This window comes from Thermocrispum sp., from assembly GCF_002919275.1.
Classification (GTDB): domain Bacteria; phylum Actinomycetota; class Actinomycetes; order Mycobacteriales; family Pseudonocardiaceae; genus Thermocrispum; species Thermocrispum agreste.
In genome coordinates this window covers 1-55,497 of record NZ_PKFA01000060.1, presented here as the reverse complement: position 1 = coordinate 55,497, position 55,497 = coordinate 1, and the positions used below count along the sequence as shown (strand labels likewise).

At 70.6% G+C, this 55,497-nt stretch carries 60 protein-coding genes (1 of these 60 only partly in view); 25 read left to right on the top strand and 35 right to left on the bottom strand.

Annotated elements, in window-relative coordinates:
- Positions 1-150, top strand: partial view of a TetR/AcrR family transcriptional regulator gene (locus CXP56_RS16345; protein ID WP_028848939.1) — the end only. It extends 510 nt beyond the left edge of the window; the window shows 150 of its 660 coding nt (coding positions 511-660); its start codon lies off the left edge, out of view; its stop codon occupies positions 148-150.
- Between the two features lie 112 nt (positions 151-262).
- Here the strand turns inward: CXP56_RS16345 and CXP56_RS16340 are convergent, their stop codons facing one another.
- A complete protein-coding gene (locus tag CXP56_RS16340) occupies positions 263-1,147 on the bottom strand; it encodes an alpha/beta fold hydrolase (protein WP_028848938.1) in 885 nt (294 codons plus the stop codon).
- Between the two features lie 122 nt (positions 1,148-1,269).
- Between CXP56_RS16340 and CXP56_RS16335 the strand changes: the two genes are divergently transcribed.
- Complete coding sequence (locus CXP56_RS16335; RefSeq protein WP_245566733.1) at positions 1,270-2,031, top strand: TetR/AcrR family transcriptional regulator; 762 nt, start codon at positions 1,270-1,272, stop codon at positions 2,029-2,031.
- A gap of 12 nt (positions 2,032-2,043) precedes the next feature.
- On the opposite strand, the gene CXP56_RS16330 is transcribed toward CXP56_RS16335, so the two are convergent.
- Together CXP56_RS16330 and CXP56_RS16325 are read right to left on the bottom strand one after the other, a co-directional pair.
- On the bottom strand, positions 2,044-2,301 hold the full coding sequence (locus tag CXP56_RS16330) for a DUF3107 domain-containing protein (RefSeq protein WP_028848936.1): 258 nt from the start codon (positions 2,299-2,301) through the stop codon (positions 2,044-2,046).
- 72 nt (positions 2,302-2,373) lie between these two features.
- A complete protein-coding gene (locus CXP56_RS16325; RefSeq protein ID WP_286901799.1) occupies positions 2,374-3,093 on the bottom strand; it encodes a ferritin-like fold-containing protein in 720 nt (239 codons plus the stop codon).
- Positions 3,094-3,321: 228 nt separating this feature from the next.
- Between CXP56_RS16325 and CXP56_RS16320 the strand changes: the two genes are divergently transcribed.
- Together CXP56_RS16320 and CXP56_RS16315 are read left to right on the top strand one after the other, a co-directional pair.
- Positions 3,322-4,950, top strand: a complete 1,629-nt coding sequence (locus CXP56_RS16320; protein ID WP_156899375.1) for a DEAD/DEAH box helicase — start codon at positions 3,322-3,324, stop codon at positions 4,948-4,950.
- 3 nt (positions 4,951-4,953) lie between these two features.
- A complete protein-coding gene (locus tag CXP56_RS16315; protein WP_286901797.1) occupies positions 4,954-6,324 on the top strand; it encodes an Rv3212 family protein in 1,371 nt (456 codons plus the stop codon).
- A gap of 62 nt (positions 6,325-6,386) precedes the next feature.
- Here the strand turns inward: CXP56_RS16315 and CXP56_RS16310 are convergent, their stop codons facing one another.
- The 5 genes from CXP56_RS16310 to CXP56_RS16290 form a co-directional block, all read right to left on the bottom strand.
- Positions 6,387-6,698, bottom strand: a complete 312-nt coding sequence (locus tag CXP56_RS16310) for a hypothetical protein (RefSeq protein ID WP_286901795.1) — start codon at positions 6,696-6,698, stop codon at positions 6,387-6,389.
- 51 nt (positions 6,699-6,749) lie between these two features.
- Positions 6,750-7,364 carry a MarC family protein gene (locus CXP56_RS16305; protein ID WP_286901794.1) on the bottom strand — a complete coding sequence of 205 codons (615 nt, stop codon included), beginning with the start codon at positions 7,362-7,364 and terminating at the stop codon, positions 6,750-6,752.
- Between the two features lie 3 nt (positions 7,365-7,367).
- Positions 7,368-8,228 (bottom strand): PHP domain-containing protein, encoded by an 861-nt coding sequence (locus CXP56_RS16300; RefSeq protein WP_286901793.1) that lies wholly within the window; start codon positions 8,226-8,228, stop codon positions 7,368-7,370.
- Between the two features lie 72 nt (positions 8,229-8,300).
- A complete protein-coding gene (locus CXP56_RS16295) occupies positions 8,301-8,858 on the bottom strand; it encodes a PH domain-containing protein (protein ID WP_028848931.1) in 558 nt (185 codons plus the stop codon).
- Positions 8,859-8,881: 23 nt separating this feature from the next.
- Complete coding sequence (locus CXP56_RS16290; RefSeq protein WP_169725256.1) at positions 8,882-9,022, bottom strand: hypothetical protein; 141 nt, start codon at positions 9,020-9,022, stop codon at positions 8,882-8,884.
- Positions 9,023-9,184: 162 nt separating this feature from the next.
- Between CXP56_RS16290 and CXP56_RS16285 the strand changes: the two genes are divergently transcribed.
- Positions 9,185-9,592, top strand: coding sequence for an NUDIX hydrolase (locus CXP56_RS16285; RefSeq protein ID WP_028848930.1), 408 nt, complete (start codon positions 9,185-9,187; stop codon positions 9,590-9,592).
- Positions 9,593-10,530: 938 nt separating this feature from the next.
- On the opposite strand, the gene CXP56_RS16280 is transcribed toward CXP56_RS16285, so the two are convergent.
- Both CXP56_RS16280 and CXP56_RS16275 read right to left on the bottom strand, forming a co-directional pair.
- On the bottom strand, positions 10,531-11,625 hold the full coding sequence (locus CXP56_RS16280; protein ID WP_286901791.1) for a DUF2332 domain-containing protein: 1,095 nt from the start codon (positions 11,623-11,625) through the stop codon (positions 10,531-10,533).
- Positions 11,618-12,121, bottom strand: a complete 504-nt coding sequence (locus CXP56_RS16275; RefSeq protein ID WP_028848928.1) for a MaoC family dehydratase — start codon at positions 12,119-12,121, stop codon at positions 11,618-11,620. The genes CXP56_RS16280 and CXP56_RS16275 overlap by 8 nt, the downstream gene beginning before the upstream one ends.
- Positions 12,122-12,331: 210 nt before the next feature.
- Here CXP56_RS16275 and CXP56_RS16270 point away from each other — a divergent pair, with 210 nt between their 5' ends.
- The 4 genes from CXP56_RS16270 to CXP56_RS16255 all read left to right on the top strand — a co-directional run bounded on the left by CXP56_RS16270 (position 12,332) and on the right by CXP56_RS16255 (position 15,342).
- Entirely contained in the window at positions 12,332-13,417 is a 1,086-nt protein-coding gene (locus tag CXP56_RS16270; RefSeq protein ID WP_028848927.1) for a magnesium and cobalt transport protein CorA, read from the top strand.
- A gap of 20 nt (positions 13,418-13,437) precedes the next feature.
- Complete coding sequence (locus CXP56_RS16265; RefSeq protein WP_038045554.1) at positions 13,438-14,094, top strand: metallophosphoesterase family protein; 657 nt, start codon at positions 13,438-13,440, stop codon at positions 14,092-14,094.
- On the top strand, positions 14,091-14,930 hold the full coding sequence (locus CXP56_RS16260; protein ID WP_286901789.1) for a ParB N-terminal domain-containing protein: 840 nt from the start codon (positions 14,091-14,093) through the stop codon (positions 14,928-14,930). Before CXP56_RS16265 ends, CXP56_RS16260 begins: the two co-directional genes overlap by 4 nt.
- A 217-nt stretch (positions 14,931-15,147) precedes the next feature.
- A complete protein-coding gene (locus tag CXP56_RS16255) occupies positions 15,148-15,342 on the top strand; it encodes a hypothetical protein (protein WP_286901787.1) in 195 nt (64 codons plus the stop codon).
- A 370-nt stretch (positions 15,343-15,712) separates the two neighbouring features.
- Here CXP56_RS16255 and CXP56_RS16250 read toward each other — a convergent pair whose 3' ends face one another.
- The 7 genes from CXP56_RS16250 to CXP56_RS16220 form a co-directional block, all read right to left on the bottom strand.
- Positions 15,713-16,891: an ABC transporter ATP-binding protein gene (locus tag CXP56_RS16250; RefSeq protein ID WP_028848924.1), complete on the bottom strand. Its 1,179-nt coding sequence runs from the start codon at positions 16,889-16,891 to the stop codon at positions 15,713-15,715.
- Between the two features lie 3 nt (positions 16,892-16,894).
- Positions 16,895-17,740 carry a carbohydrate ABC transporter permease gene (locus CXP56_RS16245; RefSeq protein ID WP_028848923.1) on the bottom strand — a complete coding sequence of 282 codons (846 nt, stop codon included), beginning with the start codon at positions 17,738-17,740 and terminating at the stop codon, positions 16,895-16,897.
- A 1-nt stretch (position 17,741) separates the two neighbouring features.
- Positions 17,742-18,728, bottom strand: coding sequence for a carbohydrate ABC transporter permease (locus CXP56_RS16240; protein ID WP_028848922.1), 987 nt, complete (start codon positions 18,726-18,728; stop codon positions 17,742-17,744).
- Entirely contained in the window at positions 18,725-19,996 is a 1,272-nt protein-coding gene (locus CXP56_RS16235) for an ABC transporter substrate-binding protein (RefSeq protein ID WP_051310426.1), read from the bottom strand. Before CXP56_RS16235 ends, CXP56_RS16240 begins: the two co-directional genes overlap by 4 nt.
- A 291-nt stretch (positions 19,997-20,287) precedes the next feature.
- Complete coding sequence (locus CXP56_RS16230; protein WP_286901786.1) at positions 20,288-20,833, bottom strand: YflT domain-containing protein; 546 nt, start codon at positions 20,831-20,833, stop codon at positions 20,288-20,290.
- A gap of 141 nt (positions 20,834-20,974) precedes the next feature.
- Positions 20,975-22,168, bottom strand: coding sequence for an acyl-CoA dehydrogenase family protein (locus tag CXP56_RS16225; RefSeq protein WP_028848920.1), 1,194 nt, complete (start codon positions 22,166-22,168; stop codon positions 20,975-20,977).
- A 250-nt stretch (positions 22,169-22,418) separates the two neighbouring features.
- Positions 22,419-23,246, bottom strand: a complete 828-nt coding sequence (locus tag CXP56_RS16220; RefSeq protein WP_038045549.1) for a slipin family protein — start codon at positions 23,244-23,246, stop codon at positions 22,419-22,421.
- Between the two features lie 46 nt (positions 23,247-23,292).
- Between CXP56_RS16220 and CXP56_RS16215 the strand changes: the two genes are divergently transcribed.
- Positions 23,293-24,438 (top strand): Mrp/NBP35 family ATP-binding protein, encoded by a 1,146-nt coding sequence (locus CXP56_RS16215; RefSeq protein WP_028848919.1) that lies wholly within the window; start codon positions 23,293-23,295, stop codon positions 24,436-24,438.
- 424 nt (positions 24,439-24,862) lie between these two features.
- Here the strand turns inward: CXP56_RS16215 and tatB are convergent, their stop codons facing one another.
- The 4 genes from tatB to sigE form a co-directional block, all read right to left on the bottom strand.
- The gene (gene tatB, locus CXP56_RS16210) at positions 24,863-25,258 is read right to left on the bottom strand and encodes a Sec-independent protein translocase protein TatB (protein ID WP_028848918.1); all 396 of its coding nucleotides are present in this window, start codon (positions 25,256-25,258) and stop codon (positions 24,863-24,865) included.
- A 47-nt stretch (positions 25,259-25,305) separates the two neighbouring features.
- Entirely contained in the window at positions 25,306-26,877 is a 1,572-nt protein-coding gene (locus CXP56_RS16205; protein WP_286901783.1) for a S1C family serine protease, read from the bottom strand.
- Between the two features lie 92 nt (positions 26,878-26,969).
- The gene (locus tag CXP56_RS16200) at positions 26,970-27,632 is read right to left on the bottom strand and encodes an anti-sigma factor family protein (RefSeq protein WP_245566732.1); all 663 of its coding nucleotides are present in this window, start codon (positions 27,630-27,632) and stop codon (positions 26,970-26,972) included.
- The gene (gene sigE / locus CXP56_RS16195) at positions 27,629-28,255 is read right to left on the bottom strand and encodes an RNA polymerase sigma factor SigE (protein ID WP_028848915.1); all 627 of its coding nucleotides are present in this window, start codon (positions 28,253-28,255) and stop codon (positions 27,629-27,631) included. The genes CXP56_RS16200 and sigE overlap by 4 nt, the downstream gene beginning before the upstream one ends.
- 321 nt (positions 28,256-28,576) lie before the next feature.
- Between sigE and CXP56_RS16190 the strand changes: the two genes are divergently transcribed.
- Complete coding sequence (locus tag CXP56_RS16190; protein ID WP_084609390.1) at positions 28,577-29,164, top strand: O-methyltransferase; 588 nt, start codon at positions 28,577-28,579, stop codon at positions 29,162-29,164.
- Between the two features lie 168 nt (positions 29,165-29,332).
- Here the strand turns inward: CXP56_RS16190 and CXP56_RS16185 are convergent, their stop codons facing one another.
- Both CXP56_RS16185 and CXP56_RS16180 read right to left on the bottom strand, forming a co-directional pair.
- The gene (locus tag CXP56_RS16185; RefSeq protein ID WP_286901782.1) at positions 29,333-30,895 is read right to left on the bottom strand and encodes a leucyl aminopeptidase family protein; all 1,563 of its coding nucleotides are present in this window, start codon (positions 30,893-30,895) and stop codon (positions 29,333-29,335) included.
- Positions 30,896-31,137: 242 nt separating this feature from the next.
- Entirely contained in the window at positions 31,138-31,305 is a 168-nt protein-coding gene (locus tag CXP56_RS16180) for a DUF3117 domain-containing protein (protein WP_005443666.1), read from the bottom strand.
- A 141-nt stretch (positions 31,306-31,446) separates the two neighbouring features.
- On the opposite strand from CXP56_RS16180, the gene CXP56_RS16175 reads away from it, so the two are divergent.
- Positions 31,447-32,259 (top strand): enoyl-CoA hydratase-related protein, encoded by an 813-nt coding sequence (locus CXP56_RS16175; RefSeq protein WP_028848912.1) that lies wholly within the window; start codon positions 31,447-31,449, stop codon positions 32,257-32,259.
- A 628-nt stretch (positions 32,260-32,887) separates the two neighbouring features.
- Here CXP56_RS16175 and CXP56_RS16170 read toward each other — a convergent pair.
- The 4 genes from CXP56_RS16170 to folP all read right to left on the bottom strand — a co-directional run bounded on the left by CXP56_RS16170 (position 32,888) and on the right by folP (position 35,587).
- A complete protein-coding gene (locus tag CXP56_RS16170) occupies positions 32,888-33,463 on the bottom strand; it encodes a DNA-3-methyladenine glycosylase I (RefSeq protein WP_028848911.1) in 576 nt (191 codons plus the stop codon).
- Positions 33,450-33,926 (bottom strand): SRPBCC family protein, encoded by a 477-nt coding sequence (locus tag CXP56_RS16165; RefSeq protein ID WP_028848910.1) that lies wholly within the window; start codon positions 33,924-33,926, stop codon positions 33,450-33,452. Before CXP56_RS16165 ends, CXP56_RS16170 begins: the two co-directional genes overlap by 14 nt.
- Positions 33,923-34,252, bottom strand: coding sequence for a DivIVA domain-containing protein (locus tag CXP56_RS16160; RefSeq protein WP_028848909.1), 330 nt, complete (start codon positions 34,250-34,252; stop codon positions 33,923-33,925). Before CXP56_RS16160 ends, CXP56_RS16165 begins: the two co-directional genes overlap by 4 nt.
- 462 nt (positions 34,253-34,714) lie before the next feature.
- Positions 34,715-35,587 carry a dihydropteroate synthase gene (gene folP / locus CXP56_RS16155; protein WP_028848908.1) on the bottom strand — a complete coding sequence of 291 codons (873 nt, stop codon included), beginning with the start codon at positions 35,585-35,587 and terminating at the stop codon, positions 34,715-34,717.
- A gap of 114 nt (positions 35,588-35,701) precedes the next feature.
- Between folP and CXP56_RS16150 the strand changes: the two genes are divergently transcribed.
- Both CXP56_RS16150 and CXP56_RS16145 read left to right on the top strand, forming a co-directional pair.
- A complete protein-coding gene (locus CXP56_RS16150) occupies positions 35,702-36,394 on the top strand; it encodes a lysophospholipid acyltransferase family protein (RefSeq protein ID WP_038045547.1) in 693 nt (230 codons plus the stop codon).
- A gap of 205 nt (positions 36,395-36,599) precedes the next feature.
- Positions 36,600-36,776 (top strand): hypothetical protein, encoded by a 177-nt coding sequence (locus CXP56_RS16145; RefSeq protein ID WP_211227665.1) that lies wholly within the window; start codon positions 36,600-36,602, stop codon positions 36,774-36,776.
- Between the two features lie 417 nt (positions 36,777-37,193).
- Here the strand turns inward: CXP56_RS16145 and CXP56_RS16140 are convergent, their stop codons facing one another.
- Together CXP56_RS16140 and dapE are read right to left on the bottom strand one after the other, a co-directional pair.
- A complete protein-coding gene (locus CXP56_RS16140; RefSeq protein ID WP_028848906.1) occupies positions 37,194-37,979 on the bottom strand; it encodes an LOG family protein in 786 nt (261 codons plus the stop codon).
- Positions 37,980-38,120: 141 nt separating this feature from the next.
- Positions 38,121-39,200, bottom strand: coding sequence for a succinyl-diaminopimelate desuccinylase (gene dapE / locus CXP56_RS16135; protein WP_028848905.1), 1,080 nt, complete (start codon positions 39,198-39,200; stop codon positions 38,121-38,123).
- 55 nt (positions 39,201-39,255) lie between these two features.
- Between dapE and CXP56_RS16130 the strand changes: the two genes are divergently transcribed.
- Together CXP56_RS16130 and dapD are read left to right on the top strand one after the other, a co-directional pair.
- Entirely contained in the window at positions 39,256-39,651 is a 396-nt protein-coding gene (locus CXP56_RS16130; protein ID WP_156899373.1) for a hypothetical protein, read from the top strand.
- Complete coding sequence (dapD, locus tag CXP56_RS16125) at positions 39,648-40,634, top strand: 2,3,4,5-tetrahydropyridine-2,6-dicarboxylate N-succinyltransferase (protein ID WP_028848903.1); 987 nt, start codon at positions 39,648-39,650, stop codon at positions 40,632-40,634. The genes CXP56_RS16130 and dapD overlap by 4 nt, the downstream gene beginning before the upstream one ends.
- Positions 40,635-40,825: 191 nt before the next feature.
- Here the strand turns inward: dapD and dapC are convergent, their stop codons facing one another.
- On the bottom strand, positions 40,826-41,926 hold the full coding sequence (gene dapC / locus CXP56_RS16120; RefSeq protein ID WP_286901773.1) for a succinyldiaminopimelate transaminase: 1,101 nt from the start codon (positions 41,924-41,926) through the stop codon (positions 40,826-40,828).
- A 28-nt stretch (positions 41,927-41,954) separates the two neighbouring features.
- Positions 41,955-42,275, bottom strand: a complete 321-nt coding sequence (gene fdxA, locus CXP56_RS16115; RefSeq protein WP_028848901.1) for a ferredoxin — start codon at positions 42,273-42,275, stop codon at positions 41,955-41,957.
- Between the two features lie 399 nt (positions 42,276-42,674).
- Between fdxA and cofD the strand changes: the two genes are divergently transcribed.
- The 5 genes from cofD (at position 42,675) to CXP56_RS16090 (ending at position 46,985) form a co-directional block, all read left to right on the top strand.
- Positions 42,675-43,673 (top strand): 2-phospho-L-lactate transferase, encoded by a 999-nt coding sequence (gene cofD, locus CXP56_RS16110; protein ID WP_286901772.1) that lies wholly within the window; start codon positions 42,675-42,677, stop codon positions 43,671-43,673.
- Positions 43,670-45,055 (top strand): coenzyme F420-0:L-glutamate ligase, encoded by a 1,386-nt coding sequence (locus tag CXP56_RS16105; RefSeq protein ID WP_051310425.1) that lies wholly within the window; start codon positions 43,670-43,672, stop codon positions 45,053-45,055. The genes cofD and CXP56_RS16105 overlap by 4 nt, the downstream gene beginning before the upstream one ends.
- Complete coding sequence (locus CXP56_RS16100) at positions 45,052-45,612, top strand: NUDIX hydrolase (RefSeq protein ID WP_286901769.1); 561 nt, start codon at positions 45,052-45,054, stop codon at positions 45,610-45,612. The genes CXP56_RS16105 and CXP56_RS16100 overlap by 4 nt, the downstream gene beginning before the upstream one ends.
- On the top strand, positions 45,609-45,974 hold the full coding sequence (locus CXP56_RS16095) for a GntR family transcriptional regulator (protein ID WP_038045545.1): 366 nt from the start codon (positions 45,609-45,611) through the stop codon (positions 45,972-45,974). Before CXP56_RS16100 ends, CXP56_RS16095 begins: the two co-directional genes overlap by 4 nt.
- A 246-nt stretch (positions 45,975-46,220) precedes the next feature.
- A complete protein-coding gene (locus CXP56_RS16090) occupies positions 46,221-46,985 on the top strand; it encodes an HNH endonuclease (RefSeq protein WP_286901766.1) in 765 nt (254 codons plus the stop codon).
- A gap of 124 nt (positions 46,986-47,109) precedes the next feature.
- Here CXP56_RS16090 and manB read toward each other — a convergent pair whose 3' ends face one another.
- Entirely contained in the window at positions 47,110-48,219 is a 1,110-nt protein-coding gene (gene manB / locus CXP56_RS16085; RefSeq protein ID WP_286901765.1) for a mannose-1-phosphate guanylyltransferase, read from the bottom strand.
- A 173-nt stretch (positions 48,220-48,392) separates the two neighbouring features.
- On the opposite strand from manB, the gene CXP56_RS16080 reads away from it, so the two are divergent.
- The gene (locus tag CXP56_RS16080; protein WP_028848895.1) at positions 48,393-48,818 is read left to right on the top strand and encodes a hypothetical protein; all 426 of its coding nucleotides are present in this window, start codon (positions 48,393-48,395) and stop codon (positions 48,816-48,818) included.
- 159 nt (positions 48,819-48,977) lie between these two features.
- Here the strand turns inward: CXP56_RS16080 and CXP56_RS16075 are convergent, their stop codons facing one another.
- Genes CXP56_RS16075 through CXP56_RS16065 form a run of 3 tightly spaced genes read right to left on the bottom strand, consistent with a single transcriptional unit; the run spans position 48,978 to position 52,197 of the window.
- Entirely contained in the window at positions 48,978-49,868 is an 891-nt protein-coding gene (locus CXP56_RS16075; protein WP_028848894.1) for a glycosyltransferase family 2 protein, read from the bottom strand.
- Positions 49,869-49,882: 14 nt separating this feature from the next.
- Complete coding sequence (locus tag CXP56_RS16070; RefSeq protein ID WP_156899369.1) at positions 49,883-51,031, bottom strand: glycosyltransferase family 4 protein; 1,149 nt, start codon at positions 51,029-51,031, stop codon at positions 49,883-49,885.
- Positions 51,032-51,066: 35 nt separating this feature from the next.
- Positions 51,067-52,197 carry a glycosyltransferase family 4 protein gene (locus CXP56_RS16065; RefSeq protein WP_028848892.1) on the bottom strand — a complete coding sequence of 377 codons (1,131 nt, stop codon included), beginning with the start codon at positions 52,195-52,197 and terminating at the stop codon, positions 51,067-51,069.
- A gap of 18 nt (positions 52,198-52,215) precedes the next feature.
- On the opposite strand from CXP56_RS16065, the gene CXP56_RS16060 reads away from it, so the two are divergent.
- The 3 genes from CXP56_RS16060 to CXP56_RS16050 all read left to right on the top strand — a co-directional run.
- Positions 52,216-53,151 carry a glycosyltransferase family 2 protein gene (locus CXP56_RS16060; protein ID WP_245566730.1) on the top strand — a complete coding sequence of 312 codons (936 nt, stop codon included), beginning with the start codon at positions 52,216-52,218 and terminating at the stop codon, positions 53,149-53,151.
- A 102-nt stretch (positions 53,152-53,253) separates the two neighbouring features.
- Positions 53,254-54,573, top strand: coding sequence for a hypothetical protein (locus tag CXP56_RS16055; RefSeq protein WP_286901761.1), 1,320 nt, complete (start codon positions 53,254-53,256; stop codon positions 54,571-54,573).
- A 44-nt stretch (positions 54,574-54,617) separates the two neighbouring features.
- A partial coding sequence (locus CXP56_RS16050; protein WP_286901759.1) for a glycosyltransferase family 2 protein occupies positions 54,618-55,497 on the top strand: 880 nt, incomplete at its 3' end.

Here is a 55,497-nt window from a genome sequence, read left to right as displayed (position 1 = left end):
GGGCTGGTGGGCATGAGCCAGGTCAGTGCGCGCTACTGGCAGGACAACCACACCGCGATCGACCGGGACGAAGCGGTCGCGCTCATCGCGCAGCTGGCGTGGCGTGGCATCGGCGGCGGCTTCCCACTGCAGCACCAGGCCGAGCACTGAGCAGCAGGGGGCCCGACGATTTCGCCAGGGGCCCCAAGCCGTCGCCCACCGGCGGACACCGCGGCGCGTACGGCCCGACTAGGCCGCGGGGACCGTGGCGCGGACGGCCCGGCTAGGCCGCGGGGACCGCAGCGCGAATCAACGACATCAGGCTTCGTGCCACGTCGGTGGTGCGCTCGTGCATGAGCATGTGCCCGGCCCCCGGGTAGAGCACGAAGCTGGTCCCGGGCAGCTGCTCGGCGATGACCTTGGCGTGCTCCACCGAGCACAGCCGATCCCGGTCACCGGCCAGCACCACTGTCGGAATGCTGCGCAGCGCGCCGAGTACCACGGTCCGGTCGTGCGCGAAGATCGCGTCCAGCAACCCGCCGACGGTGGCCGGATGGGCGGCGAGCACCGCCCGCGCCGTGTCGTTCACGTGCTGCCAGCGGGCCCGCTTGCCGAACGCCAGCCACCGCACCACGGGACTGATCAGCTGCGGCACCGCGGGCAACGAGCCGTCCTCGCGGCGTTCCAGCAATCCACGCAGCACGGGCTCGGCCCGTGGCACGGTGCGGCCGAGCACCCCGCCCAGCCCCAGCGTGATGCGGTGCATGTTGCCGGACGAGGTCGCCACGAAAGCCACCCCGGCCACCCGGTCGGCGACCAGCCGCGGATGCCGCTCGGCCAGCGCCATGAGCGTCATCCCGCCCATCGAGTGGCCCACCAGTACCACCGGCCCCGAGGTGCGCGCAGCCAGCACCTCGGCCACGTCGTCGGCGAGCTGCTCCAGGGTGCGCGTGCCTGGGGGTGCGGGGTCCGAACCGCCGTGACCGCGCAGATCGACGCGGAGAACGCGGACATCCGGGGGCAGCAGCGCGCACACGCCGTCCCAGCAGCCGCTGTGCTGCGTCCAGCCGTGCACCAGAACCACGGTGACCGGGGCGGTGCTCGGCCCGCTGCTTCGGACCAGCAGGCGGGTGCCGTCACCGGCGGTGAACCGGTCGACCCGTTCCATCCCTGCACTGGACGCCGCCGGCAGCCACCGGCGCTGTGGCTCCACCAGGCTCACGCGCTCCGCCCCTTCGCCGAACTTACTGTAACGACCGGTAACAGTTACCTCGCGGTATGGTGACCGGCATGGCTGACGGTGTCAAGGAGGGCGCACGAGGCCGGGCCGACCGGGGCGACGCCCGGCGCGACCGCTGGCGGCGGCACCGCATCGAGCGCCGCAAAGAGTTCGTCGAGGCAGCGCTGCGGGTCATCGACAAGCAGGGGCCGGACTTCGGCATGGAGGACGTCGCCGCCGAGGCCGGGGTCACCAAGCCTGTGCTGTACCGGCACTTCACCGACAAGGCCGACCTGCTGGTGGCGCTCGGCCAGCGCGGGACCGAGATCCTCTTCAACCGGCTGATGCCCGCGCTGAACCAGGAGCTGGCCCCGGTGCCGCGCATCCGGCGGGCGATCGACGCCTTCTTCAGCACCGTGGAGGAGTACCCGAACCTGTATCGGCTGCTGGTGCACCCGCCGCCGCACGCCGCCGACTCGCCGAGCACCGCCATCGCCCAGGAGGACAAACGGCTCATCGCCACCGCGGTGACCGCCGTGCTCGGCGACTACATGCGCGCGTTCGGCATGGACTCCGGCGCCGCCGAGCCGTGGGCGCACGGCGTGGTCGGGCTGGTGCAGAACATCGGGGAATGGTGGCTGGAACGCCAGTCGATGAGCAAGGAAGCCGTGGTGGAGTACACCACGCAGATCATCTGGGCAGCGATCGACGGCGTGCTGCGCCAGCACGGTCACACGGTCGACCCGAACAAGCCGCTCGAACTGAACAAGGTGATCAAAATGCGCGACACCCGTGGCGACGCGGCCACAGGTGCCGAGAAAGCCGCCGAGTGAGCACTCGCGGCACTACTTGGCGTCCTTGGCGTCCTTCGTCGGCTCGACGACCGCGAACCCGACCCGGCGCGTGTCGGTCGGCGCGATCTCCACGTAGGCGATCTTGTCGGACGGCACCAGGTAGGTGCGCCCCTTCTCGTCGGACAGCCGCAGCAGGCCTTCGCCCTTGTCCAGCGTCTCGGTGACCAGCTTCTCGACTTCCTCCTGCGTCTGGTTGCTGGACACCACCAGCTCGCGGGGCGACTCATCGATGCCGATCTTGATCTCCACCCATGCCTCCTGCACAGCCTCTGCGGACGCGTCCGCTCTCCTGCCAGGCTATCCCACCGCCGGGCGGGCGCGTCAGCCGAGGCCGAGCGCCTGCATCCGCTTGTGGTGCCGCTGCTGCATCCGGCGGAACAGCGCGGCGATGCCCGAGATGTCGCCGGAACCGGAGATGATCAGCTCGGCCAGCCCGTCACGCTCGGCCGCGACGTACTGGGACTGGGTGAGCGCTTCGCCGAGCAGGCGCCGGCCCCACAGCGCCAGGCGGTCGCGCAGCTTCGAATCGGCCTCGATGGCCGCGGTGACCTCACGCTCGGCGAACGCCGAATGTCCGGTGTCGGCCAGCACCGTGAGCACGATCTCCCGCGTCTCGGGGTCCAGCCAGTCGGCGACCTCCCGGTACAGGTCGGCCGCCAGCTGGTCGCCGACGTAGGCCTTCACCAGGGATTCCAGCCACGTCTTCGGCCGGGTGCCTGCGTGGAAGGCGTCCAGCGGCTTGACGAACGGCCGCATGGCGTCCTCCACGGACACCCCGTGCTCGGCCAGGTAACGCTCGATGAGCTGGTAGTGCGACATCTCCGCGGCCGCCATGGCGGACAGCTGGGCGCGACCGGTCAACGTCGGCGCTCCCCTGGCGTCCTCCGCCAGCCGGTCGAACGCGGCCAGCTCGCCGTAGGCCAACACGCCGAGCAGGTCCACCACGCCCTCGCTGAGCGGCTCCTTGGCAGCCTGAGTACCTCGCTGTTCGTCGGTCTTCTCCGTCGCGGAGTTGGCCGATTGGTCGGTGCCGTCGGTCATGTTTAGACCCTAACGCCGATTTGGGCCGGTAGACTGCACCTGGAGAGCGATATCGCATCACGCGCGCCACCACCTGTTCGTGGGCGTGCGGTTTCGCGGAACATCGAGCGATATCGAGGCACTGTGCGTGCACGCGAGCCGATGCCGGTCGTGTCCCGATCGGCACATTGGGGATTCCCACCGTCAGCTGTGCGCGCTGGAACATCGAGAGAGGCGATCACGCTGACCATGACGAACACGCCTGGCGAGCGATCCGAACAGCCGGATGCCCCCGGGCCCACCGACCCCGTCACGCTGGAGCACAGCGAGGCCGGTGTCGACGAGAGCGATACTTCCCATCCGCTGCGTGCCGGCGCCCCGGTGCGGCCCGAGGCACCGAAATTCAGCGAGTTCGACATCAAGCCGGAAATCGTCCGGGCGCTGAAAGAAGCGGGCATCGAGCGCACGTTCGCCATTCAGGAATTGACCCTGCCGCTGGCACTGGCCGGCGAGGACGTCATCGGGCAGGCCCGCACCGGGACCGGCAAGACACTCGGTTTCGGTGTCCCGATCCTCAACCGGCTGACCCTGCCGGGTGACGGCACACCGCAGGCGCTGGTGGTGGTGCCGACCCGCGAGCTGTGCCTGCAGGTCACGCACGACCTGCACGACGCAGGCAAGTACCTCGGCGTCCGCACCCTCGCGGTGTACGGCGGGCGGCCGTACGAGTCGCAGATCAAGGCGCTGAAGAAGGGCGTCGACCTGGTGGTCGGTACCCCGGGACGGCTGCTGGACCTGGCCGAGCAGCGGCACCTGGTGCTGGGCAAGGTGTCCGCGCTGGTGCTCGACGAGGCCGACGAAATGCTCGACCTCGGCTTCCTGCCGGACGTGGAGCGGATTCTGCAGATGGTGCCGGAGCAGCGGCAGACGATGCTGTTCTCGGCCACCATGCCTGGCCCGATCATCACGCTGGCCCGCGCGTTCCTGCACAAGCCGACGCACATCCGTGCCGAGGAGGTCGACCAGGGCGCGGTGCACGAACGCACCGCCCAGTTCGTCTACCGAGCGCACGCGCTGGACAAGCCGGAGCTGATCGCGCGGGTGCTGCAGGCCAAGGACCGTGGGCTGACCATGATCTTCACCCGGACCAAGCGCACCGCGCAGAAGCTCGCCGACGACCTCACCGAGCGCGGCTTCGCCGCCGGTGCGGTGCACGGCGACCTCGGCCAGTCGGCCAGGGAGCAGGCGCTGCGCGCGTTCCGGTCGGGCAAGATCGACGTCCTGGTGGCCACCGACGTGGCGGCCCGTGGCATCGACGTCGACGACGTCACCCACGTGATCAACTACCAGTGCCCGGAGGACGAGAAGACCTACATCCACCGCATCGGCCGTACCGGCCGGGCGGGCAAGGCCGGTGTCGCGGTGACGCTGGTGGACTGGGACGAGGAGCAGCGCTGGCGGCTCATCTCCGACACGCTCGGCCTGGGCATCCCGGAGCCGGTGGAGACGTATTCGACGTCCGACCACCTGTACACCGACCTGGGCATCCCGCGGGAGGCGACCGGGCGGTTGCCGCTGGCCAAGCGAACCCGCGCCGGGCTGGCCGCGGAGGAGGCCGAGGACTTCGGCGGCAAGCGCGCCGGTGGCCCGCGGTCGCAGTCGCCGGGCAAGCGGCGCTCGCGCAAGCGCACCCGTAGCGGCCGCTCGGCATCGGCAGGCAAGCAGCAGGCCGACACGGCGGCGGGCCAGGCTCAGACGGCGCCGGAAGCGCGCTCGGACGAGCCGGCCAGCTCGGCGCCGGGCAAACCGTCCGGCACGCGCCGCCGCCGGCGTCGCCGCCGCAGCAGCGCTACCACGTCAGCAGGCGGAGACGCCTGACTCGTGCCCGGTTCGCGCGAGCCGCACAAGCGGACCGGTACCCGTTCGCCGTGGACACGTCCGCGGGACAGGATCGCCGCGGCGATCATCGTCGTACTCGTCGTGGTCGTCGGAGCGGTGGTGTGGGCGCAGAGCGACAGCAGGGCCACCAGCCGCTCCACGGCGCGGCCGGTGCCTGCGCTTCCCGAGCCGGCGCAGCCGCCGGAACGGCTGACCGAGGCGTGGCGGGCCCCCAGCCCGGCCACCGTGGTCCCGGTCGCCCACGGTTCGACGGTCGTCACCGCTGCCGACGGCGAAGTCACTGGGCGGGACGCCGAAACCGGGCGCGAGCGCTGGCATTACGCGCGTGACCTCCCGCTGTGCACGGTCGCCGAAGCCTGGGGCAGTGTCGTCGTCGTGCACAGCAAGTCGGCCGGGTGCAGCGAGGTGTCCCGGTTCGACATCACCACCGGCAGGCTGCGAGCCCAACGCAACGGCGACGCCGAGTTCGGCACTCGCCTGCTCAGCGACGGAACACACGTGCTGGCCACCGGCCGGAAGCTGCTCAACGTCTGGAGCAGGGAGCTGATCCGGACGATGGAGTACGGGCGGGTGCCGACACCGGTGGAGCCGAACCGGCAGCATCCGCCCGGCTGCACCGCCACCAGCGAGTCCGGTGGCGGGCAGGTGGAGACGTCGCCGCCGCCGGAGCAGGAGCGGCGATGCACACCCGATCCGGCCCGCCCGCCCCGCGCCGACTGCGTGCTGAACTCCATGACCCTGGCCGTGGGCAAGATCGCCGTCACCGAGCGCTGCGCGGGTGACCGGGCCGACTGGCTGACCGTCATCGGCACGACCAACGAGAAGGACGGCGAGAACAGGACCGACGAGCCCAAGGTGCTGCTGTCGGCCGAACTGCCCGGGCCGGACGGCCGCGTGGTCGCGGTGGCGCGGGACGACGAGCCCCGTGCCGCCGTCGTCCTGCCGCACTCGCGTCAGATGCTGATCTACGCCAAGCCGGGCAAGCTGGTGCACCAGTACCGCCTGACCATGCCGGCGGACGAGCTGCTGGCCGCGCACGACGCGGGGACGCCCCGGACCACCAACGGGGTCTCGTCGGTGTTGTGGGACACCGGGTCGGCGACTCTCGCGCTGGACGCCACGACATTGCAGCCCCGGTGGACACTGCCGGACACCCGCGGCACGGGGGTGCTGTGGGCGGGCAGCGTCGTCGTGCCGATCGACGGCGGTGTCGCCGTCATCGACGAGCGAACCGGCGTGGCGTCCAACACGATCGCCGTCGACCGAGGCGACTACCAAGGGCCGGTGCGGCTGGGACGCGTCGGTCCGGTGCTGCTCGAGCAGCGCGGCGACACGCTGGTTGCGTTCCGGTGATGCATCGACCAGCCTTGCCGCGACGCGCGGCCGCGCACCCGCTCACGTACCGGGTGATCCGCTCAGGTGAGCCAGTAGAACCACAGCACGGCGGCCACGACGACCACGACCACCGCCAACGCCGCCGCGACGATCCGCCCTCGCTGACGATCCGCCACCACCGCGGCAACCAGGGCGGCGAACGAGGCGACCGCGTGGCCCGTGATCGTGCCCGCACCCGGCCCGTCCAGGCCGTTGGCCTCGGTCACCCACTCCGCCACCACCAGCACCGCGGTCAGGGCGACCAGGCCGGCGGCCAATGACCCGGTGAGAAATCGCGCGACGCCGGCGGCATCCCGGCGCGGCCTGCTCACCACCACCTCATCCGCCCTCATACCCGTCAGGCTAGTCTCAGCCGGAGCGCTGCCCCCGCGTGCGGTCGGTGATCAGCCACCGGCGATGAACCCGCGGACCGACTCGGCGACCAGTTGCACGGCGATGGCGGCCAGCAGCAGACCGGCGATCTTGGCCAGCAGGGTGATGCCGCTTTCCCGCAGCAGCTTGATCAGGCCACCGGCGAACCGCAGGCACAGGAACAGCCCGACGTGGACCAGCAGGATGGCCGCGGCCAGCGCCAGGTAGGCACCCAGGTGGCCCTCCGCCTCGCGGACGAACACGATGGTCGCCGCAATGGCGCCCGGACCGGCCAGCAGCGGCGTGCCCAGCGGCACCAGCGCCACGTTCACGTCGTCGGCCGGACGCGGCTGGGCGCTTTCCCGGCCGGTCAGCAGGTCCAGCGCGATCAGCAGCAACAGCAGGCCGCCTGCGCCCTGCAACGCGGGGATGCCGATGCCCAGATAGGCCAGGATGGCCTGCCCGGCCACCGCGAACAGCGTGATGACCAGCAGCGAGATCAGCACCGCCTGCCGCGCCGCCTTGGCCCGTGCCGCCGGGGGCTTGCGGCCGGTCAGGCTGAGGAACACCGGCACCGTGCCCGGCGGGTCCATGATGACCAGCAGGGTGATCAGCGCGGACGTGAAAACCTCGAGATCGAAGTACACGACTCAGCCTCTCACCGGAGGGCGGCCGGTCGCACGCGCAACGAGCTGCTCGTACACCTCCGGGTCGGTGGTCTCCGCGCCGATCGGCGTCGGCTTGTTCGCGCCGTGGTAGTCGCTCGACCCGGTGGTCAGCAGGCCCAGCTCCGCCGCCAGCCCGCGCAGGCGCTGTCTGGTGGCCGGATCGTGGTCGGGATGATCCACCTCGATCCCGGTCAGGCCGGCCGCCGCCAGCTCGGCGATGACGTCCTCCCCGACCGTCGGGCCGCGCGAGTAGGCCCACGGATGGGCGAGCACGGTCACCCCGCCGGCTTCGGCGATCATCGCGACGGCTCGCCTCACCGGGGTGTCCGCCCGCCGCACGTAGTACCGGCCCCGGCTGCCCAGGTACTTGTCGAACGCCTCGCTCACCGAACTCACCAAGCCCGCCTCGACCAGCGCCCTGGCCAGGTGCGGCCGCCCCGCGGAGCCGTCGGCGGGCAGCGACGCCAGCACCGCCTCCGGATCGATCGGGAGGCCGTCCGCGGCCATGCGCTCGGCCATCCGGCGCAGCCGCTCCCGCCGCTCCGCCCGGAGCCGTCGCTGTTCGGCGACCAGCGCCTGCGCGTCCGGATCGAACAGGTACGCCAGCAGGTGCACGCTGATCGGCCAGCCCTGCTCCGAAGTGCTGACGCAGGACAACTCGGCTCCCCGGATCAACGTCATGCCGGACGGCAGCGCGTCGACCGCCTCCTGCCACCCGGCCGTGGTGTCGTGATCGGTGATGGCCAGGACGTCCAGGCCCGCCGCGGCCGCCGCCTGGATCAGCTCACGCGGCGTGTCCGTGCCGTCCGACAGCACGGTGTGGGTGTGGAGATCGATGCGCACCTGTCGAGTGTGCCCGACCGGCCAGGACGGCGCCGATGCAGGTGGCGGCCGGTGTGCGACGGGACGGCTGGGTCAGCCGACCGGGCGCTTGCCCTTCGCCGCGCGCTGCGCCTTCATCATCGAGAACCGCTGGGCCTGGGCCTTCTTGTCGCCGAAGACCAGCTCGGAGATCGAGTCGTAGAACTCCTCGGGATGCGGGATGAAGTCGATGTTGTTCAGCGCCTGGATCTGACCGGCCGACTCGACGATCACCGTACCGTAGCCGAGGATGCGGCCGATGAACGGCCGCTCGTAGGTCAGGTCGGTGACCTTGCTGATGGGCATCATCAGCACCTTGGTGGTGAAGATGCCGCGGGTGAGCACGAAGCGCTTGTCGGTGACCACCAGGGTCTCCACCCACCACTCCATGACCTTCCACGCAAACCGGAGCACCACCGCCAGCGCGACGTACCACAGCGCGCTCTGGATCAGCTCCGACGGCGGGAGCAGGTAGGACACCATGATGGTGATCGCCAGCAGCGCGGCGCTTTCGAACGTGTCCCACAGCAGGACCGCCCAATGCCGGCGAACGCGGATGACCCGTCGCTCGGTGTCGAGCAGGTACTCGTCCGGATCCCGGGGAGCCAGCAGCATGGTGAAGCGCGTGCCCTGCGTCAGCCGTTGACGACGTTGCTGACGAACGCGATCAACGACTCAGCCGCGTCCTGCAGCATGCCCAGGATGTTGTGCACCATGGCCGCGGACTGACCGGGCTGCGAAATCACGAAGAACAGCACCAGCAGGATCCCGGTCACAGCAGCTATTTTCTTCGCGTTCACTGGCGATCAGATCCCGTCTACTCGTCGCTCACGTCACCGGTTCGTTCATACCGCACCAGGTGCGGTATTCCGCAAGGGAAGTCCCGCAGACGGGCCAGCCCCGCCGGACATGCTACCGCTTCACTACTCTCTGTGGCTATGGCCGCGAAAAAGCCCACAGTGCGTTGCGTCGGCGCGGTGGTGCACGACGCGCGCGGCAGGCTGCTGATGATCAAGCGCGGCCACCCGCCGTCGCCGGGAAAGTGGTCCCTGCCTGGGGGAAGGGTCGAGGCCGGGGAGTCCGACGCCGCCGCGGTGGCCCGTGAGCTGCGCGAAGAGACCGGTTTGGAGGTGACTTGCGGCGCGCTGGCCGGCGTCGTGGTGCGCGGCGAATTCGAGATCCACGACTACTTCTGTTCGGTCATCGGCGGACTGCTCCGCCCGGGTGATGATGCCGCCGATGTTCGCTGGGTCACAGCCGAGGAATACACCCGGTTCGAGCAGGAGGGCGCTCTGGTGGAGCAACTGACCGACACCCTCCGTGGTTGGAATGCCCTTCCCCGCTGACGCGAGAGCCATCCCACAGCGAGAAATGCCCGACCGGGCATGTCCGGCGGCGGAACGGACCCCACAATTTCATCCGGCCGGGGATACCCCGTTCAGGTCAGGTCACCCCGGGCACGGTCCTTCCCGGGACAGCCTGTCGGCGCGGCCCCGGAACGACCAGGTCACCCCCCCCCGGGGCACGGTCCTCCCAGTGCGGGCGAGTCGCTGAGCCGGTCACGCCACGTCAGGTCACCCCCGGGCACGGTCCTTCCAGTGAGCGCATGCTGCGCACCCCGGGCGCGGTCCTTCCAGGGTTCCGCGGCCAGCATCGATCGGCATGATCGGCAGGTCACCCCGGGCGCGGTGTTTCCAGGCCGTGGCGGTTGGCCGGTGAGCCGAAAGAGACGGACGGCCCGGACCGCCGCCGATGGTCGCCAGGAGCCGGGCAATCCGCCCTGCCTGCCGCCCCGGCGGTCGATGCGAGCCGAGATGGCCTCCGGCCAGCCCCGGCGATCGATGCGAGCCAGACGGCCTCGCCGGTCCGCACAGGCAGACGACACGAACGAGCACACCACCGGACATCCCCCATACACACGAGCCGAGAAGCGCGCACCCCGGACCACGCCTGGTGCTCGATCCGAGCCGGGGAGACCACCTTGCGAACGGCAGTGCGCCGAGGAAGCCGGCGCTTCGGGCGCGAACCGAGCCGACGGACCCGCCGAGCCAACTTGCGACGTAGACCGAAGCCCTTCGCCCCGCGCGAACTGAGCCGACGGACCTGCCGAGCCACCCCGTGACGAAGACCGAAGCCCTTCACCCCACACGACCTGAGCCGACCAACCTGCCGAGCCAACTTGCGACGAAGACCGAAGCCCTTCACCCCACACGACCTGAGCCGATGGGCCCGCCGAGCCACCCCGCGACGGTCAGGTCACGCCGGAAAGATGCCCCGGCCCCGGTCAGCCCAGCCAGGTCATTCGCTTGCCGTGGTGCGCGTGCTGGGCGAGCACCCGCCCACGCGGCTGCCCGTCCACCCACTCGGTCACCGCCAACGTGCTCAGCCCGCTGGCGCGGTAGCTCAGCTCGTCCCGGCCGGGCACAACCAGGTCGATGCCGCTCTCGTACGGGCCGCTGGCCACCCACCACAGCGGACGCTGCCGCGCCAGCTCGGTCAGCGTCGCGACGAACTGCTCGCGGCGCGGCCGCTCGAGGTAGGTGGTGGCGTGGCTGGTCAGCACCACCAGCGGCAGGTCCCCGGGCAGCCTGCCTACCGCCGCGGGCAGGTCGTCCACCGCATCACCGGTCATCAGCTCGGGAGGATCCCGGCGCTGCACGGCCGCCGCGGTGTGCAGCAGCCGCACCCGTTCCAGCTGATCCGGCCACACGCATGCCTCCAGCCAGGCGAACTGCTCCTCGTCGGCGAGGTCGACCGGGGCCTGGTCCAGCCCCAGCCGGGCGCCGACGGCCAGCTTCTTCGGCGGCTGGGTGAACCCGTCACCGTCGACCGCGCAGCTCAGGCTCAACGCCGCCTTGGCCGGTCCGGCGGTGAACTTGTCCGCCCGGAACGAGTACTCGTACCGGTAGCGGTCCAACCCCAGCAGCAGCCCCGCGCTGGTGCCCACCTCCAGCAGCGCGATCGGCGAGCGCGCCCGCTTCGCGACCGCGGCGACGGCCGGATACAGCAGCGCCGACCGCTGCACCTCGTTGGTCTGGGTGAACCGGGTCGCGCACAGCCGACGCACCTCGTCGGCCCGTTCCAGCACGAAGGACCGGAACAACGGCCACGTCCGGTCGTCGACCCCGTCGAAACCCCCCATCGTCGGGTAGTACCGGCTGAGCGGGTGCACCGGCGCGGCCGCCAGGAGCCGGTGCACCGCCGCCAGCAGCAGCGTCGGCCGCGCGTGGTTGAGCGGCGCGGCCAGCAACAAGCCCGCCACCTCGTCGTCCTCGGCGGCCTGGCCCGCCAAGTGCGCGTACAGCGGCGAGGTCTGCGCCTCGGCCTCGGCGAACGTGCGCAGCCGCTGCCGGACGACCGCGAGCGGGTCGTCAGTCACGAGGTTCCGGCCTCCCCGGCTGCTCCCCACCGCGCGCTTCGCCGTACGACCGCTTCGGCACCATCACCTTCCGGCGGAACACGCACACCACCGTGCCGTCCTGCTTGTAGCCGCGGGTCTCCACGTACACCACGCCACGGTCGTCCTTCGACTTCGACGGCGTCTTGTCCAGCACCTCGGTCTCGCCGTAGATGGTGTCGCCGTGGAAGGTCGGGGCCACGTGCCGCAGCGATTCCACCTCGAGGTTGGCGATGGCCTTGCCGGAGACGTCGGGCACGGACATCCCCAGCAGCAGCGAGTAGATGTAGTTGCCGACCACCACGTTCTTGCCGAAGTCGGTGGTGTTCTCCGCGTAGTGGGCGTCCATGTGCAGCGGATGGTGGTTCATGGTGAGCAGGCAGAACAGGTGATCGTCGTACTCGGTCACCGTCTTGCCCGGCCAGTGCTTGTAGACGTCACCGACCTCGAACTCTTCGTAGTAGCGCCCGAACTGCACTGTTTCGGCCTCCTCATCGGGGGAAATGAGCACGCAGTACCACTGTTGGAGTACCCTCGATCATTGGTGCTCGTTGGTCAACGAGAGCCTCGACACGCTCGACCGGCCCACCCAGGAGGAGCCACGAACGCGAGGAGGTGAGGAACCCGTGAGTACTGGCGATAGTCCCGTGCCGCAAAGCCAGTCCCTTCTACCTGGCAGGAGTTCCTCATGCCCGCGATTCCTTCGCTCAGCGCGTTGCGTTCCCGCGCCAGGACCGTCCACGGCCCAGTGAAGCCGCGTGCCACCTCGCCACTCGACTCGTGCATCGTCGACTGCGCGGTCTACGTCGACGGGCGGCGAAAGCCCGGGCGGTGGACGCACACCGACGCGATCGCGGAGGTGCGCGCCACCGGAGAGGGCTTCGTCTGGCTCGGGCTGTACGAACCCGCCGAAGAGCAGATGGCCGCCATCGCCCGCACGTTCGAGCTGCACGAGCTGGCGGTGGAGGACGCGGTCCAGGCGCATCAGCGTCCCAAGCTGGACCGGTACGAGGACACCCTGTTCATGGTGTTCAAGACGGTCCGCTACGTCGAGCACTCGTCACCGACCACGGCGAACGAGATCGTGGCCACCGGTGAGCTGATGGCGTTCCTGGGCAAGGACTTCATCATCACCGTCCGGCACGGCGAACACGCCGAGCTCGGTCAGGTGCGCAAGCAACTGGAGGACGACCCGGAGCAACTGGCGCTCGGGCCGTCCGCGGTGCTGCACGCCATCGCCGACCACGTGGTGGACGACTACATGACCGTCACCGACGGTCTGGCCGAGGACGTGGACACCCTGGAGACCGAGGTGTTCGCCCCGGACTCGCTGGTCACCGCCGAGCAGATCTACTTCATGAAGCGCGAAGTGCTCGAGCTGCGCCGGGCGGTGCTGCCGCTGGCCACACCGCTGCGCAGGCTGGCCCAGGGCTACAGCAAGCTGGTGCCGGACCAGGTGCGGTCGTACTTCAGCGACGTCGACGACCACCTGACCACGGTCTCGGAGCGGGTGGCCGGATTCGACGAGATGCTCACCACGCTGGTGGACGCCACCTTGGCCAAGATCACGCTGCAGCAGAACACCGACATGCGCAAGATCACCGCGTGGGCAGCCATCATCGCGGTGCCGACCGCCATCGCGGGGATCTACGGGATGAACTTCGACTTCATGCCGGAGACCCACTGGCGGTACGGCTATCCGGCGGTGCTGTTGCTCATCGCCGTGGTCTGTCTGACCCTGTACTTCCGGCTCAGACGCAACCGCTGGCTGTGAGGGCCCCGTAACCTGGCGGTATGGCACGGGCATTGGTGGTCGCCGACGAGGTCGACCACGCACTCTGGTCGGACGTCGGCCGCGTCGGTTCAGTCGACCTGCTGCTGTCCGCCGGGGATCTGCCGTTCGACTACCTGGAGTTCCTGGTCGACGCGCTGGAGGTGCCTGCCGTCATGGTGCCCGGCAACCACGACCGGGAGCTCGGCGGCTACACGCTGCACGCCGGGCTGAGCGTGCGCGCCGGCTTCCCCGAGCGCTGGCCGGGCCCGCGCGGCTGGGCCAACGCCGACACCAGGGTGGTCACCGCGGCCGGGTTGCGGATCGCCGGGCTCGGCGGGTCGGTGCGCTATTCCGGCGGCCCGAACCAGTGGACCCAGCAGCAGGCCGCCCGGCGGGCGCGGCGGCTGGTCCGGCGGGCCAGGGGGCCGGTGGACGTGCTGCTCACCCACAGCCCGCCCCGTGGCGTCGGGGACGGCGACGACGACCCGCACCAGGGGTTCGACTGCCTGCACGACGTCGTCCGCCGGCTGCGCCCGCGCTGGCTGCTGCACGGCCACATCCACCCTTACGGCCAGCGCGTCGAAGACCACATACTCGGCACGACGACCGTGCGCAACGTCGTCGGCAGTCACATCATCGATCTCGAACCAGCTGAGCACTCCGCGGAGATCTCATGAGCAGGACCACCGGCTTCCCGAAGGCCGATGCCGAGAACGACTTCCTGCGCGCCCGCCGCAAGCAGGTGCGTGCCGCGCTGGCCGCGTGGCTGCGCCGCGAGCCGGACGACGTCAACGTGATGCTGCCGTTCGACGAGGTGGTCGAGGCGCTCGGACGCAAGGGGGAACGCCGCCTCGGGCTGCGTGTCATCCGGCTGGAAAGCATCGTCGGCAGCGTGGACCGCACCCGCGACTTCGACCGCTGGTTCCGGCCGACCAGCAGCCGGGTGCGCGCCCGCTGGGAGCGGCTGGCCGCGGCGCACCGGCGCGGTGAGCCGATCCCGCCGATCGAGGTCTACCGGGTCGGCGAGCTGCACTTCGTCAGCGACGGTCACCACCGCGTGTCGGTGGCGTGCGCGCTGGGGTTGAAGGAGATCGAGGCGTACGTCACCGAGGTGGAGACGGTGCTGGACGCCGACGGCATCCGCTACCGCGGCGACCTGATCGTCAAGGACTACCACCGCATCTTCGCCGAGCGCGTGCCGCTGATCCCGGAAGCCCGCGCGGACATGAAGCTGTCCGACCCGGCTCAGTACGCCGAGCTGGGCGAAGCGGTCGAGGCGTGGGGTTTCCGGCTGATGCAGGACGAAGGCCAGTTCCTGGACCGGGAGACGGTGGCCAACCGCTGGTACGCGGAGGAGTATCTGCCCGCCGTACGGCTGCTGCGGGACGCGGACCTGATCGGTGACATGACCGACACCGAGGCGTACCTGGCCATGGCGTCCAAGCGCTACCGGCTGATGCGCACCCACCGCTGGGACGACGAGGTCATCGAGACACTGCTCACCAAGGACTGACCGGACCAGCGGCCACCGGGCGGTGCATCCGGCCGGGCGCCGAGCGCTGCCGGAGCCGGCGCACGGCGCGCAGCGTTGCCGGGTTGCCCTACCGGCGATGGTATGCGCAGTACCTGGACTTCTACGGGATCGTCGGCAAAGCGCGCGCCAAACGGACCTACGACGCCTACGTCCACCTGCCGGTCGAGTTCCCCGCAAGTCCGACGGGCACCGGCCGGTGTCCGAGGAGTTCCGCCGATCGTCCGACTCACTGCTCGTCGCCACGCTCGACGAACTGGGCATTCCGTACCGCGTCGTCGGCGGCTCGGTCCGCGAGCGGATCCAACGCATCGTGGACCTCGTCGACCTTCCCCTGGTGATGCCGATCGACCAAGCAGTCACGAGTCCGCGCCACCACTCGCCGCATCGCTGAGGAGACACGACAACGCCTGGCGAACAGGACCTGTTCGACCTGGCAGCGAATCAAGGACTTGGCCCGGTTCTGACGGCTCGGGGATCGGCACCCGGACACGTCACCTCACAGCCACGCACCGGGGCACGACCAGGTGCCGGCAGGCCGCTGAATGGGCCGGCCCGGTGAGCGGCCCGCCGAGGCCACGACACGCCAGGCCCGGCGACATCACTGGTGGGGCTCCGTGGCGCCCGCCGCCGACGATCGCGGCGGGGCCCGGCCCGTCGCCCTGGACATGTGAACGGCAGACAGGCCGCCAAGGCGAGCGGACCGGGCCCTCTTCCGCAAGCAGCGCCGGGCGTGTCAGACCTCCCAAGCAGCTCCGGGCGTGTCAGACCTCCACCAGGTTCTTCCCCGAGGACGGGTCGAACAGCTGCAGCTTGTCGGTGTCGAACCACAGCTCGATCGACTCACCGGCCTTGGCCCTGGTGGCCGCGGACAACCGCGCGGTGAACCCGGTGTCCGACCCGGTGTCGGTGCGGCCGGAGTCTGCGGCCAGCTCGGCCAGCTCGGCGGAATCGATCGAAGTACCCTGGTCGACGGTGAAGTGCGCGTACGCGTCCGAGCCCATCGACTCGAGCACGTCCACCTTTACCGTGATCAGACCGCCGCGCTCGCGCGAGGCGTCGTCCATCAGCGAGGCGTCCTCGAAGTGCTCCGGCCGGATGCCGACGATGACGTCCCGCTGCCCGGACCCGGACTGCACGGCCTGCTTCAGCCGGTCCGGGAGCGGCACCGTGCCCAGCGGGCTGCGCACGCTGCCCTCGGCGATCTGGCCGGGGAAGAAGTTCATCGCCGGAGAACCGATGAAGCCGGCCACGAACAGGTTCGCCGGGTTGTCGTACAGGTACTGCGGCGAGCCGATCTGCTGCACGTGACCGCCGCGCAGCACCACGACCCGGTCGCCCAGCGTCATCGCCTCGGTCTGGTCGTGCGTGACGTACAGCGTCGTGGTGCCCAGCTGCTTCTGCAGCTTCGACACCGACGTGCGCATCTGCACCCGCAGCTTGGCGTCCAGGTTGGACAGCGGCTCGTCCATCAGGAACGCCTTCGGGTTGCGCACGATCGCGCGGCCCATGGCCACCCGCTGCCGCTGACCACCGGACAGATTGGCGGGCTTGCGGTCCAGGTGCGCGGTCAGGTCGAGGATCTCCGCCGCCTCGTTGACCTTCTGGTTGATGGTGGCCTCGTCGACCTTGGCCAGGCGGAGCGGGAACGCCATGTTCTCCCGCACCGTCATGTGCGGGTACAGCGCGTACGACTGGAACACCATGGCGATGTCCCGGTCCTTGGGCGCCTTCTCGTTCATCCGCTCGCCGTCGATGCGCAGCTCACCGCTGGTGATGTCCTCCAGCCCGGCGACCATGTTCAGCGTGGTCGACTTCCCGCAGCCGGACGGGCCGACCAGGATGATGAACTCGCCGTCGGCGATCTCGATGCTGACTTCGGACACCGCGAGGGCGCCGTCCGGGTAACGCTTGGTCACCTTGTCCAGAACGATCTCAGCCATGACTTACCCCTTCACAGCACCCGAGGTCAGCCCCGCAACGATGCGGCGCTGGAAGAACAACACGAACACGATGATCGGAATGGTGATGATGACCGCGGCAGCGGACAGCGAGCCGGTCGGCGTCTCGAACTGCGAGGCCCCGGTGAAGAACGCCAGCGCGGCGGGCACCGTGCGGGCGTTCTCGGTCGAGGTCAGCGAGATGGCGAACAGGAAGTCGTTCCAGCAGAAGATGAACACCAGGATCGCCGTGGTGAACACCCCGGGCGCGGCCAGCGGAGCGATCACCTTCCGGAACGCCTGGCCGGGGGTGGCCCCGTCCATCTTCGCCGCCTTCTCCAGCTCCCAGGGGATCTCCCGGAAGAACGCCGACAGCGTGTAGATCGCCAGCGGCAGCGCGAAGGTGACGAACGGCAGGATCAGGCCCGGCCACGTGTCGAACAGCCCGAGCGCCCGCTCCATCTCGAACAGCGGCGAGATGAGCGAGATCTGCGGGAACATCGCGATGAGCAGCGAGACGCCGACCAGCGCCCGCTTGCCGGGGAACTCCAGCCGGGCGATGGCGTAGGCGGCCATGGTGCCCAGCACCACCGCGATCAGCGTCGCGATCACCGAGATGCCGATCGAGTTGATCAGCGGCCGGATGAACAGGCTGACGTCGGCCGAGAAGATCGTCTCGTAGTGCTCGAAGCTGATGTCGGTCGGGAAGAAGCTCTTGTCCGCCAGCGTCTCCGACGACTTCAGCGACAACGACAGGATCCACAGCACCGGGAAGAGCGCGTAGACGATGACGAAGATGTCGACCAGCGTCCACGCGGTCTTCTTGCCTGCCGGACTCTGCAGGATCGCCATGTCAGCGCCTCCCCTCGGTGTCACTGCCCGGGGCAGCCGTGCCGAACAGCTTGATGAAGACGAACGCGATGATCGCGACCGAGATGAAGATCAGCACCGACATGGTCGCGCCGATGCCCAGGTTCAACCCCTTGATCAGGTTGTTGTAGGTGATCATGGACACCGACGAGGTGTCGTTCTGCCCCTTGGTCAGCACGAAGATGTTGTCGAAGATGCGGAACGCGTCCAGGGTGCGGAACAACAGCGCGACCAGGATGGCGGGCTTCATCACCGGCAGCATCACCTTGGTGAACCGCTGCCAGGCGTTCGCCCCGTCCATCGCCGCCGCCTTCAGCAGGTCGTCCGGCACCAGCGCCAGGCCCGCCATCAGCAGCAACGCCATGAACGGCGTGGTCTTCCACACCTCGGCCAGCACGATGATGAGCAGCGACGGGATGGTCTGGGTCAGCGGCGCGTCGTCCGGCCCGGTGAAGTAGCCGTACACCTGGTCCCAGGCGAAGTACCAGGAGAACGCCGCCACCACGGTGACGATCCCGTACGGGATCAGCGAGACCGTGCGCACCAGGCCGCGGCCGACGAGCGCCCGGTGCATGACCAAAGCCAGCACCATGCCGAGCACCAGCTCGATGGCCACCGACACGACGGTGATCGCCAGCGTCACGCCGAAGGCGGTCCACCAGTAGCCGCTGGACAGCACCGCCACGTAGTTGTCCAGCCCGACGAACTCGGTGTCGTCCGGGAACCGCAGGTCGTAGCGCTGCAGCGACAGCCACAGCGAGTAGATGATCGGCCATGCGGTCACCGCCACCATGACGATCACCGCGGGCGCGCACAGCAGCCAGGCCAGCCTGCGCTCGGCCCGCTTGCCCTCGCTCAGTGCCGACTTGCCGTTCTTCTTGCCGTTACCGCGCTTGGCGTCCTCCGCCGGCTCGGCGACGGCGGTCGAACCAGCGGCCGTCTCGGCCGGGTTGGGCCCTTGTGTCGTCATGGCAGCACCCCTTGCGACTGGACCGCGTTGTTCAGCTCTTCCCGCAGCTCCTCAAGGGTGGCCTGCGGATCGATCGATCCCGGTGGCGACAGGATCTTCGACGTCACCGTGGACAGGTTCTGGTACACCGGGGTCAGCGGCCGGACCGCCGCCGTCTTCAGCGACTTCAGGATGTCGTCGCGCATCGGGTAGGCGTCCACCATCGACTGGCGCTTGCCGCTGGTGTCACCGTCGCACGGCGCGATCGGCTCCTCGTCCTTGTACAGGCTTTCCAGCGTCGGCGGCACACCACCGCAGATCGCCGCGTACTTCTGGTTCTTGGCCTGCCGCAGGCAGCGCGCGGCCTTGAACGCCAGGTCCTTCTTCTCCGAGTAGGCGCTGACCGCGATGTTGAAGCCACCGACGGTCACCCGGCCCGGGTTGTCGCCCACCCCCGGGTACGTGGTCCACGCCAGGTTCTCGAACCGCGGCGACTTCGCGTCCCGCGTCGCCGCGTAGACGAACGGCCAGTTGATCTGGAAGGCGGCCTGGCTGTCGCCGGGCGAGAACGAGTCGACCACCTGCTGTTCTTGCGCGTTGCTCAGCGACGGGCTGTTCAGCCCCTCGTCGACCATCTGTCGCATGATCTCCAGCGCCCGCCTGGCCTTGTCGTCCAGCGTCACCTCGGTGCCGTCGTCACTGAGCACCTGGCCGCCCGCGGAGTTCACCAGGCTGTTGAACGCCACCACCAGGCCCTCGTACTGGGCCCCGGTGTAGAGGATCTGGTACGGCTTGCCCTGCGCCTTCAGATCGCGGGACATCTCGATCATTTCTTCCCACGTCTTCGGCGGCTCCGGCGTGAGCGACTTGTCGTACCAGAGCAGCTGAACGTTGGTGTTCATGGGCGCCGCGTACAGCTTGCCGTCCCATGTCGCGGTCTTGAGCGGCACTTCCAGCGTGTCCTCTTCGACCGACGCCTTGTCCTCGCCCGTCCATTCGGCCAGCCACTTGGCCTCGGCGAACTCGGGGACCCAGGTCACGTCCAGGCCGAGCAGGTCCAGGTCGGTGTCACCCGCCGCGAGCCTGCGCACCATCTGTTCACGCTGTCCGTCGGCGTCTCGTGGCAACTGGCGATGCACGATCTGGTACTCGCCGTTGGCTTCCTCGTTACACGTCGCCACGATGTGCGGCACATACTGCTCCAACGCGTAGTACAGCGTTACGACGTTGTCAGCTTCCGAGCTGCAACCAGCCACCACCCCCGCCGCGGTCAGCAATGACCCGGCCATCGCCGCCGCTCGGGTGCGTGTGCGATCTCGGCGCACCGGTTCCTCCTTCTCCCGTGCCGCACGCAGTGCGACCGGGGCCCGGTAGGGCGGCCCGGGCTCGCACCGCAACGTGCGTCAGATCGGAACCCGGACCGCGTTGCTGGATCGATCCGGGCACAGGGGAACTTATTCCTGGCGATCACCGTCCGCAAGTGTTTCGCAGGAATAGGTAGACGGTCTAGACACGATCGGCACCGAAATTGCGACAACAGGACCAGCGCACGGCACCCGCGGCAAATTCGACGGCAAACCTCAGTCGTTTCGTTCTTCGTCGACGCCTGCCGGGCGATCCCCCGTTCCCAGCGCCAGCTTGGCGAGCAAATCCCGGCCGCGTTCGGCCGACCGCGGCAGGCACAGCACGTCGTACCGGCCCGCCACCAGCTGGCTGGCCGAGGAGAAGTCGCGCTTGCCCTTGGTCATGGCGTAGCTGATGCCCGCGAACACCATGCCGAACAGCACGCCGGCGCCGAGGCCGACCAGCACCGGGGCGGCGCTCAGGCCCGGCCTGCTGCCGAACGCGCCGAGCAGCAGCCCGACCAGCAGGCCGAACCACGCGCCGGACAGCGCGCCGGTGGTGAGCACCTTGCCCCACGACAGCCGCCCCATGACCCGCTCGACCAGCATCAGGTCGACGCCGACGATGGTCACGTCACCGACCGGGAACCCGTCCGCGGCCAGGTAGTCCACCGCCTGCTGGGCGCCCTGGTAGGTGTCGTAGGAGCCGATCGGCCAGCCGGTCGGCGGCGTGGGCAGCCGAGGCATCCGCGCCCGGTCCCGGCCGGAAGCCTGTTCGCTCATCGCCGCCCCACTCGCTGCTGCCTGGATGCTTCCCACCATCCTGCCGCACCGGCCGAGGAGGTGCGAGCGGTCAGCCGGGTGTCAGCGGTTGCCGCGCACGCCACACCGGCGATCGCGGCCGGGCGGGGCGCTCGGGAGGGGTCAGTGGTTGCGGTACTCGCGCAACAGGCCGCGGCTGATGATGGTCTTCTGGATCTCCGACGTGCCCTCGCCGATCAGCAGGAACGGCGCCTCCCGCATCAGCCGCTCGATCTCGTACTCCTTGGAGTAGCCGTAGCCGCCGTGGATGCGGAACGCCTCCTGGGTGACCTCCATGCAGTACTCCGAGGCGAGCAGCTTGGCCATGCCCGCCTCGACGTCGTTGCGCTGGCCGGAGTCCTTCAGCCGCGCGGCGTTGACCATCATCAGGTGCGCCGCCTCCACCTTGGTGGCCATCTCGGCCAGCTTGAACGCGATCGCCTGGTGCTGCGCGATCGGCTTGCCGAACGTGGTGCGCTCCTGGGCGTACTGGATGGCCAGCTCGAACGCCCGGATGGCGATGCCACAGGCCCGGGCCGCCACGTTCACCCTGCCGACCTCGACACCGTCCATCATGTGCGCGAAGCCCTTGCCCGGCACCCCGCCGAGAATCTTGTCCGCGCCGATCCGGTAGCCGGAGAACACCGCCTCGGTGGTGTCGACGCCCTTGTAGCCCATCTTGTCGATCTTGCCGGGGATGGTCAGGCCCGGCGCCACCTCGCCGAAGCCCTCCGGCTTCTCCACCAGGAACGTGGTGAGGTTCTGGTGCGGCTTCTCCGCGCCTTCGTCGGTGCGGACCAGCAGCGCGATCAGGTTGGACGTGCCGCCGTTGGTCAGCCACATCTTGGTGCCGTCGATGACGTAGTCGTCGCCGTCGCGCTTGGCCCGGGTCTTGATCGCGGCCACGTCGGAGCCGAGGTCGGGCTCGCTCATCGAGAACGAGCCGCGGATCTCCCCGGTGGCCATCTTCGGCAGGAAGTGCTTCTTCTGCTCATCGGTGCCGTGCTGCTTGATCATGTGCGCCACGATGAAGTGCGTGTTGATCACGCCGGACACGCTCATCCACCCGCGCGCGATCTGCTCCACGACCAGCGCATAGGTCAGCAGCGACTCACCCAGCCCGCCGTACTCCTCGGGGATGGTGATGCCGAACAGGCCCATCTCCTTCATGCCTTCGACGATGTCCGCCGGGTAGGTGTCGGAGTGCTCCAGTTCCTGCGCGTGCGGGATGATCTCCTTGTCCACGAAGTCCCGGACGGTCGCCAGGATCTCCTGCTGCACGTCGGTCAGGCCGGCGGTCTGGGCGAGACGGGCCATGGCACTCCTTCGGGCTCGAACCTGCTGGGGACAACTCCCGGTTGGTTACCGTGCAGTATCCATCCGTGACCGCGTGCCGAGAAGCCGTCGGCGCGGGTGAGTGACCGGTCTAACGCCTGCCCGCGCAGCCCGAAGCGACGCCCGCCGCCTGCGCAACAAGCGTTCGGTAATGGTTATGCATGCGTTACTTTTCCCGGCGTGGCCATTTTCCCCCGACCGCATACCAGCAGTTGGAGCAGGCAATCTTCGTTCATTCGCCCCCGCCGGGAAAATTCGCCCGGACGGCCGCTTCATCACGGTCCGATTTCGTTTCCCCGCCGGGTGTTGCGGTGCGCGCGTCCAGGTATCGCACCAACTCCACCGGAAATGGCAGCACCAGGGTGGAATTCTTCTCGGCGGCCACCTCGACCACGGTTTCCAGCAGCCGCAGCTGCAGCGCGGCGGGAGTGTCGGCCATCCGGCGCGCGGCCTGCGCCAGCTTCTCCGACGCCTGCAGCTCACCCTCGGCGGCGATCACCCTGCCCCGCCGGTCGCGTTCCGCTTCCGCCTGCCTGGCGATGGCCCGCTTCATGCCTTCGGGCAGGGCGACGTCCTTGATCTCCACTCGGTCGATGTGGATGCCCCAGTCCAGCGCCGGGCTGTCGATCATCAGCTCCAGGCCCTGGTTGAGCCGTTCCCGGTTGGACAGCAGGTCGTCCAGGTCGCTTTCGCCGATGATCCGGCGCAGCGAGGTCTGCGCCACCTGGGACACCGCGAAGCGGTAGTCCTCCACGCTCACCACCGCCCGCACCGGGTCGATCACCTTGAAGTAGACGACCGCGTCCACCCGCACCGTGACGTTGTCCCGGGTGATGCCGTCCTGCGCCGGGATCGGCAACGTGACCACCTGCATGCTGACTTTGCGCATGCGGTCGACGACTGGGACGACGAACCTCAATCCCGGTTCCCGCGGCTCGCGGTGGACCCGGCCGAAGCGGAAGACCAGCCCGCGTTCGTACTGCTGGACGGTGCGCAGGCCAGTGGCGGCCACGCCGGCGAGCACTACGAGGCCGATGAGAACGTACAGGATGACGTCCATCTCACCACCTGGCCTCGATGCTACGCCCGACTCGTAGCATGGGCCCATGACCAGCACTCAGCTGCCCAGCGACGACGACGTCCGCAGGGCCCTCTCCGGCGTCAAGGACCCGGAGATCGGCAAGCCGATCACCGATCTCGGCATGGTGAAGGACGTGCGGGTCGGTTCCGACGGCACCGTGACGGTCGGCATCTACCTCACCGTCGCCGGGTGCCCGATGAAGGACCGACTGACCGTCGACACCACCGAGGCGGTGCGGAAGCTGGGCGGCGTGCGCGACGTCCGGGTCGAGTTGGACGTGATGAGTGACGAGCAGCGCGCCGAGCTGCGTCGCAAGCTGCGCGGCGACACCAAGGACCCGCTCATCCCGTTCGCCCAGCCCGGCTCGCTGACCCGTGTCTACTGCGTCGCCTCCGGCAAGGGTGGCGTCGGCAAGTCCTCGGTGACGGTCAACCTGGCGGCGGCGATGGCCCAGCGCGGGCTGTCGGTCGGCGTGGTCGACGCGGACATCTACGGCCACTCCATCCCCCGCATGCTGGGCACCAGCGACCGGCCGACCAAGGTCCAGGACATGATCATGCCGCCGCAGGCGCACGGGGTGAAGGTCATCTCCATCGGTATGTTCACCCCGGGCAACACGCCGGTGGTGTGGCGCGGGCCGATGCTGCACCGCGCGCTGCAGCAGTTCCTGGCCGACGTGTTCTGGGGCGACCTGGACGTGCTGCTGCTCGACCTGCCGCCCGGCACCGGTGACATCGCCATCTCGGTGGCCCAGCTGATCCCGAACGCCGAGATCCTGGTGGTGACCACCCCGCAGCAGGCCGCCGCCGAGGTGGCCGAGCGGGCGGGCGCCATCGCGCTGCAGACCCGGCAGCGGGTGGCGGGCGTCATCGAGAACATGTCGTGGCTGGAGACCGACGACGGCCGACGCATCGAGGTGTTCGGCTCCGGCGGTGGGCAACGGGTGGCCGACTCGCTGTCGCAGTCGATCGGGGCGGAGGTACCACTGCTCGGCCAGGTTCCCCTGGACCCGGAACTGCGTGAGCACGGCGACGACGGCACGCCGATCGTGCTGGCCAACCCGGATGCCCCGGCGGCCCAGGTGCTGCGGAACGCGGCGGAGAAGCTGGCGGTGCGGGCGCGCGGCCTGGCCGGGATGATGCTCAACGTGACACCGGCCGGGCGGCGCTGATCCGGCACTCGGGCGCGGTGTCCGGCAAGCGGGCGGGGCTCGCCTGCCCGGCGGCAAGGTGCCGAGCGCAAAGATCTGGCGCGGACTGACGGACGAACGACCCCGGCGATGGCCCGGGGCACGCATCCGACGCTGCGAACCTGTCCGTGTCTGGTGGCGCCGCGAACCAGCCCACGCCCGATTCGACAACCGTCCCACCGCCCAGCAACCCGGCAACCGCCCCGCCACCCGACAGACCAGCCAGCCCGCCCTCCTAGATGGCATCCAGATCGACCGCGGACTTCTCCCCCAGACACAACGGTTCAATCGACCCGCGCTGCGGCATCAGCGCCGCGAACCAGCCCACGCCCGATTCGACAACCGTCCCACCGCCCAGCAGCCCGGCAACCGCCCCGCCACCCGGCAAATCAGCCAGCCCGCCCTCCTAGGTGGCATCCGGATCGACCGGGGGCTTCTCCCCCGGGCTCAACGGTTCGATCTCCCTGCGCTGCGGTTTCGGCGTCGACGAGCCGTTGATGTGATTCACCGTCTCGTTGAGGCCGAGCGGGTCGTCGTCCCCGTCGAACAGGTGCTGGGTGACGATCCGGCGCGGGTTGAAGTTGCGCAGCTGGCGCAGGTCCTCGATGGGCTGGCGGAACTGCTCGTACTCCGGCCCGATCTCCTGGCGGAGCTGCTCACGCGCCCCCACGGCGAACTCCCGCACCTTGCGCACCGTGCGGCCGACCCACGACATCGCCTCCGGCAGGCGCTCCGGGCCGAGAATGAACAACGCCGCGACGATCAGCACGAGGACTTCGCCCCAGCTCACACTCTCGAACATCGACGCACCGTCCTTGCGCAGAAGGTGGCTGCCCAGCCAGCACCAGCCTAGCGGCCGGCGTTCGGATCGTCCGACCCCAGTTTGGCAGTCGTGACGATTTCCCGTCCGCCCCGCACCAGTTTGATCGGCACCCGCTGACCCACCTCGTGCGCTCGCACCGCCACGGTCAGCTCGGCGGCGTTGCGCACCATGCGCTCGCCGACCCGGACGATCACGTCGCCCTCCCTGATCCCGGCGCGGTCGGCGGCGCTGTTCGGGACCACGTTCTGCACCCGGGCGCCCTCCGAGGTGTTGGCCGCCACCGACGCGGCCTGCACACCCAGCTCGGGATGCGCGACCTTGCCGTCGGCGATCAGCGCCTCGGCGATCTTGATGGCCTGGTCGACCGGGATGGCGAAGCCGAGGCCGATGCTGCCGCCTTCCTGGCGTTCGTTGCTCACCGTGCGGATCAGCGAGTTGATGCCGACCAATGCGCCACGGGCGTCCACCAGCGCACCCCCCGAGTTGCCCGGGTTGATCGCCGCGTCGGTCTGGATCGCGTCGTAGACGACAGTCCCCTCGCCGCTTTCGCTCGGCGCGCTGATCGGCCGGTTGACCGCACTGACCACGCCGACCGTGACGGTGTTCTCCAGCCCGAAGGGCGAGCCCACCGCGATCACCGGATCACCGGGTGCCAGGTCGGCCGACTTGCCGATCCGGATGACGGTCGGGTTGCGCACGTTGACCTTGATGACCGCCAGGTCGGTCTTCGGGTCCCGCCCGACGATCTTGGCCGGCGCGCGGGTGCCGTCGGTGAACACCGCGGTGAGCTTCGCGTCGTCGTCCTCGGCGGCGGGCGCCACCACGTGGTCGTTGGTGATGATGTAGCCGTCTTCCTCGATCACCACACCGGACCCGACGCCGCCGGCCGACCCGGTCCGGATCTCGATGGAGACCACCGCGGGAACCACTTCCTGCACGGTCGCGGCCACCGAGCCGGGCGGGCGTTGCTTGCCGGAGCCCACTTGCGCCAGCGTGACCTCTTTGCCCAGCTCGTTGCTCTGGTCGGCGATGTACCAGCCGACCGCACCGCCGATCGCGCCCACCAGCAGGACCACCACCACGCACACCACGGCGGCGCTGCGCCGCAGCCTGCCACCCAGCACGATCTCGCTCAGCGACAGCGCCGAAGCACGACGCCGCTGCGGCTTGTCGTCCTCGTCGTCCGCGTCCTCGCGCAATGCGGGCTCGCTCAACGCGACCGGTGAGCCGGGGTTGCGCCACGGATCATCCTGCTTGCCCCACAGCGTCTTCCGCGTCGGCCGGTACGTGGCTTCGTCCTGCTCGCCTTCGTCATCCGGCGGGCGCTGCAGCACCACGCCGCGGTCGTCCGGGGTAGGGCCGAACGCCTCCGCCAACGACGGCGGAGGAGGGGCCGGCCTCGTGCCGGGGCGTTCCGCGGCCTGCACGGCGCGGCGACGGTACTCCTCGTCGAACGGACCGGTCACGCCCGCCGGACGGCCGAACACCGCGGCGGCATGCGGATCCACCGGGGGCCGCTCCAGCCCGCGCGGCTGCAGCCGCGGGCCTCCGCCGCGTTCCGGATCGCCCTGCTGGGGCTCGAAGGGATTGTCCGCCATCAGTGTTCAGTGTGCCGGGGCGTCGGTGAAGTCGGCGTTGGAACAGCGGGAGAACCACCGGCACGCTGGTCGCTCTCGCCGCGGATTCCCGCTCAGCGCTGCTGCACGCCCAGCTGAACCACGTTCGGAGCGCTGCTCGGCGCGGTTGTCGAGGTGCGGGCGGCCTCCTGCACCGCCTGCGGCGGCGTCACCCGGTTCGGCGCCGGCTCGTCGTCCTCCTCCACGGCGAGGGCGAACGCCAGCGCGGACAGCATCAGCCCGGACATCACCACGCCCGCGCCCTGCACCGCACGACGGCCACGGCGGCCGCCGATGCCGGGATCCGACCCGAGCGGAGCGGACGACCCGAGCGGTTTGCTCGCGCCCAGCCTGGCTGCCTGCTCGGGACGCTGCACGGCGACCAGCCTGCCGGACGAGTCCACCGCCAGGTTGTCCGGCATGACGGACAGCTCGGTGGTGTTCGGGATCGAGTACAAGCTCGCCAGCAAGCCGGCGGGAACGCTGGGCGCATCGCACGCATGCATGGCGGCCCGCACCTGCCGCTGCGCCTCGACCTCTGCGGCGCAGCAAGTGCACCGCATCAGGTGCCGCGCGGCACGTTCGTGCGCGTCCACCGACAGCTCACCGTCGACGAAGGCGACGATGGCGTCCGGCAACAGGTGCGACTCGGGCAACTGCCAGCCCGGCGACAAGCGCACGCTGGGGCCGAACCGCCGCGGACGGCGCTGCCCCGGCTTCTGGCGGGCATCGCTCATGCTGTCGACCTCACGTTTTGTCGCTCGGCTCGGCGCCGCTCCAGTGCTGCACGCAGCGCTTGGCGCCCTCGGTGGATCCTGCTCCTAACCGTACCGAGTTTGACCCCCAACGTGGCACCGATCTCCTCGTACGACAGGCCTTCCACGTCACACAACACCACGGCGGCACGGAACTCCGGGGGCAGCTCGTCCAGCGCCGCCTGCAGATCCGGATCCAGGTGCGTGTTGGAGTAGACCTGCTCGGGGCTCGGGTCGTCGCCCACGATGCGGTCGGTGTCCTCCGGCAGGCCCTCCATGCGCACCCGGGAGCGGCGGCGGGCCATGTCCAGGAACAGGTTGGTGGTGATGCGGTGCAGCCACCCCTCGAAAGTGCCGGGCTTGTACGACGACAGCGATCGGAAGACCCGGATGAACGTCTCCTGGGTCAGGTCCTCGGCGTCGTGCGGGTTGCCGGTCAGGCGGTAGGCCAGCCGGTACACGCGCGGCGCATGGGTGCGCACGATCTCGTCCCATGACGGCGGCGTCCACGCCGCGTCCTCGGTGATCTCGGCGACGTCACCGGCCGGAGAGGTCATGCGGGCGTCCTGCTCAGTCGCGGTCGTGTGCAGTTGAGGCACCTCCATCGGGCTTGTCACTTCGGACAACGCCGCATCGTCGTGTTCTGTTCCCATCTGTGAGGTAGTTCCCGGATCGTGCACGGCCCACGCCTCCCCCACGGTTCTTCCTCCCTGTCGTCCAGGGTGACCTCCCTCGTTACGAGCCTGGTGAAAATCGGCTGAGAGCAGCCTGAGAACGACGGGCCTGCCGTCACCGGCGCCAGCCGGACGTGTTCGGCTTGCGCGCTTGCGCCGTGCCTTCACCGGTTTGCCCGGCCGCGGCGCTAGCCTGCACGAGTGACCAGTGCCGCCGAGACTGTCGACGACTACCTGCCGGATGACGACGTGATGCTCGCCGCCCGCGCCAGGGCGGCGGAGCTGGGGTGCCCCGCGGTCGCGCCGTCCACGGGTGCGGCGCTGCGGTTCCTGGCCACCACGGTCGGCGCCAAGGCCGTCGTGGAGCTGGGCACCGGAGCCGGGGTCAGCGGCCTGTACCTGCTCCGCGGCATGGCGGGCCGCGGCGACGGCGGGGTGCTGACCTCCATCGACATCGAGCCGGAGTTCCATCGGGCCGCCCGCACCACGTTCCGGGAAGCCGGCTTCCCGCCGGGCAGCACCAGGTTGATCCTCGGCCGGGCGGTCGACGTGCTGCCTCGGCTGACCACCGGCGGCTACGACATGGTGTTCGTGGACGCCGCCAAGGTCGAGTACGTCCACTACTACGAGCAAGGGGTCCAGCTGCTCCGGCCCGGCGGGGTGATCGCGTTCAACGACGTGTTCAGCCAGCCCAACCGGCCAGGCGACCGGGCGCGGCGAGACGCGGAAGCGACCGCGCTGCGGGAAGTCGCCCGGGCGGTGGCGCTGGACGAAAGGCTGATGCCCGCCCTGCTGCCGGTGGGCAGCGGGCTGCTGGCCGCCGCGCGGCTCGCCGTCTGAGCCGCGCTGGGCAGCCCGAGACGCCCGGGGGACGGACCGGCGCTGCAGCACTCCCTGGTGCTGCAGCACGTGGGCGGCCCGAGACGCCCCGGGACGGACCGCTCGGGGATCGGCAGGCACGTGCCTGCCCGCGCCTGAGAACCGGGCTCGAACCGGAAGCCCGGGCGCTTACGCGTAACCGGCGGCGAACTCCACCAGAGTCCGGGCGGCGAAACCTGTGCCGCCGGGGGTCACGTCGTCGTACGGCTTGTCCGCGCGCGCCGCGCCCGCGATGTCCAGATGCGCCCACGGCAACCCGCCCACGAACTCGCGGAGGAACAGGGCCGCGGTCACTCCGCCAGGTCCTTCCGGGGCCTGGCGGACATCGGCGATCTCGCTGCGCACCGCGTCGGCGTGGTCCTCGATCAGCGGCATCCGCCACCACGCCTCGCCGACCCGCTCCCCCGCCGACCGCACTCGCTCGGCCAGCTCGTCGTCGTTGGCGAACACCGCGCCGTGCCGCAGGCCCAGCGCGACCTTGATCGCCCCGGTCAACGTCGCCACGTCCACCACGACGTCGGGCCGGAACTTCTCCACGCCGTAGGCGAGGGCGTCGGCGAGCACCATCCGCCCCTCCGCGTCGGTGTTGCCCACTTCGGTCGTGGTGCCGCCGTAGTGCCGCACTACGTCGCCCGGTCGGTACGACGACCCGGACACGTGGTTCTCCGCTGCCGGGACCAGGCCGGTCACCCGCACCGGCACCTTGGCCTGCGCGATGGCCCGCACGGCGGCGATCACCGCGGCCCCGCCGGACATGTCGGTGCGCATCAGGTGCATGCCGTCGACGGGCTTGATGGACAACCCACCGGTGTCGAACGTGATGCCCTTGCCGACCAGGAGCAGATGCGCCGAGGCGTTCCGTGGCCGGTAGGCGAGCTCGATGAGCCGCGGCGGGCGGGTGGAGCCACCGCCGACGGCCAGGATCCCGCCGAACTTGTGCTCGGCCAGCCAGTTCTCGTCGCGCACCGTCACCCGCAAGCCGGGGACGTCCCGCGCGACGCGTTCGGCGGTGCCGGCCAGCCACGCCGGGTCCTTGACGTTCGACGGGCTGTTCGCCAGGTCGCGGGCCAGCGCCGTGGCCGCGGCGAGCCGCGCCGCCTCGGTCACCTGCTCGGCCAGCTCCTGCGCACCGAGCAGCACGACACCGTGCAGGCTGGGTTTGGCCCGTTCGCCGGTGACCGCGAAGCGGTACCCGCCGAGCGTCACGCCGAACACGAACGCGCGCACGCACTCCTCCGGCAGGTCCGCGGGCAAGCTGACCTGCAGCGAACGCTGCGTGCGGGACACCGAACCGGCGCGCTTGGCGAGATCGGCGTCGACCGCGCGGGCCAGCGCCCCGCCCGCGGTCCGCCACGCCGACGGCTTGTGCGGATCGCTGCCGATTCCCAGCAGCCACCGCGCCGGGTTGCCGAGCGCGTGCACCTCGCCCGCTTTCCCGGTCAGCGCACCGCCGGGCGTCCACTCGGCGGGCACCTGACGCGGGGTCCACAGCCCGCTCGCTCCCGCCTCCCCCGGCTCGCCGGACGCGGCGCCTGCGGCGCCGGGATTCTCGGTACTGCCGGTGCTGTCGCCCGCGTCGGCCTTGTCGTCGGCCGCCCGGACGAGTCGAACCACCGGCACACCCCGGCGTTGCCGGTCAGCGACGCTGATCTCGGGCAGCCGGGTGGGAAGCGTGGGCACGGGCACGCGCACGATCGAAATCCACTTCCTTTCGGACGTGATGGGCGCCGGGCTCGGCACAGCCTGCTGCCCGCGGTGGGACGGGCGACGAAAACTTCCCGGCGCACGAAAGAGGCGAAGCGGCTGCCCGCGCGCACCGCAGCGCGCAGGCGGCGGCTCCGCCTCCTGGCCGCACCGAGCCCAGGCCACCACGGCCGCCGGGTGTCGACGGTCGCCGCGGCGTGCGCCACGCTCGCGCGGCTGGCCGACGTGGCCTAGCTGGTGGCTTCTTGCAGGGCCGCGCCGAGGTCCTTGGCCTCTTCGGCGGTGAGTTCGACGACCAGCCGGCCGCCGCCCTCCAGCGGTACTCGCATCACGAGGCCCCTGCCCTCCTTCGTCACCTCGAGGGGACCATCTCCGGTCCGGGGCTTCATGGCCGCCATAGCGTGCTCCCTCCGTCTTCAACCACGTACCGGTGTGCCCACGAACACGCGGGCTGCGCCGGGTGTGAGCCTTATTCTCCCCTATTGCTGATCTAGCCTTCCACCGGAGGTAACTCACCGACCCAACGCAGGAGGCGCGCCGTGTCCACTGTCCACGACCAGGCGGCAGGCGAAGTGCTGATCACGTCCGACCAAGCAGGCGTTCGAACGATCACGCTGAACCGGCCGCAGGCCTACAACGCGCTCAACGTGGAACTGAAGGAGGCACTGCGTGACGCGCTCGTCGCGGCCGCCGCGGCGGAGGACGTCCGGGCCGTGGTGCTCACCGGCGCGGGCAAGGCCTTCTGCGCCGGGCAGGACCTCAAGGAACACATCGCGCTGCTCGACGCGCAGGACCCCGCTCCGCTGCGCACCGTCGAGGAGCACTACAACCCGATCGTGCGGGCGCTCGCGACCATGCCCAAGCCGACCGTCGCCGCGGTCAACGGCAGCGCGGCGGGCGCGGGCGCGGCCTTCAGCTACGCGTGCGACCTGCGCGTCGCCGGTCGCAGCGCGTCGTTCACCGGGGCGTTCGCCGGCGTCGGCCTCGGCCCGGATTCCGGCGCGTCCTGGACCTTGCAGCGGCTGGTCGGGTTCGGCAGGGCGATGGAGCTGATGATGCTCGGCCGCAAGGTCGGCGCGGACGAAGCGCTGCGCATCGGGCTGGTCAACGAGGTGGTCGACGACGACGCGGTGCTTTCCCGGGCCCAGGAGCTGGCCGCCCAGCTGGCCGCCGGTCCCACGGCCGCATACCGGGAGATCCGGCAGGTGCTGATCGCAGCGAGCACGTCGACGTTGGACGAAGCGCTGGAGAACGAGAAGGCGGCGCAGACCCGGCTGGGCGCGACCCACGACCACCGGGAAGCGGTCGACGCGTTCGTGAACAAGCGCCGGCCACGGTTCACCGGCAAGTAGTGCGAGTGGCCCCGGGGCCTACCAGGGGTGCGTGGATCGGCTGCCGTCGAGAGCCCGCCGGTCCTCCCCCCGGGGGCCTGACGAGGGGTGCGGGGACCGGCCCCGGACGCCGACCCGAGATGATCGGCTTCGGACGGCCTGACGAGGGGCGCGGGGACCCACTGGTCACCGCGTGCCCGACTGCGACGCCCCGCCAGCCCACCTACCCGGCAAGCGCTCCGGGGATCGGCTCGCCCGCACCGTGCCGTCGACGACCGCCGTCCGCCCCCCCGCGGCTCCAAGCCAGCGAACCTTCCGGACCGGCACCACCGCGTGCCTGCCGACGACGACCCACCAGCCGACACACGCGGCGGCGACACCCTGAGTGGCATCTGCGGGCACCGGCCTCCACCGCGAGAACGATCCAGGTGCCGTACGCAGGATGCACCGGTGGATACCGGAACAGGGGATGTTCAGCGGCGGCCGTCGAAGGCTTGCCCGGCAGCTGCTTGTCGCGGCTGCGCCCTCGTGGCCGCCGCCCGAAGGCGGGCTTGCGCGCCCCGCGGCCCGCCCACCAGCCCACGGAGTACAACACGGCAGTCGCTCCGCCAGCCGGCACTGACCGGCGGCCGCGGCTGTCGCGGCGCCCCTAGGCGTCCTGCCGCAGGCGGCGGCTCGCACCGGCGCGCCAGCAATCCGCCACGTGGTCGTCCACCATGCCGGTGGCCTGCATCAGCGCGTAGCACGTCGTCGGGCCGAGGAACCGGAAGCCGCGTCGCTTGAGCTCCTTGGCCATCGCGTGGGACTCCGGGCTGGTGGCGGGCACGTCGTCCAGGGTCGCCGGGTTCGGCCGCGGCGGCGGCGCGAACGACCACAGCAGGTCGTCCAGCGGCTCGCCGAGGTTGACCACCGCCCTGGCATTGGCGACGGCCGCTTCGATCTTGGCCCGGTTGCGGACGATGCCGGGGTCGGCCAGCAACCGCTGGACGTCGTCCTCACCGAACGCGGCCACCCGTTCCGGGTCGAATCCCGCGAACGCCGCCCGGAAGTTCTCCCGCTTGCGCAGGATCACCAGCCACGACAGCCCGGACTGGAACGACTCCAGGCACATCCGTTCGAACAGGGCCCGCTCACCGCGCAGCGGAACACCCCACTCCGTGTCGTGATACTCCACGTAGTCCGGCGTCGTCGCCCACGCGCACCGCACCGGCTCACTCACCGTCATCGCGCTCCCGCTGCTCCCACTCCCGCTCGACCATCCGGGCGAACGTCGCCAGCGAACGCCGGAACCCGGCGCGCACCAGCGGACGCACCACTCGCCAGCCCAGGCCGCCGGCCGCGCCGAAGGGCTGCTCCAGATCCTCCGACCACCGCACCACCGAACCGTTCTCGCTCGGCTGCACCTCGATCAGGCCGGGGCCGCGCAGCAGCCCGCCGTCGTGCAGCACCTCGACCCGGTGCGGCGGCTCCCACACGGTCACGCGCATGGTGTCCAGCAGCCCGAACGGTCGCCATCCGGTGTAGGCGTGCACACGCGAGCCGACGCTGCGGCCGTCGCCCGCGACCACCCGCACCGTCGTGCCCAGAATCCACTCCGACTGCCGGGGCCAGTCCGTCACCGCCGCCCACACGTACGACACCGGAGCCGCCACCGGCACCGCCATGGTCAGCCGGATCCGGTGGTTCACCGCTGGTCGCCGCGCTCGGGGTGCGGGTAGCCGTGCGCCTGCGACGGATCGAGCTCGGCGAGCCTGGTGCGCAGCGCGTCCAGCTCCGCGCCGACGCGTTGCAGCACCCAGTCCACCTCCGACATCTTGTAGCCGCGCAGCACCGGCTGGAACCGCACCTGGGCGAGATCGGCGCCGGTGATGTCCCGCTCGGGCAACCGCGTCGGTGACACCCCGGGTGGCAGCGGCTCCAGCTCCTCCCCGCGCCCGAACACCAGCGAGGCGAGCAGGAACACCACGGCCGCAACCAGCAGCATCACGACCAGATACACCAGCGCTGTTCCCACGCCCCCGATCGTGGCACATCCCACCGACGAAAGGGATCGCAAGCGCTCACCGGGCGGCCGTGGGCAGCACGCCCGCGTCTCCGCGCGACCCGCTGGATCGACAGCGTCGCCCGTGCGTTCGAACAGACGTGATTCAGCTGAAGCGCACGCCCCCACAGGAGCGGCTGCCAGCGGACCACCTCGCCGGTGATCTCGCACGCCGGGGCACAACCCTCACGGGCGCGGCTGCCAGTGATCAGGTCCAGGCCATCGGCAGCGACGTGCAACACGACCCCCATGGCGCAGCTGCCAGGGTGTGGGAAGCGCCGAAGGGGTAGGCGCTCACGCACGCCCCGGGTACGGCTGCCAGCAGCTCGCCTTTTCTTCGCCCTCGGAGCAATGCAACTCGGGCGCGGCAGTCAGCATCCGTCACGGCGACCGTGTGGGCAGCCGCCCACTTCCGGGTGTTCGGAGCAGCACGGCTCAGGCGAGCGCGCGCAGCACCCGCCCCGGCGGCCGGTCCCCGCGGATACTCGCGACGGTGTCCACCACGCGGCGCGTGGCCCGCACCTGGTGGGCACGGAACACACGTGCACCGGCCATGGCCGCCACGGCGGTGGCCGCCAAGGTTCCCTCCAACCGCTCTTCCGGCGGCAACCCGCCGAGCGTCTCCCCGATGAAGTCCTTGTTCGACAGCGCCATCAGCACCGGCCATCCGGTCTCCACCAGCCGGTCGGCGTGCCGCAGCAACGCCAGCCCGTGCCAGGTGTTCTTGCCGAAGTCGTGGGTGGGGTCGATCAGCACGCCGTGCCGGGGCACGCCGATCGCCACCATCCGCTCGGCGCTGGCGCACAGCTCGTCCACCACCTGCGCGACCACGTCGGCGTAGTGCACCCGGTGCGGGTCGGTGCGCGGCCGGACTCCCCCGGTGTGCGAGCACACCAGCCCGACCCCGAACTCGGCGGCGACCTCGGCCAGCCGCGGGTCGGCACCGCCCCAGGTGTCGTTGAGCAGATCCGCGCCGGCCGCGCACACCTCCCTGGCCACCTCGTGCCGCCAGGTGTCCACGCTGATCACCAGGTCGGGGTGCCGCTCCCGGACCGCGGCCACCAGGCCGACGACCCGGCGGATCTCCTCCGCCACGTCCACTTCCTCGCCGTGCGCTCCGGCCCGCACGCCGCCGATGTCGACGATGTCCGCGCCCTCGGCGGCCGCGCGATCCACCGCGGCCAGAGCCGCGGCCTCCTCGAACGTCGCCCCCCGGTCGAAGAACGAGTCGCGGGTGCGGTTGACGATGGCCATCACCGACGGGCGGTCGGATGGCAGGACGCGGCTGCCGAATTGCACGTGCTGCATAACGGCGATGCTAAGCGCGGTGAACGCTCCGTAACCTCTCACCTCGGCGGTGGGTCGCCGGCGCCGTTCGTGCCATCCTGGAAGGCGTACCCCTCAGCCGCAAAGGATGTGGTCATGGACGCGCGCAGCGCGCTGCAGCAAATCATCCGGAATGTTCTCGCGCCCATCGCCCGGTTCGTCTACCGGCCGGTCGTCGAAGGAGCGGACCGGGTCCCGCGCACCGGGCCGCTGATCGTGGCGGCCAACCATCGTGCGGCCATCGACACCTGGGTCATCCCGTTCGTCGCCCCGCGCCCGGTGAAGTTCCTCGGCAAGGCGGAGTACTTCCGCGGCAAGGGCCTGCGCGGCCGCATGTTCGCGGCGTTCCTGTCCGCGCTCGGCTTCATCCCGGTCGAGCGGGGCAACGCCTACGCCGGCCTGCAGGCCCTCAACGCGGCCAGGAAGGTACTGGAAGCTGGGGAGGCGTTCGGCATCTACCCGGAGGGCACCCGCTCGCGGGACGGCAAACTGCACCGCGGGCACACCGGGGTTGCGCAGCTGGCCCTGGTCACCGGCGCCCCGGTGATCCCGGTGGCGCTGATCGGCACCGAAAAGGTGCTCCCGGTCGGCAAGCGCATCCCGCGCCTGGCGAAGGTGACGGTGCGGTTCGGCGAACCGCTGGACTTCTCCCGCTACCGGGGCTTGGAGTCCTCGCCGGCGGTCCGCCGTGCGGTCACCGACGAGATCATGTACGCCATCCTCGAGCTGTCCGACCAGGAGTACGTCGACCGCTACCACAAGCGGCCGGACGAAGCCGCCGCGGCATAGACGCGAGACAGGCACGAGACGACTGCGAGACGACTGCGAGACGACTCCGAGACGACTGCGAGACGACACCGACGGGCCGGGCGCCTTGGCCAGGCGCCGGGCGGGGAGTTTCGCGCCGCAACCACGGTGCGTTCGTGGCGCGCTTGCACCGATACCCGCAGCACGCGTACCGGCAAAGCCCATGCGGTGCGTACGCTTCGCTCCCATGGAGCCGGCACTCAAGTACGCCCTCGAGCAGTGGTACGAGGCGGTGAACGCCGGGGACCTGCGCCGTGCCGCCGAAACCGTCGGTGACCCGGTCGTCGTCCTCGGGCCGCGCGGAGCCGGCGGATCACACCGGACGAGTTCGCCGGGTGGGTGCAACGGTCCGGCATCCGGCTGACGCCTCGCAAGTGGCACAAGATCAGTCTCGCGGTCGTCGAGCAGGACGCCCAGTGGCCGGGCGATGCGGCTCCGATACCGGGGCGACGATCTTCCGCGTGACCGACAGCAAAGTCACCGCCGCTCTCCGGCTGCCGGACGCCGAATCAGCCCTGCAGCTCGCGCACATCCACCACGAGCTCGCCGCCACCGAGTAGCCGCCGGTACGACTGGCCAGCGCCACGCCACGACCCAACAGCCGGTCGCGCCGCCGCTACTACCCCAGACGTCCGCGCAGACGGCGCGTGATCCGCTACAACCGAGCGCCTCCGCACGGGTGACGACCGCGAGGGATCACGATGCCGCCCTGCACCAGCGACCAAGTGGTCGTGCCTTCGTTTCCGCCGTCCTGAGCCGCGTCGTGGCGCGGCACTCGGGTTTAGTGGGTCTCCTCCCACGCCCGGTACGCCTCCTGCACCACGCGCACCGCGTCGTCCACGTCGTCGGTCAGGTGCAGCAGGTCCATGTCCTTGAGGCTGATCTTGCCCTCGCCGAGCACCGTGCTCTTGATCCACTCGTACAGGCCGCCCCAGTACTGCGTGCCGAACAGCACCACCGGGAACTTGGTGACCTTCTTCGTCTGCACCAGGCACAGCGCCTCGAACAGCTCGTCCAGGGTGCCGAAGCCGCCCGGCAGGCAGATGAACGCCTGCGAGTACTTGACGAACATCGTCTTGCGGGCGAAGAAGTACCGGAAGTTCACGCCGAGCTCGACCCACGGGTTGAGCCCCTGCTCGAACGGCAGCTCGATGCCCAGCCCGACGCTCAGCCCGCCGGCTTCCGATGCGCCCCGGTTGACCGCCTCCATGGTGCCCGGCCCGCCGCCGGTGATGACCGCGAACCCCGCCTCGGCGACCGCGCGGCCGATCCGCATGCCCAGCTCGTACTCCGGCTCGTCCCGCTTGGTGCGCGCCGATCCGAAGACCGTCACCGCGCGGGGCAGCTCGGCGAGCGCGCCGAAGCCCTCGGTGAACTCCGCCTGGATGCGCAGCACCCGCCACGGGTCGGTGTGCACCCAGTCCGACGGTCCGCGCTGGTCCAGCAGCCGCTGGTCGGTGGTGGTCGCCTCGCGGCGCCGTGCACCGCGCAGCACGACCGGCCCCTTGTGCTTCTCCCGCGGGTGCTCGGGGTAGGTGTACTCAGCGTTCGCGCCTGGTTCTGCCACGCGTTTCTCCTCCGTCGAAAAGCTGTGATCACGGCGGGCGGCGGTGTCGGGTGCGAGGGTGTTGAAGCGTAACTTCGCGGCCGCCGTCGCCGGGTAGCGCCTCCACCGGACCGTGACCCGGTGTGCCGGCCCGCAGCGCAGTCAGCGACCGGTCAGGAACGTCCGCAGCACCTCGGCGACCTTGCCGATCTCGGCCGCGCGCACGTGCTCCTCCTTGGTGTGCGCCAGCGTCGGATCACCCGGCCCGAAGTTCACCGCGGGCATGCCGAGCGCGGCGAACCTGGCCACGTCCGTCCACCCCAGTTTGGCCACCGGCCTGCCCCCGGCGGCCCGGACCAGTTCCGCGGCCGCGGGCTCGCTCAGCCTGGGCAGCGCCCCGGCCGCCTCGTCCACCACGGTCAGCTGGTAGCCGTCGAACACTTCGCGCAGGTGCTCCAGCGCCTGCTGCGGGCTGCGATCGGGGGCGAACCGATGGTTGATGGTCAGTGTCGCCTCGTCCGGCACCACGTTGCCCGCCACCCCTCCCTCGACGGCGACCGCCTGCAGGCCTTCCCGGTAAAGCAGCCCGTCGATCTCCACCTGCCGGGGCTGGTACTCGGCCAGCCGGCGCAACGGCTCGGCCATGGCGTGGATCGCGTTCGTGCCCATCCACGCCCGCGCGGTGTGTGCCCGTTTGCCGGCCAAGCGCAGCTGCACCCGGAGCGTGCCCTGGCAGCCGCCCTCGATGACGGCGTTGGACGGCTCGCCGACCACGGCCAGATCCCCGCGCAGCCACTCCGGCCGGTTGGCCTGGATGCGGTTGAGGCCGTTGCGGGAGGCGTCGATCTCTTCGCAGTCGTAGAACACGAACGTCACGTCGTGCCGGGGCTCGGTGACGGTGGCGGCCAGCGACAGGAAGACGGCGTCCCCGGCCTTCATGTCGACCGTGCCCAGGCCGTGCAGGACCTCGTCCGGCCCGCTGCCGGTCCGCCGCAGAGGCAGGTTGCCGTTCTCCGGCACGGTGTCCAGGTGGCCGGCGAAGACCACCCGGCGCGGCCGCCCGAGCCGACTGCGAGCCAGCACCGCGTTGCCGTCGCGCACCACTTCCAGGTGCGGGGCGTGCTTGCGCAACGCCGCCTCGACGAGGGCGGCGACGGCCGCTTCCTGGCCCGATTCGCTGGGAACGTCCACCAGGGCGGCGGTGATCTCCACCGGATCGGCACGCAAGTCCAACTCGGGCATAGCCGAACCCTACCGGCGCACTACGGTGGTGGCTGTGAAGCCCGTAGGACGCCTGGTGGCCGGTGCCGCCGCGGTGGTTGCCGTGCTCGCCGGATGTGGCACCGACAGCGCCGAGGAAGAACCCGTCGACCTGCCGTCGCTGCAGCAGAAGGTCCGCGCCCTCGCCGTGGACACCTGCCATACCGACCCGCGCGGCCAAGCGCCCCGCTTGTGCGAGAAGTACGTCACGCAGATCGCCAACGCCGCCCGCACGGTGAGCGCCGCAGGCCGGATCAACCACGAGAGCTTGCGTGATCCGGGCCGCCAGATGACCCGCGCGGTGCGGGAGTTCAACCAGGGTCGCTGCGACAATCAGCGCCCGAAGTCCACCTCGGCCTGCTATCGCGCGCTGGAGACGATCGCGCAGGCCGTGAAGGATGTGCAAGCCGAACTCGAGGAGATCGTTCAGTGAGCCAGCTGCCGCCTGATCCGCAGACCACCGGCGCCACCGGCGTCGGCCTCGCCACGGTGACCACCGACGGCACGGTGCTGGACACCTGGTACGTCCAGCCGAAGCTGGTGCCTGCGTCCGAGGAGGCCGGGACCCAGCGCCTGTCCCGCGAGGAAGCCGAGAGCGCACTGGGGGCCTCGGCCGCGGCGCTGGTCGGCCCGGACACCGACCGCGGCGTCGAGGTCGTCGCAGTGCGGACCACGATCGGCAGGCTGGACGCCCCGCCCGCCGACGCGCACGACGTCTACCTGCGGTTGCACCTGCTGTCACACCGCCTGGTCCCGCCGCACGGGCAGAACCTCGACGGGGTGTTCGGTCTGCTGAACAACGTCGTGTGGACCAATTTCGGGCCGTGCCCGGTGGAGGGGTTCGAGGCGACCAGGATGCGGCTGCGCGCTCGCGGCCCGGTGACCGTCTACGGCGTGGACAAGTTCCCGCGCATGGTCGACTACGTGGTGCCCACCGGGGTCCGCATCGCCGACGCCGACCGGGTGCGCCTGGGGGCCTACCTGGCGCCCGGCACCACGGTGATGCACGAAGGCTTCGTCAACTACAACGCCGGGACGCTGGGCGCCTCGATGGTCGAGGGCCGCATCTCGGCCGGTGTCGTCGTCGGCGACGGCTCGGACCTGGGCGGCGGCGCGTCGATCATGGGCACGCTGTCCGGCGGCGGCAAGGAGGTCATCTCGGTCGGCAAGCGCTGCCTGATCGGCGCCAACGCGGGAATCGGCATCTCGCTCGGCGACGACTCGGTGGTGGAGGCCGGGCTGTACGTCACGGCAGGCACCAAGGTGAGCTTCGACGGCACGACGGTGAAGGCGCGGGAGCTGTCCGGCATTTCCGGGGTGCTGTTCCGCCGCAACTCCGAGACCGGCGCCGTCGAAGTGGTGCGGCGCGAAGGAGCCGGGATCGAGCTCAACGCCGCGCTGCACGCCAACGACTGAGCCCGCGCGGGGCGCGGTGGCCGCGCAGAGAGGCCTGGGGCCGCCGCGCCCGGCGCTCGGCGTTCCACTTCGGCGTCGACCCCTCCGGCCCGTCGGCGCGCTGCACCGTGTGCGGCCAGCGGTCCACCTCCGCGGGTCGACCCCTCCGGCCCGTCGGCGCGCTCCGGCTGCCCAGCGCCGCCGTCGGCGGGTCAAAACGCCAGCCGGGCCGCGGCCACCTGAGCGCCCTCGTCGGTGACGGTCAGCGACATCCGCACATGCTGCTCACCGCGGGGACCGTAGAACGTGCCGGGCGCCACCACGATGCCGCGCTCGGCCAGCCAGTCGACCGTCTGCCAGGCGTCCTCGCCTCTGGTCGCCCACAAATACAGGCCGGCTTCCGAGTGGTCGATGGAGAACCCGTTGCCGAGCAACGCGGACCTGAGCACCTCGCGGCGCTTGGCGTACCGCTCGCGCTGCGCCCGCAGCGCGTCGTCGTCGTTCAGCGCCACGCGCATCGCCTCCTGCACCGGCCGGGGCACGATCATGCCCGCGTGCCGCCGCACCTCGTGCAACGCCCGGATCAGCTCGACGTCGCCGACCACGAAACCGGCGCGGTAGCTGGCCATGTTCGCCGACTTCGACAGCGAGTGCACCGCCAGCAGACCCTCGTGCGAACCGCCGCAGACGTCCGGGTGCAGGATCGACAGCGGTTCGGTCTCCCAGCCCAGCGCCAGGTAGCACTCGTCGGACACCACGATCGTGCCGCGCTCGCGAGCCCACTCAACCACTTTGCGCAGGTGCTCGACCCCGAGCACCCGGCCGGTGGGGTTCGCCGGCGAGTTCAGCCACACCAGTGCCGGCCGCTGCGGGCCGATGGCGAACAGGCTGTCCGCGCGCAGCACCGTCGCGCCGGCCAGAACGGCCCCGACCTCGTAGGTGGGATACGCCAGCTCGGGGATCACCACCAGGTCACCGCCGCCCACGCCGAGCAGGCGAGGAAGCCAGGCGACCAGTTCCTTGGAGCCGATCGTCGGCAACACCGCCGCGGGATCTACGCCGGTGATCCCGTGCCTTCGGGCCAGCGCGCCGACCACGGCGGCGCGCAGTTCCGCCGTGCCGTAGGTGTACGGGTATCCGGGGATCTCGGCCACCGAGGACAGCGCGGCCTGCACACTGGCCGGGACCGGGTCGACCGGTGTCCCGATGGCCAGGTCGACCACCCCGTCGGGATGCCGCGCGGCCTTCTCGCGGTACGGGCGCAGCTTGTCCCACGGGAAGTCGGGCAACGCTACAGGCGTGCGGCGGCTCACCGGTCGGCCCACCCTGCCACGCCCGGGATCATTCGCCCTGCGGCGGCAGGTCCTTGATCCACTGCGGGTCGTCGGCCACCTTGCCGACCTTCGCCGCGCCGCCAGGCGACCCCAGCTTCTCGAAGAAGTCCGCGTTGGCCTGGGTGTAGGCCGCCCACTCGTCGGGCACGTCGTCCTCGTAGTAGATGGCCTCGACCGGACAGACCGGCTCACAAGCACCACAGTCGACGCATTCGTCCGGGTGGATGTAGAGCATCCGCTCGCCCTCGTAGATGCAGTCCACGGGGCACTCGTCGATGCACGCCTTGTCGAGCACGTCGACGCAGGGCTCGGCGATCACGTAGGTCACTGGGCTCTCCTTGAGTCACTGCGGAGTGCGGCACGTCCGGGTTAGCCGCAGATTACGCCGACCGCGACACTCTCGCGGGAGGAGGTCGGCTTTCCCTGCCGCGCCCACTCTCCGATTCGGCAAGGTCAACTGCACCTCTCGGGTCGATGTCCTGTCACCACGAAACGCCGCGGCGGCCCGGCGCGGCCCCGCTTCGTGAGCCGTCTCACGCTCGCGCATGCGACGGAGCACACCCGGCACAGCCGGCGGACCGGATCGGCCGAGCGCCCGCCGACCGCCTCTGCCGCGAATGCGGGTCGTACCAGCAACGGTACTTCGTCTTCCGCCAGCGTCCCGCGAAGTGAGCTGCCGACCCGCCACCGGCCCCGCCGGTTCGCCCGCCGTGCGAGGATCGGCAGGGTGAAGGTCACAGTCATCGTCGGCGGGGTCGGCGGAGCACGCTTCCTGCTCGGGGTGAAGGCGGCACTGGGCCTGCCGCCGGTCGGCGCCCCGGACACCGAGACAAAGCACCAGATCACTGCGGTGGTCAACACCGGGGACGACATCTGGCTGCACGGCTTGCGCATCTGCCCCGACCTGGACACCTGCATGTACACCCTGGGCGGCGGCAGCGACACCGAACGCGGCTGGGGCCAGCGTGACGAGACGTGGACCGTCTCGAACGAGCTGAAGGCCTACGGCGCGGACGCGGACTGGTTCGCACTGGGCGACAAGGACATCGCCACCCACCTGATCCGCTCGCGCATGCTGCGCGCCGGCTATCCGCTGTCCGCGGTCACCGAGGCGCTGTGCGACCGGTGGCGGCCGGGCGTGACGTTGCTGCCGATGAGCGACGACCGGGTGGAGACCCACGTGGTGGTGGATCTGCCGTCGTCCGGCGAACGGCGGGCGATCCACTTCCAGGAGTGGTGGGTGCGCTACCGGGCCAAGCTGCCCGCGCACGCGTTCGTCCCGGTCGGCGCCGACGAGGCCAAGGCGGGACCGGGCGTGTTGGAGGCGATTGCCGGTGCCGACGTGATCCTGCTGGCCCCGTCGAACCCGGTGGTGTCGATCGGCACCGTGCTGGCCGTGCCCGGGGTGAAAGCGGCGCTGCGGTCGGCGTCGGCACCGGTCGTCGGCGTCTCCCCCATCATCGGCGGGCGGCCGCTGCGCGGGATGGCGGACGCCTGCCTGGCCGCGATCGGGGTGGACACCACCGCCGAGGCGGTGGGCCGCCACTACGGCGCACGCAAGGACGACGCCGCCGAGGGGCTGCTCGACGGGTGGCTCATCGCCGAGGGCGAGCGCGCCGACGTCCCGGGAGTCGAGGTGCGTGACGTGCCGCTGATCATGTCCGGCCCGGATGCCACCGCGGCCATGGTGCGCGCGGCGTTCGATCTGGCGGGGGTGCGGCCATGAGCAGGGACGTCCGGGAACCCGCCGGTCAGCACACCGGCGACCACGCGGCCGACAAGGTGGAGATCCTGCCGGTGACCGGCTTGCCGGAGTTCCGGCCCGGCGACGATCTGACCGGCGCCATCGCGCAGGCCGCGCCGTGGCTGCGGTCGGGCGACGTCGTCGTGGTCACCAGCAAGGTGCTCTCCAAGGTGGAAGGCATGATCCACCGGGTCGACGGCGATGCCGAGCAGCGCGAGGCGGTGCGCAGGCGGCTGGTCGCGGAGGAATCGCGGCGCATCCTGGCCACCTACCGGCAGACCCACATCACCGAGAACAAGCTGGGCATCGTGCAGGCCGCCTCCGGCGTGGACGCGTCCAACGTGGCCACCGGGGAGATCGCCGTCCTGCCCAGTGACCCGGACGCTTCGGCGAAGGCGCTGCGCAACGGCCTGCGCGAACGGCTTGGCGTGGAAGTCGCCGTGGTGATCACGGACACCATGGGCCGCGCGTGGCGGGTCGGGCAAACCGACGTCGCCATCGGCGCATCCGGGCTGCGGGTGCTGCACTCCTACGCCGGGCAGACCGATGCGCACGGCAACGAGCTGCAGGTCACCGAGGTCGCGGTGGCCGACGAACTGGCCGCGGCCGCGGACTTGGTCAAGGGCAAGTTGCGCGGCGTGCCGGTGGCGGTGGTGCGCGGGCTGACCATCGTCGACGACGGGTCGTCCGCGCAGGACCTGATCCGGCCCGCCGAGCAGGACCTGTTCCGGCTGGGGACGGCCGAGGCGATGGCCGAGGGCCGCAAGCAGGCGGTGCTGGTGCGCCGCTCGGTGCGGGCGTTCAGCGACGAGCCGGTCGATCCCGATGCGGTACGCAGGGCAGTCGGCGCGGCGTTGACCGCACCGGCTCCGCATCACACCAAGCCGGTGCGGTTCCTGTGGCTGCGCGACGCGCAGCTGCGTACCCGGTTGCTCGACGCCATGCGCGAGGTATGGCGGGCGGACCTGGAAGGGGACGGGTTCACGCCGCAGCAGATCGAGAAGCGGCTGGCGCGCGGCGACCTGCTTCGCCGTGCGCCCGAGCTGATCGTGCCGTTCTTGGTGCCCGAGGGGGCGCACGCGTATCCCGACCAGCGGCGTGCCGCGTGCGAGCACACTATGTTCACCGTGGCGGGTGGTGCCGCCGTGCAGGCGCTGCTGGTGGCGCTGGCCGCCGAAGGGCTCGGCTCGTGCTGGGTCGGTTCGACGATCTTCGCCGCGCCGACCGCCCGCGACGTGCTCGGCCTGGGCGACGACTGGTATCCGCTCGGCGCGGTCGCGATCGGCAGGCCGGCGCCGGAGGCAGGGGACCTGTCCCAGCCACGGCCGCCGCGGCCGCACGAGGAGGGATTGATCGAGCTGTGAGCCTGCACTCCGCCGCCGTCGACCTGCTCGGTTCGTGGCGTCCGCCGACGCATGAGCAGGAGTCGCTGCGCCAGGCGTACCTGGCGTTCCTGGCCGCACGCCCCGATGCGTGTGCCCGTTCGTGCGCGGCCGGCCACCTCACTGCGTCGGCGGTGGTGCTCGACCACGGCGGCGAGAACGTGCTGCTCACCCTGCATCCGCGGGTGGGCAGGTGGTTGCAGCTGGGCGGCCACTGCGAGCCGGGCGACGAATCGCTGGCCGCGGCGGCCGCGCGGGAGGCGGCCGAGGAATCCGGGATCGCCGGGCTGCGGTTCGCGCCCGAGCCGGTCCACCTCGACGTGCATCCGATCACCTGCTCGCTGGGCGTGCCGACCCGGCATCTGGACGTGCGGTTCGTTGCCTGGGCGCCGCCAGGTGCACAGCCGGTGCGCAGCGACGAATCGGACGACCTGCGCTGGTGGCCGGTGGACGGGCTGCCGGACGGGAGCGAGGACTTGCTGCCGTTGCTGGCTGCGGTGCGTGCCGCTCACCGGGCCGCGGGGGTTGGTGCCGGATGACGCTGCGGCTGCACATCGACCCGGACTCCCCCGTGCCGCCGTTCGAACAGGTCCGCAGCGCGCTGGCGGCTCAGATCGGCGACGGACGGCTTCCGGCGGGCACGAAACTGCCTACGGTTCGTGCGCTCGCCGCCGACCTGGGCATCGCTCCCAACACCGTGGCGCGCGCCTATCGAGAGCTGGAGGCGGCGGGCCTGGTGGACACCCGCGGCCGGGCAGGCACGTTCGTCAGCGCGCAGGGCAACGCGGCCAGGCAGCGCGCAGCGGAAGCCGCAGCCGAATACGTGCGCATCATCGACGGCCTCGGCCTCGACCGCGCGGAAGCCCTGCGCATCGTGCAGGCAGCCCTGGCCCGCGAGTAGATGACGGAATCAGCGCTCGCAGCGACCTTCCATACAGTGCAATAGCAGTGCCCCTCCCCGGGGCATCGCTGTGACATCGTCCGGCCTCACTTCGGCAAGTCACCGTAGCAGACCTACCGAGCGAGCTCGCCGCCCCGGATTACCGGGGCAGGCCAATTGAGTGGAACCCGAATCAAATATTGGGACACGCTTTCTCTTTCGCTAGTATTACTTGTAAGAATAAGCTTTACCCAAAAAGGAGACATTGTGACCAACTCCCGCAACTATTCTCGCGCCGACCGAGCGGCATTAACGCTATTGAGCGGAGGAACATGCTATTGGCCAGACTGCGGTGAACCATTGCTTAGAAAGGTAGACGGGAAGTTCAAGCCGGCCCTGGAGATTGCTCATATTCGAGCAGCAAAGCAAGGAGGAGAACGGTACGTCGCCAGCATGACCGACGAGGAGCGCAACTCCTTCGACAATTTGATATTCCTCTGCACAGTCCACCACAAGACAATCGACGAACCCGGCGCGGCAAGACGCTATCCTATCGAGTTATTAGAGAAATGGAAACAAGACCGAGAGAAAGGGAAGGTGGCCACACTCCGAGGGTTGCGCGGGATCACGGAGGACAGGCTGGTAGATCTCATCACGCAAGCCATCAAGGACCGCGATCGTGACATCAAAGAAACGCTAGAACGCCTCGAGAGGATCGACGCCGATGCAGCACTTTTGATGCGCGAATTACTCGACGAACTCAATCAATTGAGGCACGGAACACCGGCATTGGACCCCGACATAGTCGGTCTCCTCTACAGCGCATCAGACATTCTTTCAAATCTACCCGATTATGCACCAATGCTTTGCGAAGCTGCTGGAAGATTAGAATATCTAGGCGACCACGCTTCTACACTGATGAATGCCGCCGACTTACTCACGTCACTTGACGACAAAATTTCCCACCTGCAGACTATCGTTCAGGCTGTCAGCGAGGCCGCAGACAAGATCGACGCGGCTCGGTGGAGTTGAACCCCGCCCACAGCTACGCTAATGCACGGCTTCCTGACACACGTCAGGTTCGCTCGGCTTGGCCCTCGAAGGCGCACACCATACACGCAGCTAAAGAGCAGACGCCTTATTTGAGGCTGGCCGTTCACGCGTCGGAGGAGAACCGCACGCCCCCGTCCGGAAGCTCGACACCGGGCCACACTCGGACGCCGTCGAGCAGTTCGCAGTCCGCGCCGACATGCGCCCCGTCGCCGAGCACGGCACCGCGCAGCACGGTCCGCGGTCCGACGACGGCGCCCTTGCCCAGCACCGAGTTCACGACCACAGCGTCTTCGGCCACGTGCACGCCGTCCAGCAGCACCGAGGAGGTCACGCGCGCGCCTGCGGCGACGACCCCGTCGGCACCGACCGTCGATCCGCCGTCCACCACGGCCGACGGGTCGACCGACGCGGCGGGGTCCACCAGGCGCTCCGCGGGCACGTCGGTCAGCATCGCGCTCGGTGCGATGCCCCGGACCAGGTCGGCCGAGCCCTTGACGAATGCGGCGGGGGTGCCGACGTCGAGCCAGTACGACGAATCCACGTGGGCATGCAGGTGCCGTCCGGCGGCCAGCAGCTGCGGAAACGTCTCCCGCTCCACCGACACCGGCCGCCCGGCCGGGATCTCGTCGATGACGGACCGGCGGAACACGTAGCACCCGGCGTTGACCTGATCGGTCGGCGGGTTGGGTGTCTTCTCCAAGAACGCGGTCACCCGGCCGTCTGCGTCGGTCGGAACGGAGCCGAACCGACTCGGGTCGTCCACCTTGACCAGGTGCAGCGTGACGTCCGCGCCGGTGTCGCGGTGCGTGGCCAGCAGATCCAGCGGGCTGGCGGCGGAGAGGATGTCGCCGTTGAACACCAGGACGTCGTCGGCCCGCAGCAGGTGCGCGACGTTGCGAATGGCACCTGCGGTGTCCAGCGGCTCGGATTCGACCACGTACTCCAGCTCCAGCCCCAGCCGCGAACCGTCCCCGAAGTACTCGGAGAACACGTCGGCTTGGTAGGACGTGCCCAGCACCACGTGGCGGATGCCCGCCGCGCGAATCCGGGACAGCAGGTGGGACAGGAACGGCACACCCGCGGTCGGCAGCATCGGTTTCGGTGTGGACAGCGTCAGCGGCCGCAGCCTGGTCCCTTTGCCGCCGACCAGCACCACGGCATCCGCTCCGGGGTCGGGTTTCGCCTGGAGCGCGGCTGGGGGGTGGTCACTCATGCCAGCGATCCTGACACAATCGCTCCACAACGTTTGCACGAGCACCAAATGGGCGACACGTGGGCCGATACGGCGTGATTTCCCTGCCGGAGATCACCTGGACGGCCTACTCTTGAGGGGTGCACGGGCGCACCACCTCACCGTCTGGGCGCCCGTCGAGCAGGAGGTCGGGGATGGACCCTCTCGCCAGGGCAGAGGCGTTGCTCAAGCGGGCCCGGGAGCGGGGCGCGTACGTCGTCACGCCGGACAACGCGATCTCTCCGATGGACGCCGCCAGCACCCAGCAGATCCCCCGCGAGGTGGTGCGCGGCGCCGAGGCGGCCACGGTGGATCCGGATGCGACGACGATCCTCACCGACGAGGAGATCCGCGAACAGGACGAGGACTACTTGGCCGAGTCGACACCGACCACGCAGATCCCTGCGCCCGGTCAGCAGGCCGGGAAGGCCGGCGGTGCCGACGGTTCGGACAACGCAGGCGAGGCGGACGGCGAGCAGGCCGAGGACGAGATCGTGGTCGAGGAGCACACCGACGACCTGCTGCCCACCACCACGCAACGGCGGCGAAGCACCAACGTCGCGGACCGGCTGAACGGCTGACCCGGCGCGGCCCAGCGACCGGGGGCATCGTCGTAGGCCACTGCCCGTGACGCCTGCCGGGTCAACCGCTCACCCAGGTTTCGCCACGCACACCACCGACGGTCCGCCGCTTGCGGAGCGATCACCCCGGCCGCCACTCACGTGGCCGCGAACGCGGAGTCACGATGAGCGCGTGCGCTTGCGCAAGGCGATCCGCAAGCGCACGGCAAGCCCCAGCCGCAACAGCCACAGCATCGGCCGCAGCAACGGATGCGAGTACCTGTTGGCCAGGTACCGGTAGGCGCTGTCGTGGTGGGCGATCAGCATCGCCTCGGTCTCCCGGGACGTCGCGTGCCCCTGGATGTGCATCACCTGGGCGCTCGGCACGTACACGTTGAGCCATCCGCGCCTGGTCAGCCGCTCACCGAGGTCGACGTCCTCGAAGTACATGAAGAAGCGCTCGTCGAACCCCTCGACGTCCTCGAACGCCTGCCTGCGCAGCAGCAAGCAGGACCCGGACAGCCAGCCGGCGGTGCGCTCCCTCGGCTGGCTGGTCGTCTGCAGGTAGGCCTTGGTCCACGGGTTGTTCGGCCAGATGTCGGCGAAGATCGCGTGCCCGGCGCCGCGCACCAGCGACGGCAGGCTGCGCGCCGACGGGTAGATCGACCCGTCCGCCTCCCTGATCAACGGGCCGAACGCGCCACCCTGCGGCCACCGCTCGGCGGCCGCCAGCAGCTCGTCCAGCGACCCCGGCTCCCACTCCAGGTCCGGATTGGCGATGACCACCCACCCGAAGGAATCGTCCAGCTCGGCCACGCCGCGGTTGGCCGCGGTGCCGTAGCCCAGGTTCCCCCCGGTGGGCAGCACGCGCACGTTCTCCCGCTCGCGGGCGGCACGCTGCGGCGCCTCGTCGGACGACCCGTTGTCCGCCAGCACCACGGTGACCTCGCGCGACGACGCCTTCACCAGCGTGTCCAGGAACCGTTCCAGGACGTCGCCGGAGGTGTAGGTCACGGTGACCACGGCGACCCGGTCGCCGTAGCGGGTACTGGCAGCAGTCACGCGCGACATTGTTCTCGGCGGCCTCATCTGCTCCTCGACCGGGCTCGGGCGGCCCGCTCGTACACGTCACGATGACGTTGTGCGCTGGCCCGCCAGCTGAATTCCTTCGCCCGTAGCACGGCTGCGGCGGCAAGCTCGGCTCGTCTGCCCGGGTCGTCGAGCAGCTCGGCCAACGCCGCCGCGACGTCGCCGGCGCCCACCCCGCAGTAGGCCACCGCGTCCCCGCCGACCTCCGGCAGCGCCAGCCGCCGGGTGGTGAGCACGCAGGCACCGCAGGCCATTGCCTCCAGCACCGGCAGCCCGAAACCCTCGCCGAGGCTCGGATACACCACCAGCTCGGCCCCGCCGAGGTACCCGGCCAAGCACCGGTACGGCAGGTACCCGGCGCGGATCACCCGCACGTGCGGCGGGACCACCGCGAGGGCCTTGGCGATCCGGTCGTCCCATCCCGGCGGACCCGCGAGCACCAGCGCGGGCGGATCGGGCCGGTCGCGCACGGCTTGCACGAACCCGCGGATCAGCGCGGGCACGTTCTTGCGGGGCTCCAACGCCCCGAGAAAAGCCACGTACGGTTGCTCGCCCAGCCCGGCAGCGGCCCGCGCCTGGCGCACTTCCTCGTCCGACGGCGGGTGGAAGCTGTCGGTGTCCACGCCGTGCGGGATCACGGCCAGCCTGCCGAGATCGGCGTCGGCGACCGCGGCCAGCTCCCGCGCGGTCGCTTCGCTTGGCACCACGCAGCCGTCCGCCCGCCGCACCGAGATCGACGTCCATGCCCGGAAGAACCGGACCTTCACCGCCGAGTGCAGTACCGGCTCGGTGAAGAACGTCGCGTCGTGCAGCGTCACCACCGACGCCGCCTTGGCCGCCAGCGGCATGGTGTAGTGCGGGCTGTGCACCACGTCGACGCCCAGCTTGGCGATCAGCCGGGGAAAGCCCACTTGTTCCCAGGCCAGCCGCACCGGCGGCCGGGCGATCGCCGCGGGCGCGGCGACCACGTCGGCGTTCGGCGCGATCTCGCCGTAGAAGTGCTCGTCCCGGGCCTGGCAGACCACCACGAGGGACGCCCCGTCGGCATCCAGCGCGGCGATCAGCGCATCGACGTACCGGCCGACCCCGCCGCGGTCGGCGGGCACGGCCGTGGCGTCGATGAGCACCTTGGGCTCGGCCAGCATGATCCGAAGACTACGACGAGCGTTCCCTGCGGTGGTCAGGAACCGGCAAATCCGCTTGCGTCCGTGTGCAGCCGCCACAAGGCTTCTGCGGTCCGCTGCCAGGAGAACTCCGCGGCGCGGCGGCGCCCGGCGGCCGCCATCTCCGCGCGCCTGCGCTGGTCACCGAGCAGCTTGCGGAGCGAGGCGGCCAGCGCGCCCTCATCCCCGGCGGGCACCACCTCGCCGGCGCCACCACCGACCTCGACCAAGGCGGGCACGTCGGAATGCACCACGGGAACCCCGGCGGCCATGGCCTCCAGCACCGGCAGGCCGAACCCTTCCGCCCGGCTCGGCACGACCACGATCGTCGCGCCGAGCACCGTGCCCGCCAGCGCGGCGTCCGGCACCGCCCCCAGCACCCGCACGGCACCTGTGGGCAGGCCGCGCCGCTCGGCCAGGGCAAGCGGGTCCAGCCCGCCCCAGCCCTGCGGGCCTGCCAGGACCAGCGGCGGCGGCTCCTCCCCCGCGCTGCGCAGCCGGGCCAGGGCACCGATCAGCACGTCGATGCCCTTGCGCGGCTCGATCGTGCCGACCGCCAGCAGATAGCGGCCGGGCAGATCGGACGGCCGGGCGTGGCCGGCCTGCGGATCGGCGAACAGATCCGCGGCGGCATGCGGCACGACTTCGATGCGTGCCGGGCCGCCGACCCGCATCCGGAGATCGTCGGCGACCGCCCGGGTCGGCACCACCACGGCGTCAGCCACCCGGAATGCCCGCGCGATCACCGACTTGTGCCAGCGAACGCCACGCGGCGTGAGGGTTTCCGGGTGCGTCCACGGCACCGTGTCGTGCACCGTGACGGTCAGCCGAGCACCCCGCGGTTTGGCGGGCGGCGCGAACGGGGTCGGGGCGTGCACGGCCGCAACGTCCCGCCCACCCGGCCAGTACCGCACGCCGTACTGCCACAGCAGCGTCATGGCCCGTCGCGGCAGCCGCAGCACTTTGGGCTCGCCTGCGCCCTGGAACCTCGCCCTGGTGACGTCCGCATGGCGGCACACCACCGTGCCCACGGTCCACCCCTTCGGCGCGGTGGCCACCAGCGCGGGGATCAACTGCTCGGTGTAGCGGCCGGTGCCACCGGGTACCGGGGCGAACAGTTGCTCCGCGATCACCAGCAGCTCCGGCATGCGCCTATTCTCCTGGTCGTGGCGGACACCGAAGTGTCGACCACCGTGGTGGTCGTGACCTGGCGCGGTGCTGCCCACATCGGCGACTGCCTGGACGCGTTGTCCGCCCAGCAGCGACCGCATCGGCTGCTGGTGGTCGACAACGCCTCCGACGACGGCACCGCCGAACTGCTCGCCGGGCATCCCGCCCGTCCCGAAGTGCTTCGCCTCGACCGCAACACCGGCTACGCCGGGGCTCTCGCCGCCGCTCTTCCCCTGGTGAAGACGCGCTACGTCGCCTGGCTCAACGACGACGCCGTACCGAGCCCGGAATGGCTGTCGCTGCTGGAGAACGCGCTCGACGGCGACGAGCGTGCGGCGGCGGCCAGCGCCCGCCTGGTCGATCCGTCCGGTCGCACGCAGTCGGTCGGCGTCGCGCTGACCCCGCTCGGGTACGGGCAGGACCTGGCCAGCACGGTCACCAGCGAGGTGTTCGGGTTCTGCGGCGGTGCCGCCCTGCTGCGCACCAGCTCGCTGCGCGCCGTCGGCGGCGTTCCCGCCGACTTCTTCTGCTACTACGAGGACACCGACACCTCGTGGCGGCTGCGGCTGGGCGGGTGGCGCGTGGTGTCCGTGCCGCACGCCACCGTGCGGCACCTGCACGGGGCCAGCGCGGCCATCGGGTCACCGGATTTCCACCGGTGGAACGAGCGGAACCGGCTCGTGATGCTGCTGCGCTGCGCCCCGGCGCGCGTCGCGGTCACCGAGCTGGCCAGGTTCGCCGCCATCACTGCGCTGCTGCCCTTCCGGCCCGCTCCACGCACCCCGAACTTCCGTCCGTCGTTGCGTTTACGAGTGCTCAGCGAGACGCTTCGGATGCTGCCGGCCGCGTTGCGGGCCCGCCGGGCGCTGCGCTCGGCGGGGGTCACCGCGGCCACGCGGCGCCGGGTCTGGCGCGCGTGGGTCGGCCGCTGAGCACAGCAGGAGCACGATGTTCCGCCCGGCAGGCACGACCGGCCGGGAGGGACTGCTCGAGGGCGGAGGCCGCCACCCATGGCGGCCGGAAAGGGACAGTCGATGACGCAAGCGCGCAGTCGCATCGCATTCAGGCTGGCCGTGGTGACGGCGGTGGTCACCACCACGAGCGCGGTCACCACGCTTCCCGCACAGGCGGCGTCGTGGACACCACCGGCGACGGTGTCCGCCCCGGACGGGGTGGCCAGCCAGCAGCAAGCGGCCATCGACGGCGCGGGCACGGCGACCGTGGTGTGGGCGGAACGCCGTACCGCCGACATCGACGTGATCAAGGCGGCGCGACGGGCGCCGGGCGGCTCGTGGTCGGCCCCGGTGACCCTGTCCAACCCGGAACGCGACGCCGACGAGCCGCAGATCGTCGCCGCCCCCGACGGCCTCGTCGTGGCGGCGTGGGTGGAGAACGCCACGGCATCCGCCGCGGACGGGCGCCGGGTCATGGCGGCCACGCTGCGCCCGGGCGGGTCATGGGACGCGGCGCGAGCGATCTCGGCGGCGGGCGGGGTCAGCAGGCCACGGCTGGCGAGCAACAAGCACGGGGACGCGATCGTGGCCTGGCATCAGCGCAACGGGCTGCGGTCGTCGCGGCTGAACGCGGGCGCCACCAGCTGGGGTACCCCGCAGCCGATCGCCGGTTCCGGCCGCCAGCACGAGGTCGCCCTGGATTTCTCGGGCACTGCGCACGCCGCGTGGAAGGACACCGACAGCGAGGGCATCGACCGGATCAAGGCGTCTCGCGCCACCCGCAACGGCGCGTGGGAAACGGCCACGACGCTGTCCCGGGCGGGCAGGCACGGCGAGCAGCCGGCCGTGGTGACCGGCAAGGACGGCAGCACGGTCCAGGTGCTGTGGGTGCTGCGGAGCTCCGTCCGGGTCGTGCAGGCAGCGCATCGAACCTCCGGCGGCTGGTCGCAGGTCCAGACGATCTCCGACAAGACCCGCAACGCCGTCCGGCCGGAAGGCGTGCTGGACGGGCAGGGGAACGCGACAGCCGTCTGGCAGGTCAACCTCGATTCCACCCAGTCGGGGGTGGCCGCGGCCGGTCGGCCCGCCTCGGGCACGTGGGGCACCCCGGAACAGCTGACGACGGCAGGGGCGGCCCCGCAGATCGGTGTGGACGACGGCCGCACCGTCCACGTCGTCTGGCTGGTCAACCGCACGACCGACGCGGACGACCGGGTGGAAGCGGTGCTCCGGCCGCCGTCCGGGACGTGGTCGGGGCCGGGCACGGTGGCCGCGGAGAACGAACTGTGGAGCGTCGGGCTGGCCGTCGACGGGAGCGGCCGGGCGGTCGCGGTGTGGCGGCAGACGGTGGGGCCCGGCGACACGGACCCCAGCAGGGTGCGGGCGTCCGTCGCGGAGTGAGCTCCCGCTAATCTTCGGACATCGTCCGCAAGAAGGGAGCCTTCGTGGCGCAGGTCGATCCGCTGCTCTCGGTCGTCGTGGTCAACTTCCGCCGCGCGGCCGACACCGTCAGGTGCCTGGAGCGGATCACCGGCGACCTGGACTACCCGGACTTCGAGGTCGTCTGCGTGGACAACGGCTCAGGTGGTAGCGACGCCGACGAGCTCACCGCGGCCGCCAAGCGGCTGCCCGGGGTGCGCGTGGTGCGCTCCGACACCAACCGTGGCTTCGCCGGTGGCTGCAACCTGGGCGCCGAGCACGCCCACGGCAGCGTGCTGGCGTTCCTCAACAACGACGCGCGGCCCGATGCGCGCTGGGCGCGCGCCGCGGTCGACGTGCTCAAGACCGACCCGACGGTGGCGGCGGTGGCCAGCAAGGTGCTCGACGCCGACGGCACCCACGTGGATTTCGTGGACGCCGGGCTGACCTGGTTCGGCATGGGCTACAAGCGGCACGCCGGCCGGCCGCTGGCCGACCTGCCCGACGAGGAGCACGAACGCGCCAAGGACGTGCTGTTCGCCACCGGTTCGGCGATGTTCGTGCGCGCGTCGGTGTTCGCCGAGGTCGGCGGCTTCGACGAGCGCATGTTCATGTTCTACGAGGACGTCGACCTCGGCTGGCGGCTGAACCTGCTCGGCTGGCGGGTGCGCTACGAGCCGTCGTCGGTGGCCTACCACGAGCACCACGGGACGATGAACGCGCTGGACAAGCCTGAGTCCGGCCGCGAGACGTTCCTGCTCGAGCGCAACGCGCTGGCCGCCATGTACAAGAACCTGGCGGACGACACGCTGGCCCGTGCGCTGCCCGCCGCGCTCGCGTTGGCCGTGCGCCGGGCCACCGCCCGGGGCGAGCTCGACCCGACGCAGCTCGACCTCGCTGCCGGGG

Bases quoted from the DNA above. Each gene is read 5' to 3' on its own strand.
- CXP56_RS16285 (WP_028848930.1), top strand. From the start codon at position 9,185: ATGGCCGCGAAAAAGCCCACAGTGCGTTGCGTCGGCGCGGTGGTGCAC.
- CXP56_RS16200 (WP_245566732.1), bottom strand. From the start codon at position 27,632: ATGAGCGATGCCCGCCAGAAGCCGGGGCAGCGCCGTCCGCGGCGGTTC.
- CXP56_RS16320 (WP_156899375.1), top strand. From the start codon at position 3,322: ATGACGAACACGCCTGGCGAGCGATCCGAACAGCCGGATGCCCCCGGG.
- CXP56_RS16205 (WP_286901783.1), bottom strand. From the start codon at position 26,877: ATGGCGGACAATCCCTTCGAGCCCCAGCAGGGCGATCCGGAACGCGGC.
- CXP56_RS16340 (WP_028848938.1), bottom strand. From the start codon at position 1,147: ATGGAACGGGTCGACCGGTTCACCGCCGGTGACGGCACCCGCCTGCTG.
- CXP56_RS16150 (WP_038045547.1), top strand. From the start codon at position 35,702: ATGGACGCGCGCAGCGCGCTGCAGCAAATCATCCGGAATGTTCTCGCG.
- CXP56_RS16310 (WP_286901795.1), bottom strand. From the start codon at position 6,698: ATGAGGGCGGATGAGGTGGTGGTGAGCAGGCCGCGCCGGGATGCCGCC.
- CXP56_RS16080 (WP_028848895.1), top strand. From the start codon at position 48,393: ATGGACCCTCTCGCCAGGGCAGAGGCGTTGCTCAAGCGGGCCCGGGAG.
- CXP56_RS16270 (WP_028848927.1), top strand. From the start codon at position 12,332: ATGCCCGCGATTCCTTCGCTCAGCGCGTTGCGTTCCCGCGCCAGGACC.
- CXP56_RS16105 (WP_051310425.1), top strand. From the start codon at position 43,670: ATGAGCAGGGACGTCCGGGAACCCGCCGGTCAGCACACCGGCGACCAC.
- CXP56_RS16225 (WP_028848920.1), bottom strand. From the start codon at position 22,168: ATGGCCCGTCTCGCCCAGACCGCCGGCCTGACCGACGTGCAGCAGGAG.
- CXP56_RS16325 (WP_286901799.1), bottom strand. From the start codon at position 3,093: ATGACCGACGGCACCGACCAATCGGCCAACTCCGCGACGGAGAAGACC.
- CXP56_RS16220 (WP_038045549.1), bottom strand. From the start codon at position 23,246: ATGGACGTCATCCTGTACGTTCTCATCGGCCTCGTAGTGCTCGCCGGC.
- CXP56_RS16245 (WP_028848923.1), bottom strand. From the start codon at position 17,740: ATGGCGATCCTGCAGAGTCCGGCAGGCAAGAAGACCGCGTGGACGCTG.
- manB (WP_286901765.1), bottom strand. From the start codon at position 48,219: ATGAGTGACCACCCCCCAGCCGCGCTCCAGGCGAAACCCGACCCCGGA.
- tatB (WP_028848918.1), bottom strand. From the start codon at position 25,258: ATGTTCGAGAGTGTGAGCTGGGGCGAAGTCCTCGTGCTGATCGTCGCG.
- CXP56_RS16240 (WP_028848922.1), bottom strand. From the start codon at position 18,728: ATGACGACACAAGGGCCCAACCCGGCCGAGACGGCCGCTGGTTCGACC.
- CXP56_RS16235 (WP_051310426.1), bottom strand. From the start codon at position 19,996: ATGGCCGGGTCATTGCTGACCGCGGCGGGGGTGGTGGCTGGTTGCAGC.
- CXP56_RS16260 (WP_286901789.1), top strand. From the start codon at position 14,091: ATGAGCAGGACCACCGGCTTCCCGAAGGCCGATGCCGAGAACGACTTC.
- CXP56_RS16265 (WP_038045554.1), top strand. From the start codon at position 13,438: ATGGCACGGGCATTGGTGGTCGCCGACGAGGTCGACCACGCACTCTGG.
- CXP56_RS16075 (WP_028848894.1), bottom strand. From the start codon at position 49,868: ATGTCGCGCGTGACTGCTGCCAGTACCCGCTACGGCGACCGGGTCGCC.
- sigE (WP_028848915.1), bottom strand. From the start codon at position 28,255: ATGGAGGTGCCTCAACTGCACACGACCGCGACTGAGCAGGACGCCCGC.
- dapE (WP_028848905.1), bottom strand. From the start codon at position 39,200: ATGCCCGAGTTGGACTTGCGTGCCGATCCGGTGGAGATCACCGCCGCC.
- CXP56_RS16250 (WP_028848924.1), bottom strand. From the start codon at position 16,891: ATGGCTGAGATCGTTCTGGACAAGGTGACCAAGCGTTACCCGGACGGC.
- CXP56_RS16070 (WP_156899369.1), bottom strand. From the start codon at position 51,031: ATGCTGGCCGAGCCCAAGGTGCTCATCGACGCCACGGCCGTGCCCGCC.
- CXP56_RS16335 (WP_245566733.1), top strand. From the start codon at position 1,270: ATGGCTGACGGTGTCAAGGAGGGCGCACGAGGCCGGGCCGACCGGGGC.
- CXP56_RS16170 (WP_028848911.1), bottom strand. From the start codon at position 33,463: ATGACGGTGAGTGAGCCGGTGCGGTGCGCGTGGGCGACGACGCCGGAC.
- CXP56_RS16190 (WP_084609390.1), top strand. From the start codon at position 28,577: ATGCTCGCCGCCCGCGCCAGGGCGGCGGAGCTGGGGTGCCCCGCGGTC.
- CXP56_RS16055 (WP_286901761.1), top strand. From the start codon at position 53,254: ATGACGCAAGCGCGCAGTCGCATCGCATTCAGGCTGGCCGTGGTGACG.
- CXP56_RS16095 (WP_038045545.1), top strand. From the start codon at position 45,609: ATGACGCTGCGGCTGCACATCGACCCGGACTCCCCCGTGCCGCCGTTC.
- CXP56_RS16180 (WP_005443666.1), bottom strand. From the start codon at position 31,305: ATGGCGGCCATGAAGCCCCGGACCGGAGATGGTCCCCTCGAGGTGACG.
- CXP56_RS16230 (WP_286901786.1), bottom strand. From the start codon at position 20,833: ATGAGCGAACAGGCTTCCGGCCGGGACCGGGCGCGGATGCCTCGGCTG.
- folP (WP_028848908.1), bottom strand. From the start codon at position 35,587: ATGCAGCACGTGCAATTCGGCAGCCGCGTCCTGCCATCCGACCGCCCG.
- CXP56_RS16145 (WP_211227665.1), top strand. From the start codon at position 36,600: ATGGAGCCGGCACTCAAGTACGCCCTCGAGCAGTGGTACGAGGCGGTG.
- CXP56_RS16215 (WP_028848919.1), top strand. From the start codon at position 23,293: ATGACCAGCACTCAGCTGCCCAGCGACGACGACGTCCGCAGGGCCCTC.
- CXP56_RS16065 (WP_028848892.1), bottom strand. From the start codon at position 52,197: ATGCCGGAGCTGCTGGTGATCGCGGAGCAACTGTTCGCCCCGGTACCC.